Source organism: Cupriavidus sp. 05L310 (assembly GCF_056398185.1).
Window position 1 is genome coordinate 54783 of sequence record NZ_JBFTOX010000014.1, and the last position, 57671, is coordinate 112453.

At 66.4% G+C, this 57671-nt stretch carries 48 protein-coding genes and 1 pseudogene (2 of these 49 cut by a window edge); 23 read left to right on the forward strand and 26 right to left on the reverse strand.

The annotated features are described in order from the left end of the window. The 6 genes from AC1DS6_RS12520 to AC1DS6_RS12545 all read left to right on the forward strand — a co-directional run. Positions 1 to 457, forward strand: the final stretch of a protein-coding gene (locus AC1DS6_RS12520) for a MacB family efflux pump subunit (protein WP_477102551.1). It extends 1553 nt beyond the left edge of the window; the window shows 457 of its 2010 coding nt (coding positions 1554-2010); its start codon lies beyond the left edge, outside the window; the stop codon is at positions 455 to 457. Between the two features lie 5 nt (positions 458 to 462). Next, entirely contained in the window at positions 463 to 1863 is a 1401-nt protein-coding gene (locus AC1DS6_RS12525) for an efflux transporter outer membrane subunit (RefSeq protein WP_477102552.1), read from the forward strand. Between the two features lie 119 nt (positions 1864 to 1982). Next, the gene (locus AC1DS6_RS12530) at positions 1983 to 2492 is read left to right on the forward strand and encodes a sigma-70 family RNA polymerase sigma factor (RefSeq protein WP_441628557.1); all 510 of its coding nucleotides are present in this window, start codon (positions 1983 to 1985) and stop codon (positions 2490 to 2492) included. Between the two features lie 43 nt (positions 2493 to 2535). Next, complete coding sequence (locus AC1DS6_RS12535) at positions 2536 to 3600, forward strand: FecR domain-containing protein (protein WP_477102553.1); 1065 nt, start codon at positions 2536 to 2538, stop codon at positions 3598 to 3600. A gap of 196 nt (positions 3601 to 3796) precedes the next feature. Then, a complete protein-coding gene (locus AC1DS6_RS12540) occupies positions 3797 to 6325 on the forward strand; it encodes a TonB-dependent siderophore receptor (protein ID WP_477102554.1) in 2529 nt (842 codons plus the stop codon). A 141-nt stretch (positions 6326 to 6466) separates the two neighbouring features. Then, positions 6467 to 7222: an IclR family transcriptional regulator gene (locus AC1DS6_RS12545; RefSeq protein WP_035862925.1), complete on the forward strand. Its 756-nt coding sequence runs from the start codon at positions 6467 to 6469 to the stop codon at positions 7220 to 7222. Between the two features lie 66 nt (positions 7223 to 7288). Here the strand turns inward: AC1DS6_RS12545 and AC1DS6_RS12550 are convergent, their stop codons facing one another. The 7 genes from AC1DS6_RS12550 to AC1DS6_RS12580 form a co-directional block, all read right to left on the reverse strand. Continuing rightward, positions 7289 to 8377 (reverse strand): Rieske 2Fe-2S domain-containing protein, encoded by a 1089-nt coding sequence (locus AC1DS6_RS12550; protein ID WP_477102555.1) that lies wholly within the window; start codon positions 8375 to 8377, stop codon positions 7289 to 7291. Between the two features lie 181 nt (positions 8378 to 8558). Then, positions 8559 to 9350, reverse strand: a complete 792-nt coding sequence (locus AC1DS6_RS12555) for a glycosyltransferase family 2 protein (protein ID WP_441630576.1) — start codon at positions 9348 to 9350, stop codon at positions 8559 to 8561. A gap of 105 nt (positions 9351 to 9455) precedes the next feature. Beyond that, complete coding sequence (locus AC1DS6_RS12560; protein WP_441630578.1) at positions 9456 to 10259, reverse strand: lysophospholipid acyltransferase family protein; 804 nt, start codon at positions 10257 to 10259, stop codon at positions 9456 to 9458. A 114-nt stretch (positions 10260 to 10373) separates the two neighbouring features. After that, positions 10374 to 11489: a chorismate transformation FkbO/Hyg5 family protein gene (locus AC1DS6_RS12565; RefSeq protein WP_441630580.1), complete on the reverse strand. Its 1116-nt coding sequence runs from the start codon at positions 11487 to 11489 to the stop codon at positions 10374 to 10376. Further along, positions 11486 to 12862, reverse strand: a complete 1377-nt coding sequence (locus tag AC1DS6_RS12570) for an NAD(P)/FAD-dependent oxidoreductase (RefSeq protein ID WP_441630582.1) — start codon at positions 12860 to 12862, stop codon at positions 11486 to 11488. The genes AC1DS6_RS12565 and AC1DS6_RS12570 overlap by 4 nt, the downstream gene beginning before the upstream one ends. A 24-nt stretch (positions 12863 to 12886) precedes the next feature. Beyond that, positions 12887 to 13624, reverse strand: a complete 738-nt coding sequence (gene fabG / locus AC1DS6_RS12575) for a 3-oxoacyl-ACP reductase FabG (RefSeq protein WP_477102556.1) — start codon at positions 13622 to 13624, stop codon at positions 12887 to 12889. 158 nt (positions 13625 to 13782) lie between these two features. Then, on the reverse strand, positions 13783 to 14043 hold the full coding sequence (locus tag AC1DS6_RS12580; protein ID WP_441630586.1) for a phosphopantetheine-binding protein: 261 nt from the start codon (positions 14041 to 14043) through the stop codon (positions 13783 to 13785). Positions 14044 to 14486: 443 nt separating this feature from the next. On the opposite strand from AC1DS6_RS12580, the gene AC1DS6_RS12585 reads away from it, so the two are divergent. The 9 genes and pseudogenes from AC1DS6_RS12585 (at position 14487) to AC1DS6_RS12625 (ending at position 24457) form a co-directional block, all read left to right on the forward strand. Continuing rightward, the gene (locus AC1DS6_RS12585; protein ID WP_441630588.1) at positions 14487 to 15167 is read left to right on the forward strand and encodes a COG4648 family protein; all 681 of its coding nucleotides are present in this window, start codon (positions 14487 to 14489) and stop codon (positions 15165 to 15167) included. Beyond that, positions 15167 to 16980: pseudogene (locus AC1DS6_RS12590) on the forward strand (ApeI family dehydratase). The gene AC1DS6_RS12585 and the pseudogene AC1DS6_RS12590 overlap by 1 nt, the downstream one beginning before the upstream one ends. After that, entirely contained in the window at positions 16977 to 17942 is a 966-nt protein-coding gene (locus AC1DS6_RS12595; RefSeq protein WP_441630590.1) for an LpxL/LpxP family acyltransferase, read from the forward strand. The pseudogene AC1DS6_RS12590 and the gene AC1DS6_RS12595 overlap by 4 nt, the downstream one beginning before the upstream one ends. A 3-nt stretch (positions 17943 to 17945) precedes the next feature. After that, positions 17946 to 18599, forward strand: coding sequence for a LolA-related protein (locus tag AC1DS6_RS12600; protein WP_441630592.1), 654 nt, complete (start codon positions 17946 to 17948; stop codon positions 18597 to 18599). Further along, the gene (locus AC1DS6_RS12605) at positions 18596 to 21067 is read left to right on the forward strand and encodes an MMPL family transporter (protein WP_477102557.1); all 2472 of its coding nucleotides are present in this window, start codon (positions 18596 to 18598) and stop codon (positions 21065 to 21067) included. Before AC1DS6_RS12600 ends, AC1DS6_RS12605 begins: the two co-directional genes overlap by 4 nt. Then, positions 21064 to 21894, forward strand: a complete 831-nt coding sequence (locus AC1DS6_RS12610) for a polysaccharide deacetylase family protein (protein ID WP_441630596.1) — start codon at positions 21064 to 21066, stop codon at positions 21892 to 21894. Before AC1DS6_RS12605 ends, AC1DS6_RS12610 begins: the two co-directional genes overlap by 4 nt. A gap of 76 nt (positions 21895 to 21970) precedes the next feature. Further along, on the forward strand, positions 21971 to 23179 hold the full coding sequence (locus AC1DS6_RS12615) for a beta-ketoacyl-[acyl-carrier-protein] synthase family protein (RefSeq protein ID WP_441630598.1): 1209 nt from the start codon (positions 21971 to 21973) through the stop codon (positions 23177 to 23179). An 8-nt stretch (positions 23180 to 23187) separates the two neighbouring features. After that, positions 23188 to 23991 carry a beta-ketoacyl synthase chain length factor gene (locus tag AC1DS6_RS12620; RefSeq protein ID WP_477102558.1) on the forward strand — a complete coding sequence of 268 codons (804 nt, stop codon included), beginning with the start codon at positions 23188 to 23190 and terminating at the stop codon, positions 23989 to 23991. Between the two features lie 4 nt (positions 23992 to 23995). Beyond that, positions 23996 to 24457, forward strand: coding sequence for an ApeP family dehydratase (locus AC1DS6_RS12625; RefSeq protein WP_477102559.1), 462 nt, complete (start codon positions 23996 to 23998; stop codon positions 24455 to 24457). On the opposite strand, the gene fahA is transcribed toward AC1DS6_RS12625, so the two are convergent. The 6 genes from fahA to AC1DS6_RS12655 all read right to left on the reverse strand — a co-directional run bounded on the left by fahA (position 24454) and on the right by AC1DS6_RS12655 (position 31279). Then, a complete protein-coding gene (gene fahA, locus AC1DS6_RS12630; protein WP_441630603.1) occupies positions 24454 to 25716 on the reverse strand; it encodes a fumarylacetoacetase in 1263 nt (420 codons plus the stop codon). The genes AC1DS6_RS12625 and fahA overlap by 4 nt on opposite strands. Before the next feature lie 82 nt (positions 25717 to 25798). Then, on the reverse strand, positions 25799 to 27139 hold the full coding sequence (gene hmgA / locus AC1DS6_RS12635) for a homogentisate 1,2-dioxygenase (protein ID WP_035862755.1): 1341 nt from the start codon (positions 27137 to 27139) through the stop codon (positions 25799 to 25801). A gap of 72 nt (positions 27140 to 27211) precedes the next feature. Then, positions 27212 to 27451, reverse strand: a complete 240-nt coding sequence (locus AC1DS6_RS12640) for a DUF2783 domain-containing protein (protein WP_441630605.1) — start codon at positions 27449 to 27451, stop codon at positions 27212 to 27214. Between the two features lie 20 nt (positions 27452 to 27471). Further along, positions 27472 to 29235: an FAD-dependent oxidoreductase gene (locus tag AC1DS6_RS12645; protein ID WP_477102560.1), complete on the reverse strand. Its 1764-nt coding sequence runs from the start codon at positions 29233 to 29235 to the stop codon at positions 27472 to 27474. Positions 29236 to 29329: 94 nt separating this feature from the next. Further along, the gene (locus AC1DS6_RS12650; protein WP_428178644.1) at positions 29330 to 30289 is read right to left on the reverse strand and encodes an MBL fold metallo-hydrolase; all 960 of its coding nucleotides are present in this window, start codon (positions 30287 to 30289) and stop codon (positions 29330 to 29332) included. Between the two features lie 594 nt (positions 30290 to 30883). After that, positions 30884 to 31279, reverse strand: a complete 396-nt coding sequence (locus tag AC1DS6_RS12655; protein WP_081862071.1) for a helix-turn-helix domain-containing protein — start codon at positions 31277 to 31279, stop codon at positions 30884 to 30886. A 265-nt stretch (positions 31280 to 31544) separates the two neighbouring features. Between AC1DS6_RS12655 and AC1DS6_RS12660 the strand changes: the two genes are divergently transcribed. Both AC1DS6_RS12660 and AC1DS6_RS12665 read left to right on the forward strand, forming a co-directional pair. Continuing rightward, positions 31545 to 32153, forward strand: coding sequence for a TetR/AcrR family transcriptional regulator (locus AC1DS6_RS12660; RefSeq protein WP_477102561.1), 609 nt, complete (start codon positions 31545 to 31547; stop codon positions 32151 to 32153). Between the two features lie 258 nt (positions 32154 to 32411). Continuing rightward, positions 32412 to 33320: an alpha/beta fold hydrolase gene (locus tag AC1DS6_RS12665; RefSeq protein ID WP_477102584.1), complete on the forward strand. Its 909-nt coding sequence runs from the start codon at positions 32412 to 32414 to the stop codon at positions 33318 to 33320. Positions 33321 to 33528: 208 nt separating this feature from the next. Here AC1DS6_RS12665 and AC1DS6_RS12670 read toward each other — a convergent pair whose 3' ends face one another. From AC1DS6_RS12670 to oxlT (AC1DS6_RS12700), 7 genes are all read right to left on the reverse strand, one after another. Next, positions 33529 to 34545: a zinc-binding alcohol dehydrogenase family protein gene (locus tag AC1DS6_RS12670; protein WP_477102562.1), complete on the reverse strand. Its 1017-nt coding sequence runs from the start codon at positions 34543 to 34545 to the stop codon at positions 33529 to 33531. 143 nt (positions 34546 to 34688) lie between these two features. Beyond that, positions 34689 to 37526, reverse strand: coding sequence for a formate dehydrogenase subunit alpha (gene fdhF / locus AC1DS6_RS12675; protein ID WP_477102563.1), 2838 nt, complete (start codon positions 37524 to 37526; stop codon positions 34689 to 34691). Between the two features lie 14 nt (positions 37527 to 37540). Next, positions 37541 to 39250 carry an NADH-ubiquinone oxidoreductase-F iron-sulfur binding region domain-containing protein gene (locus tag AC1DS6_RS12680; RefSeq protein WP_441630616.1) on the reverse strand — a complete coding sequence of 570 codons (1710 nt, stop codon included), beginning with the start codon at positions 39248 to 39250 and terminating at the stop codon, positions 37541 to 37543. A 212-nt stretch (positions 39251 to 39462) separates the two neighbouring features. Continuing rightward, complete coding sequence (oxlT, locus tag AC1DS6_RS12685; RefSeq protein WP_441630618.1) at positions 39463 to 40779, reverse strand: oxalate/formate MFS antiporter; 1317 nt, start codon at positions 40777 to 40779, stop codon at positions 39463 to 39465. A 707-nt stretch (positions 40780 to 41486) separates the two neighbouring features. Continuing rightward, entirely contained in the window at positions 41487 to 41747 is a 261-nt protein-coding gene (locus AC1DS6_RS12690; RefSeq protein ID WP_477102564.1) for a hypothetical protein, read from the reverse strand. 112 nt (positions 41748 to 41859) lie between these two features. Continuing rightward, on the reverse strand, positions 41860 to 42771 hold the full coding sequence (locus AC1DS6_RS12695; protein WP_477102565.1) for a LysR family transcriptional regulator: 912 nt from the start codon (positions 42769 to 42771) through the stop codon (positions 41860 to 41862). Positions 42772 to 42861: 90 nt separating this feature from the next. Further along, complete coding sequence (gene oxlT / locus AC1DS6_RS12700) at positions 42862 to 44196, reverse strand: oxalate/formate MFS antiporter (RefSeq protein ID WP_477102566.1); 1335 nt, start codon at positions 44194 to 44196, stop codon at positions 42862 to 42864. A 212-nt stretch (positions 44197 to 44408) separates the two neighbouring features. On the opposite strand from oxlT (AC1DS6_RS12700), the gene AC1DS6_RS12705 reads away from it, so the two are divergent. From AC1DS6_RS12705 to AC1DS6_RS12715, 3 genes are all read left to right on the forward strand, one after another. Next, positions 44409 to 45350, forward strand: coding sequence for a LysR family transcriptional regulator (locus AC1DS6_RS12705; protein ID WP_441630626.1), 942 nt, complete (start codon positions 44409 to 44411; stop codon positions 45348 to 45350). Positions 45351 to 45448: 98 nt separating this feature from the next. Further along, the gene (locus AC1DS6_RS12710) at positions 45449 to 45754 is read left to right on the forward strand and encodes an HAD family hydrolase (protein ID WP_441630628.1); all 306 of its coding nucleotides are present in this window, start codon (positions 45449 to 45451) and stop codon (positions 45752 to 45754) included. 167 nt (positions 45755 to 45921) lie between these two features. Then, complete coding sequence (locus AC1DS6_RS12715; protein WP_441630630.1) at positions 45922 to 46488, forward strand: cupin domain-containing protein; 567 nt, start codon at positions 45922 to 45924, stop codon at positions 46486 to 46488. A gap of 41 nt (positions 46489 to 46529) precedes the next feature. On the opposite strand, the gene AC1DS6_RS12720 is transcribed toward AC1DS6_RS12715, so the two are convergent. From AC1DS6_RS12720 to AC1DS6_RS12735, 4 genes are all read right to left on the reverse strand, one after another. Further along, positions 46530 to 47303, reverse strand: coding sequence for a fumarylacetoacetate hydrolase family protein (locus tag AC1DS6_RS12720; RefSeq protein WP_441630632.1), 774 nt, complete (start codon positions 47301 to 47303; stop codon positions 46530 to 46532). Between the two features lie 110 nt (positions 47304 to 47413). After that, entirely contained in the window at positions 47414 to 49543 is a 2130-nt protein-coding gene (locus AC1DS6_RS12725; protein WP_477102567.1) for an acetate--CoA ligase family protein, read from the reverse strand. Positions 49544 to 49683: 140 nt separating this feature from the next. Continuing rightward, positions 49684 to 50913, reverse strand: a complete 1230-nt coding sequence (frc, locus tag AC1DS6_RS12730) for a formyl-CoA transferase (protein WP_441630636.1) — start codon at positions 50911 to 50913, stop codon at positions 49684 to 49686. 21 nt (positions 50914 to 50934) lie between these two features. Then, complete coding sequence (locus AC1DS6_RS12735) at positions 50935 to 52689, reverse strand: thiamine pyrophosphate-binding protein (protein WP_035862722.1); 1755 nt, start codon at positions 52687 to 52689, stop codon at positions 50935 to 50937. A gap of 463 nt (positions 52690 to 53152) precedes the next feature. Between AC1DS6_RS12735 and sucC the strand changes: the two genes are divergently transcribed. Both sucC and sucD read left to right on the forward strand, forming a co-directional pair. Beyond that, positions 53153 to 54382, forward strand: coding sequence for an ADP-forming succinate--CoA ligase subunit beta (gene sucC, locus AC1DS6_RS12740; protein ID WP_477102568.1), 1230 nt, complete (start codon positions 53153 to 53155; stop codon positions 54380 to 54382). A gap of 1 nt (position 54383) precedes the next feature. Then, complete coding sequence (gene sucD, locus AC1DS6_RS12745; RefSeq protein ID WP_441630640.1) at positions 54384 to 55268, forward strand: succinate--CoA ligase subunit alpha; 885 nt, start codon at positions 54384 to 54386, stop codon at positions 55266 to 55268. Between the two features lie 80 nt (positions 55269 to 55348). Here sucD and AC1DS6_RS12750 read toward each other — a convergent pair whose 3' ends face one another. Next, entirely contained in the window at positions 55349 to 56068 is a 720-nt protein-coding gene (locus tag AC1DS6_RS12750) for a GntR family transcriptional regulator (RefSeq protein WP_035862714.1), read from the reverse strand. A 231-nt stretch (positions 56069 to 56299) separates the two neighbouring features. Further along, positions 56300 to 57274, reverse strand: coding sequence for a 2-dehydropantoate 2-reductase (locus AC1DS6_RS12755; RefSeq protein ID WP_441630643.1), 975 nt, complete (start codon positions 57272 to 57274; stop codon positions 56300 to 56302). A 269-nt stretch (positions 57275 to 57543) separates the two neighbouring features. Here AC1DS6_RS12755 and AC1DS6_RS12760 point away from each other — a divergent pair, with 269 nt between their 5' ends. Further along, positions 57544 to 57671, forward strand: the beginning of a protein-coding gene (locus AC1DS6_RS12760; RefSeq protein ID WP_477102569.1) for an OpgD/OpgG family glucan biosynthesis protein. The gene runs 1492 nt beyond the window's last position; 128 of the gene's 1620 nt are visible here — the first part of the coding sequence; the start codon lies at positions 57544 to 57546; its stop codon lies beyond the right edge, outside the window.

A 57671-nucleotide genomic window follows, 5' to 3' on the forward strand; every position in this document is an offset into this window, starting at 1 on the left:
CCGGCGCGGCAACCAGGATGCACGCGTGTACAACCGCGCGGAGTCGATCCGCGTAAGCGCGGAGACCGAACGCACCATGACACTGATGCTCGGCCTGATTGCCGCCATCTCGCTGCTGGTCGGCGGCATCGGCGTGATGAACGTCATGCTGATGACGGTGCGCGAGCGCACCCGCGAGATCGGCATCCGCATGGCCACCGGCGCGCGCCAGCGCGACATCCTGCGCCAGTTCCTGACCGAAGCCGTGCTGGTATCGCTGCTCGGCGGCGTGACGGGCGTGGTGCTCGGCATCGCCGTGGGCCTTGCCCTGCAACTGGCCAGGGTGCCGGTGATCTTCTCGCTCACGGCCATCGCCGGCGCCTTTGGCTGCGCCGTGGCCACCGGCCTGCTGTTCGGCTACATGCCAGCCCGCCAGGCGGCTCGCCTCGACCCCGTACAAGCACTGGCAAGCGAATGACAACCATGAGCGCCCTGACTTCCCTCGCCCTGCGCGCGGCCTTGCTGGCGACCGCGCTGGCCACCGGCGGCTGCGCCACGAAGGCCACACCCGAGGCCCCGCTGCCCGCCACGCCCGCGCAATGGCGCTACGCGCCCCCGGACCGGGCCGGCGCCGATCCGGTCAGCATCGACTGGTGGCAATCGCTAGGCAATGCCGAACTGGATGCGCTGGTGCGGCGGGCCCGCGCCGACAATCCCGGCATCGCCGCCGCATACGCCCGGGTGCAGCAGGCACGCGCCAGTGTCACCATTGCCCGCGCACCGCTGCTGCCAGAGCTCACCGGCTCCGCCGACGCCCGGCGCTATGGCGGCTCGGGCATCAGCAGCAGCGACAGCTCGGCCAATTTCCGCCTCGGGCTCGCGGCCAGCTATGAAGTGGACCTGTGGGGCGGCAACCGCGCCGCCGCAGGCAGCGCCGCCGCCTCCTTGCGCGCGGCCGGTTTCGCGCAGGATGCCGTCACGCTGTCGGTGACCGGCGAAGTCGCGCTGGCCTGGCTGCAAACCGTCAGCCTGCGCGAGCGCATCGCCATTGCCACCCGCATGCTGGACAATGCCCGCGGCGTACTGGCCGTGGTCGATGCGCGCCAGCGCGCCGGCAGCGCGACCGCGCTGGAACTGGCGCAGCAGCGCGGCCTGGTGGCCGGCCGGGAGCGCACCTTGCGCCTGCTGGCGCAACGCGCCAACGACAGCCAGGTCGCGCTGGCGATCTTGCTGGGGCAGTCCGCCAGCAGCTTCGAAATCAGCACCGCCAGCCTTGCCGGCCTGCGCGATCCCGCCATCGACAGCGGCCTGCCCGCCGAACTGCTTACGCGCCGCCCCGACCTGGCCGCGGCAGAGGCCAGGCTGGCGGCCGCCGACGGCAATATCGCCGTGGCCCGCGCGCTGATGCTGCCGCGCCTCGCCCTGACCGCGAGCGCCACCGGGCAAAGCGACCGCCTGCACACCCTGTTCGAGAACCCGGTCTACGCCATCGCCGCCGGCGTGCTGGCGCCGATATTCAACGCCGGACGGCTGGCCGCCGGGCATGACATGGCCATCGCGCAGAAGCAGGAATTGCTGGCGGACTACCGCCGCGCCATCGTCGCGGCCTCGGGCGATGTGGAAGTGGCGCTCAACACCATCGCCGGCGTCGGCGCCCAGCGTATCGCACAGGATGAGGAGCTGGCGCAGGCCCGGCGCGCCTTCGCGCTGGCGCAACGCCGCTATCGCGCCGGCGCGGAAACGCTGCTGATCGTGCTGGACGCCCAACGCACCTTTTACGCCGCCGAGGACGATGCCGCCCAGTTGCGCCTGGCTGCCCTGCAAGGCTCGGTGCTCCTGTACAAGGCCCTTGGCGGTGGATGGAGGCCGGATACGCAATGGTAGGGAGATGTGCCCGCCCCCTCACGGCAGAAGCACGCCTTGTTTTTGAGTAGCGACCTCGCATACAATGCGAATCATTCTCAATAGCGTTTGGCGCATGGCGCCCGCATTATCCAGGCGCCATGGCCACGGCAGATACGCTTCCCCAGTCGGAACTCCACACGCTCTACCGCAACCACCACAGCTGGCTGGTCAACCTGCTATGGCGCAAGCTGGGCAATGCGGACAACGCCGCCGACCTGGCCCAGGATACGTTCACCCGCCTGCTGGTGGCCTGCGACGCCAGCTCGCTGCGCGAGCCGCGTGCCTACCTGACCACTGTGGCGAGCCGGCTGACGGCGCAATATTTCCGCCGCCTCGCGCTTGAGCGCGCCTATCTCGAAGCGCTGGCCCTCCAGCCGGAAGCCACCGCCCCTTCGCCCGAAACCCGCGCGCTGGTGGTAGAGGCGCTGACCGCCGTGAGCACGGTACTCGACCAGCTCCCCCCACGCGTGTGCGAAGCCTTCCTGCTGTCGCAACTGGATGGCCTGGCCTACCGCGAGATCGCGCAGCGGCTCGACGTCACCGTCAACGTCGTGCAGAAATGGATGAGCAAGGCCTTCCTGCATTGCTACACCGCGGTCTACGGATGACGCCGGCATCCCCGCCCCGATTGCCCATGGCCTCGCGGCAACCATGAAACCCTTCACACCCCAGCTTGCGCCGCAGGCAAGCGATGCCCGTGCAAGCGCACGCATCGAACCGCACGTCATCGCACAGGCGGCGGACTGGATGTCGCGGCTGCAGTCGGGCGCGGCCACCGCTGCCGACCACGCCGCGTGCGAGCAATGGCGGCAAGCCGATCCTGCGCACGAACTGGCCTGGCGGCGCATGGCCCTGCTCGGGCAGGATCTGCGCGCCGGCCTGGACCAGATGCCGGCGGCCGTCGCCCGCAAGGCCCTGCACACGGCCAGCACCGCGGGCACCGCCCGCCGGGCCTCGCGGCGCGCCGCGCTGAAGTCGATTGCCGGCCTGGGTGTCGCGGCGGGCGGGGTCTGCCTGGCGCGCGAGCAACTGTCCTGGCGCAACTGGAACACCTGGACGGCGGACCACCGTACCGGCAGCGGCGAGCGCCGCACCATCGAACTGGCCGACGGCACCCGCGTCGTGCTCAACACAGGCAGCGCCATCGACGTCCGCTTTACGCCGATGCAGCGCGAACTTGTCTTCCTGGCAGGCGAGATCCAGGTGACCACCGGCCATGACCCGGCCGGAAGACCGTTCTCGGTGGCGACCCGCAACGGCAGCATCACACCCATTGGGACGCGCTTTATCGTCCGCGATGGCGTGCTGGCGCCGGACGGCAGCGGCGACAAGCGCGATCCGATCGCTGTCTCCGTGCTCGAAGGCGCGGTGCGGATCCGGGCCCGCCAGCTAAGCGCGCCGCTTCGCCTCGATGCGGGACAGGAGACTGTCTTCACCGCCACCGCCATCGACACGCCGGCCTCCGTTCACCCGCAGGCCGGCGCCTGGCTGGACGGCATGCTGGTGACGGAACAAATGCCGCTGGCCCGGTTCATCGCGGAGCTGGCGCGCTACCGCGCCGGCTCCCTGCGTTGCGATCCGTCGCTGGCCGCATTGCGCGTGTCTGGCGCCTTCCCGCTCGACGATACCGATGCGGTGCTTGCCATCCTCGAAGAAACGCTGCCTGTGCGGGTGCGTTACTTCACGCGCTACTGGGTCTCGGTGGCACCGAAATAAGGCCACGGCACGTTCCAGCGCTTCGCTCCCATGCCTTGATCCGGCAGCGGCCGGCAAGTATCCCGCCTCCTCCCTGGAAATCTTCGTCCGCGCGCGGCAGCTTTTCGCTTCTCGCGCATCAAGTGAATTAGCGGCGCTGCAGAGCCATGCAGCCCACCGCCCTTCCATCACACAAGAATCCAGAGGAACCAGCATCATGGCGCACCGCCCCAGCCCTTGCACGAACCCGCAAGGCACCACGCTACTGTCGCAGCCCCGCGGCCGCTATCGGCACACCCCGCTGGCGCTTGCGCTGCGCGCGGCTGTGCTAGGCACCACATTGGGCGTGGCCACGCTGGCGCCGACCCTCGCCCGCGCCCAGGCGGCACCGGCCAGCGGCAAGCAGTACGACATTGGCGCCGGCTCGCTGGACCAGGTGCTCGGCCGCTTTGGCCGCGAGGCGGGCGTGCTGGTCGCCATCGATCCGGAGCTCACCAAAGGCCTGCACAGCGAAGGCCTGCACGGCACCTATACCGTGACCGAAGCGCTGGCCGCGCTGCTGTCCGGCCAGCAGCTCGAAGCGGTCAGTGGGCCCAGCGGAGGCTATCGCCTGCGCAAGCGCAGCGCGCCGTCCGCGGCGGGCGCCGAAGCCGGCGGCCCCATGCTGGCGGAGGTGAAGGTCACGGCAAACGGGCCGGGCGACGGCGTCACGGAGGGCACCGGCTTGTACACCAGCGATGAGAGCAACACCGCCACCCGGCTGGCCATCACCCTGCGTGAAACACCGCAATCGGTCAGTGTCATAACCCGCCAGCAGATGGACGACCAGGGCCTGACGCAGCTCACCGACGTGATCACCCAGACGCCCGGCCTGATCCTCAACCAGAGCGGCAACCTGGGCTCCGACACCAGTTCGGTCTACTCGCGCGGCTTTCAGGTGGAGAACTACCAGCTCGACGGCGTGCTGCAGCTGAACAGCGGCTATAACTCGCTGTTCCAGACTAACGACATGGCCATCTACGACCGTGTGGAAGTGGTACGCGGTGCCACCGGGCTGATGAACGGCATCGGCTCGCCGGCGGCCACCATCAACCTGGTGCGCAAGCGCCCGGCGCGGGATTTCCAGGCCTCCGTCAGTGTCGAGGGCGGCTCGTGGGACTATCGGCGTTTTGGGGCGGATGTGTCCTCCCCGCTGAACCAGGCCGGCACCGTACGCGGCCGCCTGGTCGCCGCGTACCAGGAAAACAACGGCAACATCGAACGCCTGCATGAGCGCCGTGAAATCTTCTACGGCGTGGTCGAGGCCGACCTGACCCCATCCACGCTGGCCACCGTTGGGTTCTCGTGGCAGAGCTTCGACCTGACGGGCCACGCGCGCTCCGGCCTGCCGCTGTACTTTGCGGACGGCACGCGCACGGCATGGGCCCGCTCGAAGTCGGCGGCCGCCGACTGGGCCTATTCGGCCCGGCGCAACCAGACCGTGTTCGCCTCGCTGGAGCACAAGTTCGACAATAGCTGGCGCGTCAAGGGCACGCTTAGCCACGACACCTACGCCTACGACGAATTGATGGGCTATGCCTCCAACGGATATCCCGTGCAGAGCACCGGTGCCGGCCTGGGTCTATGGGCGGGACGATGGGGCGCCAAACCGGAGCAAACCAGCTTCGATCTTTACGCGACGGGGCCGTTCAGCCTGCTCGGCCGCGAGCATGAGCTTGTGCTCGGCACCACCTTCGCACGGACCACCTACAACACACAGACGTATGGGCTCTGGCGCTTCCCTGGCTGGGACAGCAGTATCGCCAACATCTACACGTGGGACGGCCGCACCCCCGCAGCCCCCGAGACCCCGCCCAACGGCACCACCAGGTTCACCGAGCAGATCACCAGCGCCTACGCCACCGCCCGCTTGCGCCCGACCGACAGCTTGTCCGTGCTGCTCGGTGCGCGCGTCACGAGCTGGCGCAACGACAACAGCACGCTCGACTACGCTTCCGGTACGACGTCGGTGGACAACCGCTCGGAGACCGGCAAGATCACCCCATACGTCGGCCTGGTCTACGACCTGAGCAAGCACTGGTCGGCCTACGCCAGCTACACCAATATCTTCAAGCCGCAAAACAACCGGACAGTCAACGGCAGCTTCCTCGACCCCCTGGTTGGCAACGGTTATGAAATCGGCGGCAAAGGCGCGTTCTTCAACAACCGCCTGAACCTCAGCGGCGCGCTCTACTGGGTCAAGCAGGACAACCTGGCGGTGGCCATCCCCGGCGCCCTCGCGCCCGACGGCTCGCAGGCCTACTACGGCGCATCCGGCGCCAAGACCCGCGGCTACGAGCTGGAAGTCTCGGGCGAACTGACGCGTGACTGGCAGGCAACCGCCAGCTTCGCACGCAACCTCAGCACGGACAAAGACGGCAAGGCGCTCAACACCAATATCCCGCAGGACACCCTCAAGCTGTTCACCACATACCGCATTGCCGCCATTGGCAACGGCCTGACGGTAGGTGGCGGCTTGCGCTGGCAGAACCAGACCTACAGCGACAACCAGGGGCCGCTCGGGGTGCGCTTCACGCAGGGGAGCTACTCGGTGGTGGACCTGATGGCACGTTATGCCATCACCAGGAATGTCTCCGCGACGTTCAACCTCTACAACCTGCTCGACAAGCGCTACTACACCAGCACCAGTTCGTCGTTCTACGGCACGCCGCGCAGCTTCCGCCTGGGGCTGAACGTGAGCTACTGATGCGCGCCGGGCCGGGAGGAAGAAAGTCGCTTGCCGATAGACTATGATGATCGCTTATCTTCCGGCCAACCCGGCCCGTGCCCTCCCCCCAGGCGCGCGGCCTGACCACACATGACCGCCAACGACAACAAAGCGCCGCCCATGAACGTGAAGACGGCGCTGCGCGTGCTTGAGATCATCGAGACCTTTGCCCGCGAGCGGCGCGCGCTCTCGCTATCGGAACTGGCCCGCCTGCTGGCGGTGCCGGCCTCAAGCTGCCTGGCGCTGATCCGCACCCTGACTTCGCTGGGCTATCTCTACGAGACCGGCCGCCGCCAGGGCTATTACCCCACCGGCCGGCTGCTCGCCATGGCGCAGCAGATCGCGCGCCACGATCCGGTACTGGACCGCGTGCACGGCACCATGAACGAGCTGCGTGCCGCCACCGGCGAAACCGTGGTGATCGGCAAGCTGCATGAAGGCCGGTGGGTGGTGTACCTCGACGTGCTCGAATCCCCGCACGCGATCCGCTATATCGCCACCGCGGGCGAGCGGCGCGAACTCCACGCGAACTCCATCGGCAAGGCGTTGCTGTCCGTCATGGCGGAGGACGAGCGCCGCGCACTGATGGCGCAACTCAGCTTCGAGCGGTTTACGCCCCGCACGATATCGGGCGTGGCGCAGCTGGAAGCCGAATTGGAGAAGTCCGCCGAGCTGGGCTGCTTTATCAACCTGGGCGAGTCGATGCCCGATGTTGGCGCGCTGGCCTGGCCGGTGCGGCTATCGGGCGAATGCTATGGGATTTCCATTGCGGGCCCGGTCTATCGCATCGAACCCGCGCTGACGCGCTTCTCTGCCATGCTCAGGACGGCCTGCTCGGCGCTGGAACGCGACGAGCGCAGCCGGTTCGCCCAATAGCTGAAAAGCCCGATAGACCGATAGGCCGATAGACCGATAGACCGATAGACCGGCAGGAATCCGCTATCAGGCCAGGCCGGGCGCTTCCGGCTCGCCGCACTCGCGCAGCAGGTCGCGCAGCTCGTTGATGACCGGGAACACCTCGTGGTTCCAGTCCGCGCCCTGCTTGTCGTGCGCTTCCTGTTCCGCCTCCACGATCCAGCGGTCTTCCTTGAAGATCCGCTCGGTGAACCACACCAGCAGCGGCCACGCCAGGTTGAGCACGCCGGGAATGCCGGGCTTCTTGATCGACAGCAATCCGAAGGTGCGGTTGGTGCGCTGCGCCGCGTCGAGCGGCACATAGACGATCCACAAATCCATCACCAGCGTCCCTTCCGAGGTGCGGATCTGCAATGTCTGGTAGGGATAGCAAGTACGGACCGTCATCACATCCTTGCCGCTCTGCCCGCCGTTCTTGCCGCCGCCGAACACCAGGGCTTCGCCCACCGGCTGCTTGCCCTCTTCCCGCGAGAAGGTGTAGTCGACCTCGACCCACCCCTCACCCCGCCGGCGCCCGAGCGAGCGCGCGCGCATCTGGCCCATCTGCCGGCGGTGCAGGAACTGATGGTTCATATCCATCAGGTTCTCGTGCATGAACGAGTAGTGGCATTTGACCTCGCGGCCGAAGCGGCGCGTCTTGTACGCCTTGTTGGCCACCGAGCCAAGGTCGGGCAGCGGCGTTTCGTCGGCGAGCACAGCACTGCCCGGGAAGACAAAGATCAGGCCCTCCACCTCGCGGCAAGGATAGGAGCGCACCCCGTTGGGCAGCCGCTCGCGGCCCAGGTAAGGGACATCGATGCAGCGGCCCGTGCAGTCGTAGGTCCAGCCGTGATAGCAGCAGCGAATCGATTCCCCATCGACCACGCCCGCATGCAGCGGCACCTGCCGGTGCGCGCAGCGATCCTCCAGCGCGAACACCGCGCCGGATTCCGTGCGCACCAGCACGATCGGCTCGCCCGCGAAGCGCACGCCATGCGCCTTGCCACGCTTGACTTCGCGCGACCAGGCTAGCGGATACCAATAGTCGGGATGAATGGTGACGCGACGCAGGTCGCGGATCGGTACTTCGGCGGGACTACCGTTGGCACTGCCATCTAGCAACGGGACTGCATGCATGGGGGACTTCTCCTTGCAAGACTGGAATCTCGATTGGCCGACTGCATGGGCTGGAACTCATTCAGAGATCAGTCTACCTGAAGGCAAGCCGAAGCATGTGCGGCCGGACACAGCCGACGGCAAGCGAACGCCGCCGGATGGGCAGCGTTCGACAGAAACGCCATGCTTGAAGGAGGCGCCGTCAGGGCGCGGTGATGCGGGACGCCGCACCGTCCCGGGCGCACAGGCGGCGGCAGGCCAGCAGCGGCAGGCGAAGCAGGAAGCCGGCGAGCAGGCGCGCATGCATTCCGCTCAGCAAGAGGTTGTCGCGCACGTAGTTGAAGTGCGAGACGCCGCCTTCCTCGGCGCTGAAATAGCGCACCGGCGCGTCCACGTTCAGCGGCCGCACGCCATGCCAGCACATGCGCACCACCGCCTCGGGATCGAAATCGAAACGCCGCATCCAGCGCTGCTTGCGCATGACAGCACGCAGCGGCGCGATCGGGTAGACGCGAAAGCCGTAGAGCGAATCGCCGATGCCGGCCCAGAGCGTTTCCAGGTTGGCCCAGGCGTTGGAGATACGCCGCCCGTAGACCCGGGCCTTCGGCGCGCTGGCATCGAAGACCGGGCGGCCGAGCACCATGACGCCCGGATCGCGTTGCGATGCCGCCATGAAGGGGGCGATCAGGCCGGCCGGGTGCTGGCCGTCGGAATCCATGGTCAGCACGTGGGTGAACCCTTGCGCCGCGGCCTGCTCCAGCCCCTGCAGCACCGCAGCCCCCTTGCCCTGGTTGCGGGGCAGCACGAGCACCCGCAAGCCCGGGTCGGCTGCCGCCTCTTGCTGCAGCCATTGCGTGCTGCCGTCGGTGCTGCCATCCACCACCACCCACACCGGCGACCAATGGCGCCGCGCCTCGCGCACCGTGTCGCGAACCTTGGCCCCAGGGTTGTAGCTGGGAATCAGGACGAGATGGGTGTTGGAAGGCTTGATCATGCGAAGGTGGATCTGGAAACAGTGAAAAAACAAAAACGGCAAGAACAGGAGGCAGGAGGCATGCCGGCAACCCGCCGGCTAGCCCGGCCGCACAAACCTGGCCGCCTAAACGTTGTGCACCGCGGCGCCCGGACGAAGCGGCTCTCTTTCCGGGCGCGACAGTTCCGCCGCATAGTATTGCGCCAGCTCGGCCATGAAAGCGCGCTCGCTCTCGGGCGCGTCGAAGCGCCGGCCCAGCCGGACGCGATAGCAGACCGGCATATCGGGCTTGCGAAAAATCGGCCAGCCCTTCCCGAGGAACGGCGAATCGGTCTCGATAAACAGCGTCTGCACCGGCACGTCCGCACGCTTGGCAATCAGCCCGACGCCGCCCTTGAAGGCATTGACCGGACGGCGGGTGGTGCGCGTGCCTTCAGGGAATACCAGCACCTGGCCGCCACGCCGCAGCTCCTGCACGGCACATCGGATCATGCCGGCCAGCGTGTCGTTACGGATATAGCGCGCCAGCCTGGCAGCGGCACCGAGGAAGGGATTGTCCACCACATCGGCTTTCATGATGCAGGCCGCCCCGGGCAGCCGCGACAACACCAGCAAGGCATCCAGCAAGCCAGGATGATTCGCCGCCAGCACGAGGGGCGGCCCGCCACGCAGGCTATCCAGTTCGCGCAGGTCGAAGCGGCAGGCGCCCATGCCCTCCAGGGCCCACAGATAGAAGCGGAATATGCACATGATCACGAAACGGCCGAAGCGCCGCCCCAGCCCGGCCGGCAGCAGCCAGTAGCAGGCCGCGGCGAAGGGTGCCCACAGCAGGGACACCAGCGCCAGCAACAGCAGGCCTGCATAGAACACGGCATATTCAGCTGCCACCGCAGCCAGGCCAGGCAAGGTTTCGCGTAGTTGACGCCGCATCAGGCCACCTCCACGGACGCGCGCATTCCCCGCTTTCCGCGCGGATGGCGGATTCCGCGAATATCGGGATCGAGGCCGCCCCGGCGGCCTGCGGGATGCAGTGTCATGTCGCGCTCACGCCAGCACTTCCAGCCCATGGCCGGCCGATGCCTCGATTTCCACCAGGAGATCGCCGCGGCAGATGTCGGCCTGCACATAGGCGGCCGCCACGCCGTGCCCGACCGCGCCCTCCAGTGCCGCGCGCACGCTGGCGAGGGTGCCGCGTTCCTGCGGATGGCGCACGTAAACCCGGTAGGCGAGCTGCGGCAGACCGATCCCCGCATGTCCATCGCGCGCGGCCTGCTCCAGGACGGCGGCAATATTGGCGATGCTCTCGCGCGTCTGCGCGGCCACATCGCCGGCATGCACCGTGCGATGCCCGACAATGCTGGCGGTGCCGGACACGAACAGCACGGGGGCGGCGCATTCGTCGTGCGCCCCGGCCCGCCACACGCCAGCGCGTGCAAAGGTAGGGCTGCGCGGGCCGTATTGAGCAGGATAGTGATAGGCGCTGACCTGGCGCGGATTCTCCACCGCAACCGGCGCGCGCGGGCTGGCCAGGAAGCCGATCGAGAGCGTGCGCTGCGCCACGGGCTGGCCCACCGCGCCAAGCGCGCAGGCCGCCGGCACATTGCCCACGATTTCCCGGCGGCACGCCGTGAAGGCAGCCTGCCGCCCGATATTGAACTGGCGATACCGCTCCATGCCAGACTCCTCCGCATTGATGTCGGCCACGTAATTCCACACCCGCACGAGATAGGGATAGCCCTTCGCATCCAGCAAGCCGAAGATGTCGCGATAGGCGCGCTCTGTCGCCGACTGCAGCATGCTTCCCTGCGCGTTGGCAAAATCCGCCTCGCGCAGCGTGACGCTGCCGAAGATCAGGCCCAGCGCGGCATCCGTGCGGAAATCCACCACGCCGTGCCGGCCGGTGGCAGGCTCGCCAATGGTGTCCCAGGCAGCATTGCTGCCGTGCCAGACCTCGCATACGACGGGGTCCTCGCCCAGTGGCGGCGTGGCCACGCGCGCCAGCGGCAAGTCCGTCCCGGCAAGCATCGCCGGCGGCGTACCGCCGCCATACCACACGGCCCCCAGCGCGCCATCCAGCCAGCCCGGCCGTACCGCCGCCAGTCCGCGGGCCGTGTACTGCGCCAGCCGCAGCGGTGTCGCGTTCATGGTGTCGCGCTTCATCGGCTGGTCACCGTGCCGGCGTCGTCGAGCGGGCGGATATTGCGGCGGCGTTGACGCCATGCGCCCAATGAGCGCCGCAGGTTGAACAGCGCCACGCCGTAGTAGAGCACCTTGAAGGCCAGCAGCGAGCGCCAGATCGGCGTCTTGCCGTAGATGTCGCCGGCCAGCACGGAGAGCAGTGCCTCCTTCATGCGCAACACATTGCGCGGCCCCATGAACAGGTCGCGCATGGTCGGCGTGGTAATGCGGTAGATGAACCAGGAGAACTGCCTGGGGCCGTGGCGCACTACCTTGTCGAAGCGTTGCAGCGCAACCTGCGCCCTGGCCGGCTCGCGCAGGCAGGTTTCGATGGCATCGGCGGCGGCAAAGGCGCTGGTCATGGCCAGCATCACGCCCGACGAGAACACCGGGTCGATAAAGGCATAGGCGTCGCCAAGCAGCACGTAGTTCGGGCCAAAGGTCTGCTCGGTCACATAGGAATAATTGCCGGTGGCCTCCACGTCCGCCACCAGTTCCGCCCCCGCCAGCCGCTCCGCCAGGGCCGGGCACAGCGCGATGGTGTCGGCGAAGAAATCCCTGAGCGGCTTGTCGCGGCGTTTCAGGTAATAAGGCCAAGTCACGGCGCCCACGCTGGTGGTCCCGTCTGAAAGCGGGATGAACCAGAACCAGCCGTGTTCGAACCAGAAAATGGTGATGTTGCCCTCGTTCTTGCCAGGATGGCGCCGCGCGCCGCGAAAGTGCCCGTACAGCGCGGAGCTGTTGTGCTTGGGATTGCGCAGCTTGGTCTTGAAGCGGTTGGCAAGAAACGTATCGCGGCCGGACGCGTCGACTACGAAGCGTGCCTGCCAGTCCTCCCGGCTGCCGTCGTCCCGTACCGCGTGCACCACGGCGCCCGATTCCTGCGCAAGGAACTCCACTTCCCGCACCCGGCATTGTTCGATCACCCGCGCGCCCTTGCGCGCCGCATTGCGGAACAGCAGTTCGTCAAAGGCAGAGCGGCGCACGTGGTAGGCGTATGGCATCGACTTGTCCCAGGCATCGGCGAAATCGAATGCCTGGCCGCCTTCGTGCCACGGGGAGACAAACTCGGCAGCCCACTTCTCGATGGAAATGGCCCGCACTTCATCGGCCACGCCCAGGCGCTCGAACAGCGGCAGGTTGGCGGGCAGCAAGGATTCGCCGATATGGAAACGCGGATGGCGCTCCTTTTCCAGCAGAGTGACCTGGAATCCGCGCTCGGCCAGCAAGGCTGCGGCGGTGGACCCGGCAGGGCCCCCGCCGATCACCAGCACATCGCATTGGCGCAGGCCGGACGCCGGCAACGCGGCCGGCGTTGCGCCGGCGGTGCTGCAAGGAGCATTGTTATCCATCATGTTTCCTGGAATCCCGCGGCCGCACTAGGCCATGCCGCCATTGATGGAGAGCGTCTGGCCAGTGACGTAGGCCGCCGCGTCCGACACGAGGTACGCGATCATGCCGGCGACCTCCTGCGGGCTGCCGGCGCGCTGTGCCGGCACCAGTTGCCGGATGCGCTCAACCGGAAACGCCTCGCCGGTCATGGGCGACTCGATGACGCCGGGCGCCACGGCATTGACGGTGACACCGCGCGAGGCCATCTCGATGGCCAGGGACCGCGTGGCGGCGATAATCCCGGCCTTGGCGGCAGCGTAGTTGGCCTGGCCACGATTGCCCACCAGCGCCGCCACCGAAGTCATGCTGACGATGCGGCCCCAGCGGGTGCGCATCATCGGCATCAGCAGGGGCTGGGTGACATTGAAGAATCCGTTCAGCGAGACGTCGATGACACTGCGCCACTGCTGGCGCGTCATGCCGACCATCGGTGCGTCGTCATGGATGCCGGCATTGTTGACGAGTATCTGCACCGGCCCGTGCGCCAGGATGCGCTGCAACGCAGCGTCGGTGGCATCGGCATCGGTGACATCGAAGGCGATGGCATGCGCGTGGCCGCCGGCCGCGCGAATCGTCGCGGCTACCGCCTCGGCCTGGGCAAGGTGGCGGTTGGCATGGACCCACACCTCATGGCCCGCCTGCGCCATCGCCAGGCAGATAGCCTGTCCAAGCGCGCCGCTGCCGCCGGTGACAAGCGCCAGCTTGCGCTTCTCTTGCTGCTCCATTCACGCTCCCACAAGCGGCTGCTTCGTTACGTTGACAGGGCCCCGCAGCGCATCACAGTCACCTTCCCGATGCCTGCCATTGATGCCCCTCTTCGGTATCCCTTGCCTGTCCTACGGCTTCTGACATCCGGACAAGCCCGGGCGGCCAGCCGGAGGCATCAACGCGTCCGGTTCGCTGCCGCATAGGCGGCGAGACTGCCGAGCGAGGCGAAAATCTCGTGGTTGTCGGGATTGTCGGAGCGCAACTCGAACCCGTACTTCTTAGAGATCAGCAGGGCAATCTCCAGGATGTCGATGGAATCCAGGCCAAAGCCCTCGCCATACAGAGGCGTTTCGGCAGAGACATCTTCCGGCTTGATGTCGGAGATATCGAGTTCGCCGATGATCAACTCGGCGAGTTCATGTTCCAGTTCGGTCATCGTCGCAACGTTGCAAATATCGAAGGGTTCCGCATGCACGCTACGGTAGTCGTCTCCTGCACATGATGGGCAGCCCGGGGCATGCGTGAATTCAGACGGCTATCGTATACTCCGGCATCGTCTTTGGGGCAGATGCTACCAAGCTGGGGTAAATCCCACTAGAAATGAGAAGTTTAGTAACAACATTGTTCGCCGCTTCCTGAAACATCGCTCCACTTCGGCAGTCTTCACGCTATATGCTCTCGTCTTGCTTCCCGGCGCCTGGGTCGGTACCGGGCCGTCCTGCCGGACGCATCCGGCAAGACAAGCCAAGCGCCACAGCCGTCCCCCTATAGCACCAAATGTCATCTTGTGATCCATCCACGACCTGCCGCCCCGATTGCCTGCCCGCCAGGCCTGCGGACGACTGTCACACCAGCAGCGCCACCGCCTCGCCCAAGCAAATGCCGGCCACGGCACATGCCGCTGGCCAGCACCCGCTGCGCCGTCACGGCTGGGTGATCGTTGCTGCATTTTTTGCGTTGTATGAGTACGCCTTGCACCATGTGGCCCAGCAGCCTGGCGCTCAGGAAGCCGGCCTGCTGCTGGGTGCAGCGCCTTTTATCCTGCTGGGGCTGGGCGTCAGCTGGCGCTCCCGCTGGCGGTTCCCCTTGCTTGTGCTGCTGGCGCTGGCCTGCGCCGGCCTGTGGCTGATGCGCGTACCGCTCTCGCAGCATTTCGGGTGGACCTACTACATGCAGCACATGGGTGCGAACACCGCGCTCGGATTGATGTTCGGCCGCAGCTTGCGGCGCGGGCAAACGCCGCTGTGCACCCAGTTCGCCGCCATCGTGCGGGGAGTGCTTTCCCCCGCGCTGCAACGCTACACACGCGCCGTCACGCTGGCGTGGACGCTGTTCTTCGCCATCATGGCGACGGTATCCACAGTCCTGTTCGCGCTCGCGCCCATCGCCACCTGGTCCACCTTCGCCAACCTGTGCAGCCCGGTACTGGTGGCACTGATGTTCGTGGTGGAAGCGGGTTGCCGCCGTTTTGCGCTGCCGGGAGTGGCCCATGCCGGCGTTCGCGAAGCGATCCAGGGATACCGCGCGGCCATGGCCGCGCGCGCGGGGTTGTCGCGTTGATGCCGGCCGCCCCCACCCATCGGCAGCCCGGCAACGGACGCACCTATCCGCTGGTTTCACATACCTCGCCGGATAGCATCATTGCCTGGCATCTCGGCCAGCCAGTGACGGTGCGCCGCTTCCTGGCCGACGTCATGCGGCTGGCCGCCGGGTTGCCGCCGGGCGGCCATATCTTCAATGTCTGCGCCGACCGCTATCGCTTCACCGTAGGCCTGTGCGCCGCGCTGGTGGCCGGCAAGATCAGCCTGCTGCCGTCCACCCATACGCCGGAAATGGTGCGCCAGCTCGCATCGTTCGCGCCCGACGCCTTCTGCCTGCACGACACGCCGGATTGCGATATCGCGCTGCCGCGCTTCCGCGTCCCCGGATTCGTCGGGCAAGCCGCCGCGGCCCCCCTGCCTGAGCCGAGCATACCGTCCATCCCCGGCGAGCGCGTCATGGCCTATGTGTTCACCTCCGGTTCGACGGGGCAACCGCTGCCGCACCGCAAGACCTGGGGCTTCCTGGTCAGCAACGTACGCGCCGCGGCGGCACGGCTGGGCTTGCAGGACGGCCGCGCCTATACGCTGGTGGGCACCGTGCCGCCCCAGCACATGTATGGTTTCGAGTCGACGGTACTGCTGGCCTTGCAAGGCGGTATCGCCCTGAGCGCAGCGCATACCTTCTACCCCGCGGACATCTGCGATGCGCTCGAAGCCGTGCCGCGGCCGCGCGTGCTGGTGACCTCGCCGGTGCACCTGCGCGCGCTGCTGCTCTCTCCCGCCAGGCTGCCCCCGGCAGACCTCATCCTGTCTGCCACCGCGCCCCTGTCGGAGAAGCTGGCATGCGAGGCGGAGGCACGCCTGGCGGCGCCGCTGATGGAAATCTACGGCAGCACCGAAACGGGCCAACTGGCTACGCGCCGCACCGCGCAGACCAGCGCCTGGGAACTGTTCCCTGGGGTGAGGCTGGAAGCGCGGCGGCAAGCCGGCGGCGGAAGCGACGGAAGCGGCGCAGAGGACCAGGTCTGGGCAGCGGGCGGCCATGTGGAACAACCCGTCGCCATGGGCGACGCGCTGGAACTGCTGGACGAAACCCGCTTCCTGTTGCACGGCCGCAAGGCGGACCTGATCAATATCGCCGGCAAGCGCACCTCCCTGGCTTACCTCAACCACCAGCTCAACGCCATCGAGGGCGTGGAGGACGGTGTCTTCTTCATGCCGGATGCGCCGCCGGGCGAGCAGGCCGAAGGCCATGTGCGGCGCCTGCTTGCGCTAGTGGTGGCGCCGCGCCTGCAGGCCGCGCAGATACTGCACGCGCTGCGCGAGCGCATCGATCCGGCCTTCCTGCCACGCCCGCTGCTATTCGTCGACACGCTGCCGCGCAACGCCACGGGCAAGCTTCCGCACGAGATCCTGGCGCCACTGGTGGCAAGGCTGCAGGCGGCCCGGCAGTCCCAACCGCCCGGAGAGGGCGCATGATGCGCAAGGCCCACCTCGAACAAGGCGAAGCGCGCGCCACCGCTGGCTTCGTCATTGCGCCCGATCATCCCGCGCTGGCCGGCCACTTCCCCGGCCATCCGGTGGTGCCGGGGGTGGTGCTGCTGGATCACGCGATCGCGCTGATCGGCGCGGCGCTGGCGCAACCGCTGGAGATCTTCCAGCTCGGCTCCGTCAAGTTCCTGAGCCCGGTGTTGCCCGGCGAACCGGTGACGGTCACGCACGAAGCTGATGCACGCGGCACGATCCGCTTCACGCTCAGCGCCAGCGGCCGGGACGTGGCAAGCGGCACGCTGACCCCGGCGGCGCCGTCGTCAGGGGAAATCCGCGCATGACGTGGCCTGCCAAGCGAGCCGCCAGCGCCGACTGGGCCAGCCGTCAGGAACGCAGCAACACCACGCTGCTGCGCGTCATGAGCTGGCTCTCCTTGCGCCTCGGGCGCCGGTTCGGCCGCGCCGTGCTGCGCCTGGTCACCGCTTACTTCGTGCTGTTTTCCCCGACCGCACGCTATGCCTCGCGCGCCTACCTGGACCGCGTGCTGGGACGCGACGCGGGCTGGAGCGACGGTTTCAGACACGTCTTCACCTTCGCCTCGACCATCCACGACCGCATCTACCTGCTCAACGAACGCTTCGACCTGTTCGATATCCGCGTGCATGGCGGCGAGCTGGTGGACGAGGCGATGGCGCGAGGCGGCGGCGCCTTCCTGCTGGGTGCCCACCTGGGCAGTTTCGAAGTGATCCGCGCCGTGGGCCGCCAGCGGCCCGGCCTGCGGGTCGCGATCACCATGTACGAGGAGAACGCGCGCAAACTGAACAGCGTGCTTGAAGCCATCAACCCGGCCATGCGCCAGGATGTGATCTCGCTCGGCCGCATCGATGCCATGCTGAAGGCACGCGAATACCTGGAGCGCGGCTTCATGATCGGCATGCTGGCCGATCGCACGCTCTCGCAACGCGCCACCGATCCCGTGCAGCAGTGCGATTTCCTGGGCGCGCCGGCGGGCTTTCCCACTGGCCCGCTGCGCATGGCGGCCATGCTGCGCCGTCCTGTGATCTTCATGACCGGGCTATATCGCGGCGGCAACCGCTACGACATTCACTTCGAGGCGCTGGCGGATTTCTCCCAAGTGGCACGCGGCCAGCGTGAGCAGGAAGTCCAGGCTGCACTGACACGCTATGTCGGCATGCTGGAACGCCACTGCCACGACGCGCCATACAACTGGTTCAACTTCTACGACTTCTGGCAGTCCGGCCCGCCGCTTTCCAGCCAGCCGCCTCCCGGCAACGAGCCCTGACGCATGCCTCGATCCCCCGCCGCCCTCGCGCCTTGCCACCTGCGTGGTCTTGCGCGCCTGTCCATGCTTGCCTGCCTGGGCAGCGCGCTTATCCTGGCGGCCCCGCCTGCCGCGCAGGCCGCCGAACCGCCCGCCACCGCTTCCGCGGCCTGGGGCGTGGACCAGTTGATGTCCGCGCTGGCGCAGCGCAAATCCGGGCGCGTGCGCTTCACCGAGACGAAATATCTCGCCATGCTCGAACGTCCGGTGGAGTCATCGGGGGAGCTGGTATTCGTGGCGCCGGATCACCTGGAAAAGCGGACCGTTGCGCCCAAGCCGGAGAACCTCGTGCTCGACGGCGACATGATGACGGTGGAGCGCGGCGGCAAGCGGTTCGTGATGCCGCTGCAAAACTACCCGGAAATCGCGGCCTTTATCGAGAGCATCCGCGGCACCCTGGCGGGCAACCGCAATGCGCTGGAGCGTTACTATCGCCTCGGCATCGAGGGCCGCGCTACCCGCTGGACGCTGACCCTGACGCCGGCCGATTCGCGCATGGCGGGCATCGTCAGGCAGATCCGCATCGACGGCGCACGGGACGCGCTCGAGAGCGTGGAAATCGTGCAGGCAGACGGTGACCGCTCGGTGATGAAGATCAAGACGGCCGGCGCCCCATGACCGGACACGCTCGCCGCGACAGCTGGCGCCAGCGCCTGGCCGAACGGCCGGCGCGCATGGCCGTCGGCCTGTGGATGGTGTTCCTGCTGGCCTGCGCCGCGGTGGTTGCGCGCACCAGCTTCACGGCGGACTTGTCTGCTTTCCTGCCGCGCAGCCCGAGCGCGGAGCAGCAGTTGCTGGTGGACCAGTTGCGCGAGGGGCTGGTGTCCAGGCTGATCCTGCTTGGCATCGAAGGCGGCGACGCCGCCGGGCGGGCCGCTCTCTCCAGGGCCGTGGCGGCGAAGTTGCGGGCCGACCCGCGCTTTTCCTCGGCCAACAATGGCGAGCCGGTCAACCAGGCCAGCGACCAGCGTTTCCTCTATGCGCACCGCTACCTGCTCAGCCCCACGGTCACGCCCGAGCGCTTTTCGCCAGACGGGCTCAAGGCGGCGGTGGGCGAAAGCTTCGACCTGCTCGCCTCTCCGGCGGGACTCTTCACCAAAACGCTCTTGCCGCGCGATCCCACCGGCGAAATCACCTCCGTGCTGGGCCAGCTCGATAGCAGCCAGCGCGTGCCGCTGCGCGACGGCGCATGGATCTCGCGCGACGGCCAGCGCGCCGTGCTGCTGGCGCAGACCGCCAGCGCCGGCTCCGACACCGACGGGCAGGCAGATGCCATCGCCGCCATCCGCCGGGCCTTCGGGCAAGCCCGGCAGGCACAGCCTGCGCAGGCCGGCGCCGCACCTTACCGCCTTGTGATGACCGGCCCGGGCGTGTTCTCCGTCAGCACTCGCGACACCATCAAGCGGGAAGTGGAGCGCCTGTCCACGCTGGGCATCTGCCTTATCGTCACGCTGCTGCTGGTGGTGTACCGCTCGGTGCCCACGCTGCTGCTCGGGCTGGTGCCGGTCGTATCTGGCGCACTGGCCGGCGTGGCCGCGGTCAGCCTCGGCTTTGGCGGCACGGTGCATGGGCTGACGCTTGGCTTCGGCACCACGCTGATCGGCGAGGCGGTCGACTACTCCATCTACCTGTTCGTGCAATCCGCCCAGTACACACATGCCGGCCGGCGCGACGAACGGGCCTGGGTCGGCGCGTTCTGGCCCACGGTGCGTCTGGGCGTTCTGACGTCGGTCTGCGGTTTTGCTTCGCTGCTGCTTTCGGGCTTTCCCGGGCTCGCCCAGCTGGGGCTGTATTCCATCGCCGGGCTGACTACGGCAGCGCTGGTCACGCGCTTCGTGCTGCCGCGGCTGGCGCCGGCCAACCTGCGCATGCGCGATGTCACGCCGCTGGGCACGCGCCTGGCCCGCGCCGCCGCCCATGCCCACCGGCTGCGCTGGCCGATGGCAGCCTTGCTGCTGGCAGCCGGCGCGGTGCTGCTGATGCAGCGCGCCCCGCTGTGGAGCCAGGAAATTTCCTCGCTAAGTCCTGTGCCCGAGCGGGAACAGGCACTCGACGCCGCGTTGCGCGCCGACCTTGGCGCGCCGGACGTGCGCTACCTGGTGGTCTTGTCCGGCCCCGACCAGGAGAGCGTGCTGCAGGGTGCCGAGCGGGTGGCGCGAGAGCTGGATCCCCTGGTGGCGCAAGGCGTCATCGCGGGCTATGAGAGCCCGGCGCGCTACCTGCCCAGCCTGGCCACCCAGCGCGCCCGGCAGGCCAGCCTGCCGCCGCGGCCGGAACTGGCGCAACGGCTGCAGGCCGCGGTAGCGGATCAACCGGTGAAGCCCGGCCTGTTTACGCCGTTCCTGGACGAAGCCGAGCAAGCGCGCGGCGCGGCGCCGCTGCGCCGGGAAGACCTGCGCGGCACCTCGATGGCCCTCGCGGTCGACGGGCTGCTGACCCGCCACGGCGAGCGCTGGAGCGCCACGTTGCCGCTGCGCGCGCCCACGGCGACGCCACAGGGCAAAACGGGACCGTCAGCGGGGCCGAGCCTCGACGCCGCTCCGATCCGCGCCGCCATTGCGCGCGCGGCCCTGGACGACACGCTCTTTGTCGACCTGAAGAACGAATCCGACCACCTGTATGCCAGCTATATGCACGAAGCGCTGCGCCTGTCGCTCGGCGGGCTCGCCGCCATCGCCGTGCTGCTGACGATCGCGCTGCGCTCGCCGCGCCGCGTGCTGAGCACCTTGCTGCCGCTGGCCGCCGCCACGCTAGTGGTAGTTGCGGGGCTCGCCGCCAGCGGGCGGCAACTCACCATCCTGCACCTGGTCGGCATGCTGCTGCTGATCGCGGTGGGATCGAACTACGCGCTGTTCTTCAACGGCAGCGGCCGGCAGGCTTCCGCTATTTCGCCACATACGCTGGTATCCCTGATGCTGGCCAACATGACCACCGTGGCGGCTTTCGGACTGCTCGCCTTCTCGAGCCTGCCGTTGCTGCAAGCCTTCGGCATGACAGTGGGCCCCGGCGCGGTGCTCGCGCTATTGTTCTCCGCTATCCTGGCGCCGCCGGCGCTGCTGTCAGCGCCGGCCAGGAGCCAACCATGAGCCGCATGACACCGACCCCTCGCCTGCAAGCGGACGCCCGCCGGTGGCGTCCTGGCGCCCTGGTCAGCGGTACGCTGGCAGTGCATGCCGGCGCCGCCGCAGCCATCGTGGCACAGCCCGCGTCCCTGCCGTGGGCTGCCGGCGGTGTGATTGCCTCGCATCTGCTGCTGACGGCGGCCGGGCTGTGGCCGCGCAGTACCTGGCTGGGACCCAACCTGCGGCGCCTCCCGCCATCGGCACAGGGTTGCGTGGCCCTGAGCTTCGACGACGGTCCCAATCCCGAGGTGACGCCACGCGTGCTGGACCTGCTGGATCAGCACCGCGTGCAGGCCACTTTCTTCTGCATCGGCGCACGCGCGGCGCAGCACCCCGCGCTAGTCCGCGAGATCGTGCAGCGCGGACACGCGGTGGAGAACCACAGCCTGGACCATCGCCATCACTTCTCCCTGTTCGGCCCGGCCCGGCAGATGCGCGATATCGCCGCGGCGCAGCAGGTACTGTCGGAACTGACCGGCACCGCGCCGCGCTTCTTCCGGGCGCCCGCCGGGCTGCGCAACCCCTTCCTCGAACCCGTGCTGTGCCGGCTGGGCCTGCACCTGGCCAGCTGGACGCGGCGGGGCTTCGACACCGCCGCCGCCGGCGATGCCGATCATGTCGCGCGCCGCTTGCTGACCGGCCTGGCCGAGCGCGACATCCTGCTGCTGCACGACGGCAACCCAGGCCATGATCGCGCCGGCCGGCCGCTGGTGCTGGCGGTGCTGCCGCGTGTGCTGCGGGCCATCGACAGCGCCGGGCTGCGCTGCATAACGCTGCGTGATGCTACGTGACGCCGTGCACCGTGCGGCTTGCCGACACAGGCCATTTGATACAATCGGCGCACCGCGCAAACGGATCCACAAAGCAGTGTCCCCCCTTCTTTTCTCGCACTACACAGCCACCAGTTGCCTAGGCCATGGCCTCGACGCCACACTGGCGGCCTTGCGCGCACAACGCGGCGGGCTGATTCCCTGCGAGTTCAGCGATATCAGGCTGGATACGTATATTGGTGAAGTCGCGCAGGTGGACGAGACGTCGCTACCCGCAGTGCTGGCTGAGTTCGACTGCCGCAACAACCGGCTGGCGCAACTGGGGCTGGAACAGGACGGCTTTGCGGAGCAGGTTCGCGCAAGCGTGGCCCGCTACGGCGCGCACCGGATCGGTGTGTTCCTTGGCACCAGCACTGCCGGCATCCTGCAGACCGAACTTGCGTACCGCCGACGCGACCCCGACACCGGTGCGCTGCCCGCGGATTTTCATTACCGCGGCAGCCACAGCCCCTACTCGCTGGCGGAATTCGTGCGGTGCTACTTCGGCCTGCGTGGGCCCGCGGCATCCATCTCCTCGGCCTGCTCGTCCGGTGCCAAGGTGTTCGCCTCGGCACGCCGCATGATCGAGGCGGGACTGATCGATGCTGCCGTGGTGGGTGGCGTCGATTCGCTGTGCCACACCACGCTGTACGGTTTCAATTCGCTGGAACTGGTATCCAGCCAGCCATGCCGCCCCTACGACGCGCACCGCAATGGCATCTCGATCGGCGAAGGCGCCGCATTCGGCCTGCTGGAGCGCCTTCCCGCGGCAAGCGCCGCGCGCGCGAGCGAAGACATCCTGCTGCTGGGCATCGGCGAATCCAGCGATGCCCACCATATGTCAGCGCCGCACCCGCAGGGCCTGGGCGCCCGCATGGCGATGGCGCAGGCGCTGTCCAGCGCCGGCCTGACGCCGGCGCAGATCGACTACGTCAACCTGCACGGCACCGCCACGCGCAGCAATGACGCGGCCGAAGGCAAGGCCATGCTGGACCTGCTGCCCGCCGCGCCGTGCAGTTCGACCAAGGGCGCAACCGGCCACACGCTGGGCGCGGCCGGCGCCATCGAGGCGGTGATCTGCGCGCTGGCGCTGCGTCACGGCCTGCTGCCGGCGGGCATCAACACCACCGAGCCGGATCCCGAGTTGCCGCTCGACTACCTGCTGGAAAACCGCGAGCAGCCCGTGCACCGCGTACTGAGCAACGCCTTTGGCTTTGGCGGCTCCAACTGCAGCCTGTTGTTCGGGCGCGCCGATTCGCCAGGTTGAACCTATCCATGCAAGTGAGCGCATTCATCGAAGGCATCGGCCTGCTCGGACCCGGTTTCAAGGACTGGCCGCAAGGTGCCGCCGTACTTGCCGGCACGCTGCCCTATGTCGGCGAACCGACCGGGCTGCCACCACCGGCCGGCCTGCCACCGGCCGAACGGCGCCGCACCGGCCCCAGCGTCAAGCTGGCGCTGGGGCTTGGCCAGCAAGCCGCAGCGGCGAGCGGCATGGATGCGGCGGCCCTGCCAACCATATTCACCGCATCCAGCGGCGACGGCCACAACTATCACATGATCTGCGAAGCACTGGCTAGCGACGATCCGCTGATCTCGCCGACGCGCTTCCACAACTCAGTGCATAACGCGGCGGCGGGCTACTGGGGCATCGCCTCCGGTGCCATGGCAGCGTCCAATGTGCTGTGCGCCCGCGACGGCAGTTTCGGCGCCGGTCTGCTGGACGCCCTGTGCCAGGTGGCGGTGGACCGCGAAGCGTGCATGCTGATCGCCTACGACACGGACTACCCGGAGCCGCTGCGCAGCCATCGGCCGATCCCGGACGCGTTCGGCCTGGCGCTGGTGCTGCTGCCCGAGCCGACCCCGCGTTCACTCGCGCGCCTCGACATCACGCTGGCCGAAGCCCCGGCCAGCCGGATGGCGGACCCCGCGCTGGAACGGTTGCGCCAGGGCGTGCCCGCGGCGCGGGCCCTGCCCCTGCTGCAGGCGCTGGCGCAGGGCGGCCCGCGCGAGGTGGTGATCGACTATCTGGATGATCTGCGCCTGCGGGTGGCCGTTACCCCGGCGGCGGCGGCATAACGCCATGCATCCCGACGCGGCACCGCTGGGGCGCGCGTGGATCGCGGCGCATATACCGCATCAGGGCACCATGTGCCTGCTGGACACCGTGCTCGACTGGAGCCCGGAGTTCATCCGCTGCGAAGCCAGCAGCCATACCCACCCGGACAATCCGCTGCGCGCCCACGGACGCCTGGCGGCCGTTTGCGGCATCGAATACGCCGCGCAGGCCATGGCCGCGCACGGCGCCGCCTTGCAACAGCCGGCGCAGCGCCCGCGCGTGGGCTACCTCGCCAGCGTGCGCAAGCTGGACCTGCGCGTGGCGCGCCTTGACGATATCGCCGCGCCGCTGCTGGTGGAGGCCCACCGCATCAGCGGCAGCGAGAACAACATCCTCTATGCCTTTGAAGTCAGCGCGGCCAGCCAGTTGCTGCTGGCCGGCCGCGCCGCGGTCATCCTGGATGTCCCGCTGAGCCCGGCCGCTTAGCGCGCCGGCAGGATCTTGCCGGCCACTTCGCCAAACCCGACCCGATAACCGTCGCCCTGGCACCAGCCGGCCATGACCACTTCGTCGCCGTCTTCCAGGAAGCCACGCTTGCCGCCGTCGGCCAGCGCTACCGGCTCGGCACCGTTGCGGGTCAGCTCCAGCAGGCTGCCATAGGAATCCGGCGTGGTGCCGCTGATGGTGCCGGAGCCCATCAGGTCCCCCACGCGGACATTGCAGCCCGACACCGTGTGGTGGGCCAGTTGCTGCACCATGGTCCAGTACATGGCCTTGAAGTTGGTGCGGCAGACGGTGGTGGCATGCTCGGCGCCTTCCGGGCGCAGGGAGACTTCCAGCGCGATGTCGTAGGCATTGCGCTCCGGCTGCTGCAGGTATTCCAGCGGCTCGGGCGACTGCACCGGATTGTCGCGGCGGAACGGCTCGAGCGCGTCCATCGTCACCACCCACGGCGAGATCGAGGTGCCGAAGCCTTTACTGTTGAACGGGCCCAGCGGCACATATTCCCACTGCTGGATATCGCGCGCGCTCCAGTCGTTGAGGATCACCATGCCGAAGATATGCCCGGCCGCAGCGGCGGTGGTGACCGGCTCGCCAAGCGTCGACGGCTTGCCGACGATAAAAGCCATTTCCAGTTCGTAATCGAGCTTCTGGCAGGCCGTGAAGATCGGGCGCGGCGCGTTGGGCGGCTTGATCTGCCCCTTGGGACGGTGCAGCGCCGTGCCGCTCACCACCACCGAACTGGCGCGGCCGTTGTAGCCGATGGGAATCTCCAGCCAGTTGGGCAGAAGCGCATTGTCCGGATCGCGGAACATGCGGCCAACATTGGTGGCGTGCTCGCGCGAGGAGTAGAAATCCGTATAGCCGGGGATGTCCACGGGCAAGTGCAAGGTGGCCCAGGCCATCGGCACCAGGGCTTGCTCGTGCAAGGCGGATTTTGGACGCAGGATGGTGTCGTCCGCCGACAGCAAAGCCGTCAGGCGCTGTCGGGTTTCGGTCCAGGCCGGCTTGCCGAGCGCGATGAAGGCGTTAAGCGTGGCGCCGCCGAACACGCCCTTCACCGCGGCTGGCAACAGGCCTTCCGCATCCAGCACGGACAGGTCGAGAATCAGGTCGCCGATGGCGACACCCACGCGCGGGCCCTGCCCGTTCGGGGAAAAGATGCCGTAGGGAAGGTTCTGCAGCGGGAAATGCGTAATGCCATCGTTGGCGGAATCGATCCAACTCTGCTGGACGGTAGTCATCGGGGGCTCCGGAAGGGAATGACAAAAGGTGCCGGCAGCTTCGGCCGCGCGCGCACCCGCAAGACGAAATCGTTGGTCGGAATCAGCGCTGGCCGGGGTTGAAATGCTTCTTCAATCCTTGCCAGCACGTGTAGTAGTCGGCCTGCAACTGGGCCGACTTCGCCGCATACGGCGTCGGCCGGATCACGGCCGGCGTCTCGAACATGAAGGCCATGGTATCGCTGATGTGGTGCGGCTGCGAAGTATCCCCGGTGGTGGCCTTGGCGAAGGTCTCGGCATCCGGGCCGTGACCGGTCATGCAGTTGTGCAGGCTGGCGCCGCCGGGCGCGAAGCCATCGGCCTTGGCGTCGTAGACGCCCTCGACCAGGCCCATGAATTCGCTGGCGATATTGCGGTGGAACCAGGGCGGGCGGAAGGTGTTCTGCGCCGCCAGCCAGCGCGGGCCGAAGATGACGAAATCGATGGTATCCACGCCCGGCGTGTCGGAGGGGCTTTGCAGCACCAGGAAGATCGACGGATCCGGGTGGTCGAAGCTGATCGAGCCGATCGTGTTGAAGTGGCGCAGGTCGTACTTGTACGGCGCGTAGTTGCCGTGCCAGGCCACCACGTCCAGCGGCGAGTGCCCGATCGATGCGCGCCACAGGTTGCCCTGGAATTTCGCCACCAGTTCGAAATCGCCTTCGCGATCCTCATACCAGGCGTGCGGCGTCAGGAAGTCGCGCGGATTGGCCAGGCCGTTGGAGCCGATCACGCCCAGGTCCGGCAGGCGGAACAAGGCACCGTAGTTCTCGCAGATATAGCCGCGCGCTTCGCCGTCCGGCAACTCCACGCGGAAACGCACGCCGCGCGGCACCACCACGATCTCCTGCGGCTCCACGTCCAGCACGCCCATCTCGGTGGCCACGCGCAGCCTGCCCTGCTGCGGCACGATCAGCATTTCGCCATCGGCGTTATAGAAGAAGCGATCCGTCATCGACCGGTTGGCCAGGTACAGGTGGATGCCGCAACCCGACATGGCCTCCGGGCTGCCGTTGCCGGCCATGGTGACGATGCCGTCGACAAAGTCGGTCGGCTCGGTGGGCATGGCCGGCGGGCTCCAGCGCATCTGGTTGGGAGAAGGCTGCACGGCATCGAAGCGGCTGACGATGCGCGACTGCTCGACCAGCGTGAACGGCTCGTGCATGGCCGCCGGGCGGATGCGATAGCACCAGCTGCGCCGGTTGTGCGCGCGCGGCGCCGTAAAGGCGGTGCCGGAGATCTGTTCGGCATAGAGGCCATAGGGCGCGCGCTGGGGTGAGTTCTGCGCCACCGGCAATGCGCCGGGCAGAGCCTCGGTGGCAAACTCGTTGGCAAAACCCGACTGGTAGCCGGGCGTACCGTGGTCCGGCGCTTTGCCCGGAACGTTCAGTTGCGTCTGCGTCATGTCTTGTGTCTTCCTCTTGCGCTTACGATTTACGATGACTCTCGGTTTCTTGAAATGCGGCTGGGCGCGGCGTCAGGCTGCGGCCGCCGGGTCGGTGGCGGGCTGGACGACAGCCCGTGCGAGCACGCCCGCACGGGCGAGCTCCATGGCTTCCTGCAGGATGGCAAGGTCGCCGATGTGGTTGGCCAGCAGCAGGATGAGCTGCGCGTTGGCGGACTGGCTCTGGGCGTCGGACAGGTCGCGATGCATCTCGATCAGCGCCTCGTAGAAGTCGTCCGGGCGGGCCAGGTTGGGTTCAGTGTTCAACGGCATCAGCATGTCTCCCTAACGTCTCAGGCCACGGCCGTGGCCGCGGCAATACGTTCGTCACCGGCGGCGCCGTCTTCCTGCCAGCCGAGCGCCCGCCGCAACGCGGCTTGCACCTGGCCGGCATCGAATGCCCGCCAGCGCGCGCACACGTGCTGGTCAGGCCGCAGCAGGTAGACCGTGCCCGGCCGCCCGTCGTAGCGGCGCGCCAGCAGGCCTTCGCTATCCTCGAACAAGCGCACGCCGGCAGGTGCGCCGGGCGTCTCGCCGCCACCTGCCGGGACCACGCACAGCACTGCCAGCCGGACCTGTCCGCAGGCCAGCGCCTGCAAGGCGGTCAGCGCCAGTGCCGGCAAAGCGCCCGCGTCCGCGAAGACCATCGCGGCGAACTGGCTGCCCAGCTGGCGCAAAAGCCACGCGGCCTGGCCGTCCACCTTCACCGGCGCATCGGCGCACGACGTGCCTGGCGCCATCAGCCCCGTGAACTTCGCCTCGCCCTGCTCGTCGGCCGCATCCGGCGTGTTGAGGGGGGACGCGTGCAACACCGCCGGCACCGACAGCCGCCCGCTGTTGACGAGCTGGCGGGCAAAACCGTGCTGCCGTGCCAGCGTCAGCACGGCGTCGCGGAAGACGCGGCTTATGGGTGTCTTGGGCGTGATGAAATCGGTAGAGCGAGTTGAGTGGCGGATATTCTCGTCGGCGGCGTGCTCGCGCTCGCTGGCGTAGCTATCCAGCAAGGCATCCGGCGCGCTGCCCGCCAGCACCAGCCCAAGCTTCCAGGCGAGGTTCTCCGCGTCCTGCACGCCGCTGTTGGCGCCACGCGCCCCGAAAGGGGAAACGCGGTGCGCGGCATCGCCCGCGAACAGCACGCGGCCATGGCGGAAGCGATCCATGCGCTGGCAGGAGAAGGTATAGACACTGACCCACTCCAGTGCAAATTCGACACCATCGCCCAGCAACGCCTGGATGCGGGGGATTACCCGTTCCGGCTGCTTTTCCAGCTCCGGATCGGCGTCCCAGCCAAGCTGGAAATCGATGCGCCAGACATTGTCCGGCTGTCGATGCACCAGCACCGACTGGTTTCGGTTGAACGGCGGATCGAACCAGAACCAGCGCTCGCTCGGGAAGGGCGCCGCCATCTTCACATCGGCAATCAGGAAGCGGTCATGGAAGACGCGCCCCTTGCTTTCCAGGCCCATCGCATGGCGGACCGGGCTGCGTGCGCCGTCGGCCACCACCACGTAGCGGGCCTGCAGGGCATAGTTGCCATCGGGCGTTTCCACATCCAGCGTCACCACGTCGCCATCTTGCGTGAGCCCCGCCACGCGATGCTTCCAGCGGATCGCCAGGTTGGCCAGTTCGGCCGTGCGCTCCACCAGATAACCTTCCACATAGTATTGCTGCAGGTTGATAAAGGCCGGCCGGCCGTGCCCGCACTCGGGCAGCAGGTCGAAGCTGTAGACCAGCTCCTGGTCGAAGAAGATCTTGCCGACGTTCCAGCTCACGCCCTTGTCCACCATGCGCTGGCCGCAACCGAGGCGGTCGAAGATTTCCAGCGTGCGCTTGGCGAAGCAGATCGCGCGCGAGCCGGTGGAGAGCGTGCAGTCGTCGTCCAGCAGCACGACAGGCACACCCTGCTGGGCCAGGTCGATTGCCGTGGCCAACCCGACCGGGCCGGCCCCGATCACCACGACGGGATGGACCGGATGGCCGCCGGCGCCTGGCCGCGGCGCACTCTGCTCTGCGCAAGGCTGGTACGCGAAGGTACAGGCCTGGTAATTGGTTTCCATCTTGTCTCCATCCTCCAGCCATGACCGCTGGCGCGGTTCTCTCGGCAACGCTGCGGGTGGGCCGCGCTGCCGGCATGCCATCCCCGGCCGCGCGCTACTCCTGCAGCGCCGCCCACATATCCTTGTCACGCTGCGCGGTCCAGATACGCGGATGCTTGATGCCGCTGGCCTCGTCGTAGGCACGCGCCACGTCAAAGGGCAGGCAGTGCTCATAGATAAAGACCTGCCCGAACTTGTCGTCCATGGCAGCGCGGGTATGCGCCATGGCGCCCTTCAGGTCGAGCTTCTGCGCCACGGCTTCCTTGCCTCGCTGCAGCAGCGTGCTGACGAAGTCGCGCGTGTAGTCCAGGCCGCGCCCCACCAGTTCGGGATCGGTGAGCGCCGGGCCTCGGCCGGGGATCAGCGCCACCGGGTCCAGTGCGCGCAGCGCTTCCAGCGTAGCCGGCCATTCCTCGAGCTGCGCGTCGCCGCAATAGCAGGCCGCGTCGTACTCGACGAGGTCGCCGGAAAACAGGATCTTCTGCGACGGAATCCACACCACGGTATCGCCCTTGGTGTGACCGGCTCCGAGGTGCATGACCTTGACTTCGAGCGTGCCCAGGTACAACGTCAATTCGCGCTCGAACACCACGTTGGGCCAGGTCAGTCCAGGCACGGTCTCGACACCCGCGAACAGCCGCGGGAAACGCTCGATCTCGGACTTCATGTCGGCTTCGCCGCGCTCCACGATCATCTCGTAGGTGCCGCGGCTGGCGATCACGTTTTGCGCACCTTCCCTGAAGTAGGCCGAAGCGCCCAGCACCCGCACAGCGTGATAGTGCGACAGCACCACATGCTTGATGGGCTTGTCGGTAACAGCGCGGATGCGGGCAATCAGGTCCTGCGCCATTGCCGGCGTAGCGGTCGTGTCCACGATCAGCACACTGTCGTCGCCGATGATCACGCCGGAATTCGGATCGCCTTCCGCGGTATACGCGTAAGCGTTCTCCGACAGCTTGGTGAAGGTGACCTGCTTTTCCTGCAGATCCGCCTGCGATGCAAAGGCCTTGCTCATGGCTGCTCCTGTCTCGTTCTTTCTAGTGGAACCGGCGCCTGACGGGATGTAGTGCCGCCTTGCCGCCAGCCGGCAGGCAGCACCACAGGGGACAGTGGCGCCTGGTGAATTACACCGCCGGTGCGCTTCCAGCATTCTGCCGGGCTGGTAACATCACCTAAAATTACACAATCCGTAATTCATTTACCATATCGTAATCCCAGCCTGCGGACGTGTCAAACCCGCATCCTGCTCGCAGACCGGCTGACAGCCGAGAAATCCGGATGGCTCAGGCTTCTAGGTTAGGCGTGAAATACAGCGACGGGAGCACGGCGCGGCACGAGACAGCACGTGACGAGGCGGTGCGCGGAGATGCTCAGGCGTATACGGAGAACACGGGGAGAACGCCGGAAGGCGGCGGGCAATAGCCGACAGGCCAGCCACGGCGCAGGGGCCGAAGCCGTCAAAAGAGGGCAAGCGTCAGCCAGCCAGGCTGGCACCAGGCCATGCCAGGCAGGCGGGCAAAACTCCTTCAGCGGGCACAGGGGGGTGTGCCCGCTGAAGGTATGGCAAGCGTGCGCCGGCCCGTCCCGAAAGCGGGACCAGCACGAACACTCAGGCTGGCTTGTGACCTTCGCCCGGGCCCGACGCGAAGCCCGTGCTGACCGGGGTGGCCGGTGCAGGGCTGGTGGCGGCGGTGGGTGTCGCGGCAGGCGCCTGTCCGGCCATGGAAGCGGCCGTGACACCGCCATTGCGGCTGGCAATAAATGCGTTGACGTCTGCTGCAAGATGCTGGGGAGCCAGCACCACTTCCAGGCCCAGCGCCTCGCAAGCCGCTAGGAAAGTCGACATGCGGGGGTCGGCTTGACCCGATTCGGCCCGCAAGTAGGCTTCCCGGGAGATCCCGGCCTTACGGGCGACGTCTTCCTGCTTGAGCTTTCGCGCTCGGCGCAACGCCCGCAGTTGCCGGAACGGTTCGCTAGCGCCTCTAGGCACGGCTGTACTGTTCATGTCGGTCTCCAGTCACCAGTGAAAAAAAAGTGCGCGGACGTGCATTCGAGTATAGAGCACGCAAAGCGTTCCGTATGTAATCAGCGCAACACTTTGTGCAGATTTCTTGAGAGTACCTGAAGCAGGCATATCCACGCCTGTCAATAGGTCCAATAAAGCACAATTTTCTGCCTCCGTGGTGACATAACGGACGGCCGGGATTTAGGTTGACGAGAGCGCACTAACACAATATTGACAAACCGACCGGTCGTGCTATTCTTGCCGAATGCAAAAAGGTCAACTCACCCGCGCAGCCATCATCGAGCAAGCCCTGGACACTGCCGCGCAGGTGGGGTTCGAGCAGTTGTCGCTCGCCACGCTGGCGGCCGACACCAGTATGTCGAAAAGTGGTTTGTATGCCCACTTCAAGTCCAAGGAGGCATTGCAGGAAGCCGTCCTGGCGTTGGCCCTAGAGCGCTTCTCCGATGTCGTCATCCGGCCGGCCATGCGTCAGCCGAGGGGCACGCGGCGGGTGCAAGCCCTCTTCGAAGGCTACATGCTCTGGCTTGGCGGATCCGTCAACAGGGGCCGCTGCCTGTTCATGGCGCTGGGCCAGGAATACCGCGACCGCCCAGGCACCATCAGGGATCAGGTGGTGCAATCGCTGAAGGACTGGCACAGCCTCATCGCCCGGGCCGTGACCGACGCCATCGAGGAAGGCGACCTTTCCCAAGCGCAAGACGCGCGGCAATTCGCCTTCGAGATGGTTGGCATCGGCATGTCGTTTCAGCAGTCTTTCAAGCTGCTGGGCCGTGAGGACACCGAGATCATGGCGCGCCGCGCCTTCGAAGCCCTGCTCAGGCGTGCCGAGGTGGCACAACCGGAGCGCAAGTAGCGCGGCACTTACGGGACCGCCTGCGAGACGCCGCGACGCCGCATGAGATAAATCAGGGCGAAATACGGGACGACCGGACGTCGTCTTTTTTTGAAATAAGAAATAGCACGACTGGTCGGTCTTATCGGATGCCATGGTCCCCGAAACCGCAGACCCCACTCAGGACATTGTAAATATTTGCTGGAGGTGCCCGCCGTGACGCAAGCGACTTACCCAACCACCAAAACCCGGCAATCCGCGCCGGTACCAAGCAGCCCGATGCGCTGGGCGCGCCTTGGCTGGCAACTGGCCGGCCTCCTCTACCCCGCCGGCGCCGCGCGCGCGCTGGAACGCGCCTGGTTCCGCCCACCCCATGGCAAAGCCCCCGATGGCGCGGGCCGGGAGTTGCTTGCCCGTGCCCGCGTTGACTGGGCATTGGTGACCGGCCAGGGAGCGAGCCGGCGTGTGCGTGTCTATCGCTGGGGCAGCGAGGGCCCCACGGTGTTGCTGGCCCACGGCTGGGGCGGCCATGCGGCGCAATGGCAGCCCCTGGTCGCGCCGCTGCTGGCCGCAGGCATGCGCGTGGTGGCCTTCGACGCGCTATCGCACGGCGGCTCCGACGCGGGCGCGCGTGGCACTGGCCAGAGCTCCGTCGTGGAAATGTCGCGCGCGCTGCTGGCCACGGCATGGCATGCCGGACCGGTCCACGCCGTGATCGCGCATTCGCTCGGCAGCGCCGCACTGGCGCTGGCCATGCGCGAAGGCCTGCACCTGCGGGCTGCCGTGATGATCGGCCCGCCGGCGGACATGCACAACGCCGCCGCGGCATTGGCCTGGCGGCTGGGCATTGGCCCCGGTGTGCTCGCGCGCATGCAGCGCAACAGCGAGCGCTGGCTGGGCATGCCGTGGTCGGCCTTCAACGTCCCCGCGCTCGGCAACGCCGTGCCGGTCCCACCGACCCTGGTGATCCACGACCGCCAGGACAAGGAAGTCGGTTGGGAAAACGGCGCGGCAATTGCCGGCGCCTGGCCCGGTGCGCAACTGATGGCCACGGACGGGCTCGGGCATCGCCGCGTGCTACATGACGCAGCTGTCATCGCGCGCATGGTGGCATTCATCGGCGGCACTGTCGGCACATCGTCCCTCGGTGTGCCGGCGCGCATGGCCGAGGTCGAAGCCCAAGCCTGAACCTGGACCGGCCAGACTAGCGGGAAACTGCCCCTCCTCGCCAGTTCGCCGCAGCAATCCTGTTGGCCAAGTGGGTATGTGGCATGCCACATACCCACTATTGGTGGCTGGGGAGAATTCCTGGCGGTTAATTGCTTATCGGAGAAAAAACGCTGGCCGGCGTACCGGCCGCCCCCCCCCCGTTGCCAGACCGCCCGCCAGCCTCGCATCAAAACCCTTCGAGTACCAGCTTGCCTATCGTCCGCCCGCTCTCCAGGATGGCGTGGGCCCGGCGCAGGTTGGCCGCATCGATACGCCCGAGGTGCTCCCCCAGCGTGGTCTCCAGCCGGCCGGCATCGACCAGCCGCGCCACCTCGTTAAGCAGCCGGTGCTGCTCGACCATGTCCGGCGTGCCGAACATCGAGCGGGTGAACATGAACTCCCACACAAACGTGGCGCTCTTGCTCTTCAGGTCGCCCACGGCCAGTTCGCCGCTGTTCTCCACGATCGAGCAGATCTTGCCTTGCGGGGCGATCACGCTTGCCATGGTGCCGAAGTGTCGGTCGGTATCGTTGAAGCAAAGGATGTAATCGACTTCCGCAAACCCGAGGCTGCGCAGTTGCGCGGGCATGTCGCCGCGATGGTCGATGGTGTGGTCAGCACCGAGCTTGCGGCACCAGGCGGCCGACTCGGGCCGCGACGCCGTGGCGATGACGGTCAGCCCCGCCAGGGTCCTGGCCAACTGGATGCCGATGGAGCCCACGCCCCCTGCCCCGCCGATCACGAGCACGGAACGCCCCGCGTGCTCGCCCCGGGGTGACACGCCCAGGCGATCGAACAAGGCTTCCCAGGCCGTGATCGCAGTCAGCGGCAAGGCCGCGGCATGAGCAAAGTCGAGCGAGGCGGGCTTATGGCCGACGATGCGCTCGTCGACGAGGTGGAACTCGCTGTTGGCGCCGGGCCGGGTAATGCTGCCAGCGTAGAAGACCGGATCGCCCACCTTGAACAGCGTCACATCCGGCCCGACCGCGGCGACCGTGCCGGCGGCATCCCATCCCAGGACGCGCACGGCGGGCTCCACCTTGTCTTTCGGGGCCCGTACCTTGGTATCCACAGGATTGACTGAAATCGCCGCCACCTTGACCAACAGGTCACGGCCTTCAGGCACGGGGGTTGCAATCTCGACATCGACCAGGGATTGCGGGTCGTCGACCGGAAGGTAACGGGTCAGGCCAACAGCTTTCATTGCAGGGCTCCTTCAAGCAGGTTCTCGGCGGCACGGGACCGCGCCATGACCATAGCGTAGTCCCGTCTGCCCGCATTGATTAGCCGGAAAATACAACAATCAATTTCCCGAAAATCCGGAAAATGGCCAAGCGTCGCCCTACCCTATTGCGTCGTCCCCGGAATCGTCCCCGCCAGGATCTGCCCGCCTCCGTAGCTGGACTGCCGCGGCATCTCTCCGCCCAGCATCATCCGGATCGCGCAGTACTTGAATTCCGGGATCTTGCCAAAAGGATCCAGCGCCGCATTGGTGAGTTTGTTGATGGCGGCCTCGTAGTAGCAGAACGGCACGAACACGGCACCGCGCGGGGTGCTATCGTCCGCCCGCGCGAACAGCGATACCTGCCCCCGGCGCGAGGCCAGCGTCACCAGGTCGCCGGGCCGGCCGCCGAGCGCGGCGAGGTCGAGCGGATGCACCAGCGCCACCGGTTCCGGCTCGATCGCATCCAGCACGCCGGCGCGCCGCGTCATGCTGCCGGTGTGCCAGTGTTCCAGTTGCCGCCCGGTGATCAGCACTGTCGGGTATTCCTCGTCGGGCCGCTCGGCGGCGGGAATGATGTCGGCGGGCACGAAGCGGGCCTTGCCCGTCGCGGTGGGAAACGCGTCGGTGAAGATCACGGGCTCGCCGGGATCGCCTTCGGCACGGCAGGGGTAGGTCACCGCGTTCTCGCGCTGCAGGCGCTCCCAGGTAATGCCGCCGATGCTGGGCATGGCGTGGCGCATCTCATCGAACACATCGGCCACGCTCGCGTACGGCCAGTCCAGCCCGAGCCTGGCCGCCATCTGCTGGATGATCCACAGGTCCTGGCGCGCCTGCCCTGGCGGATCGATCGCCTGGCGCCCGAGCTGCACGGTGCGGTCCGTGTTGGTAAAGGTGCCGGTTTTTTCCGGAAACGCCGATGCCGGCAGCACCACGTCGGCCAGGTAGGCCGTCTCCGTCAGGAAGATATCCTGCACCACCAGGTGGTCCAGCGCCGCCAGCGCCTCGCGCGCATGGCGGGCGTCGGGATCGGACATGGCCGGATTCTCGCCCATGATGTACATGCCGCGTACTTCGCCGCGCTCGATGGCCTGCATGACTTCGACAACGGTCAGTCCCGGCTGGTGGTCCAGCGGCACGCCCCACAGCGACTCGAAACGGGTGATGGCCTCGGGATCGTCGACGCGCCGGTAGTCCGGGTACATCATCGGGATCAGGCCGGCGTCGGAAGCGCCCTGCACGTTGTTCTGCCCGCGCAGCGGATGCAGCCCCGTGCCCGGCCGGCCGATCTGCCCCGTCATCAGCGCCAGCGCGATCAGGCAACGGGCATTGTCGGTGCCGTGCACGTGCTGGGAGATGCCCATTCCCCAGAGAATCATCGAGGCTTTGGCAGTGGCATACATGCGCGCCACATAACGGATGGTGTCGGCATCGATGCCGCAGATGGGCGCCATCGCCTCCGGGCTGTAGGCGGCCACATTGCGCAGCAGTTCGTCGTAGCCGATGGTGCGGCTGGCGATGAACGCCTTGTCGACCAGCCCGTCATCCACGATGACATGCATCATCGCGTTGAGCAGCGCCACATCGGTATCGGGCTGGAATTGCAGGAAACGATGGGCGAAGCGGGCCAGGTCGGAGCGGCGCGGATCGGCCACGATCAGCCTGGTGCCGTTCTTCACCGCGTTCTTGATCCAGCTCGCCGCCACCGGATGATTGACGGAGGGATTGGCGCCGATCACGATCACCACTTCGGCGCGAGCCACATCCATCACCGGGTTGGACACCGCCCCCGAGCCGATCCCTTCAAGCAGCGCCGCCACCGACGAGGCATGGCAAAGCCGCGTGCAATGGTCCACGTTATTGCTGCCGAAGCCGGTGCGCACCAGCTTCTGGAACAGGTAAGCCTCTTCGTTGCTGCCCTTGGCGGAACCGAAGCCGGCCAGCGCGCGCTTGCCGTGCGTATCGCGAATGCCTGCCAGCTTGCCGCCCGCGAGCGCGAGCGCCTCTTCCCAGCTGGCTTCGCGGAATACGTCCATCACGCGTTCGGGGTCCATCACGAAATCGCCGCGCTTGGGGACACCCTCGCGCCGCACCAGCGGCACGGTGAGCCGGTGCGGATGCTGCGCGTAGTCAAAACCGTAGCGGCCCTTCACGCACAGGCGCTTCTGGTTGGCCGGGCCGTCGCGTCCCTCGACAAACAGGATGCGGTTGTCCTTGACGTTGTAGGTGAGCTGGCAGCCCACGCCGCAATACGGGCAGACCGAATCCACCTGGCGCTCCGGCACCGGCAGCGCCGCGTCGCGCGCGGGCATCAGCGCGCCGGTCGGACAGGCCTGCACGCACTCCCCGCAGGCCACGCAGGTGGAAGCGCCCATCGGATCGTCCATGTCGAACACAATCGCGGCGTGGTCGCCGCGAAAGGCCAGGCCGATCACATCGTTGACCTGCTCGTCGCGGCAGGCGCGCACGCAGCGGGTGCACTGGATGCAGGCATCGAGATTGACGGCGATGGCCGGATGGGACAAGTCCGCCGGCACCGCGGCGCGCGGCGCAAAGCGCGGCTTGCCGACTGCCAGCCGCGCGGACCACTGGTCCAGTTCGTTGTTGCGCGTGTAGTGCGCCTCGGGCATATCGGATTGCAGCAACTCCAGCACCATGCGCTGCGCGCGCACCGCGCGCTCCGAGCCGGTCTCGACGTCCATGCCCTGAGCCGGGTAACGGCAGCATGACGGCGCCAGCACGCGTTCGCCCTTGATCTCCACCATGCAGGCGCGGCAGTTGCCGGCGGTGTCCAGGCCGTCCTTGTAGCACAGGTGCGGCACGTCAAAGCCCTCGCGCTGCGCCACCTTGAGCAGGCTCTCGCCCGGCCTTGCGGAGACTTCCCGGCCATTCAGGCGAAAAGTCACCGTGGTGCCGGAGGAGGCTTCGACTTGCGCACGTTCGGCGCGGGTCAGTGCATTCATATCGTCCTCGCGGCTCAGGCCAGTTCCTGCGGGAAATACTTGATCACGCAATCCACCGGGTTGGGCGCGGCCTGCCCCAGCCCGCAGATCGAGGCGTCGCGCATCACCGCGGACAGGTCCGCCAGCGCGGGCAGGTCCCACTTCGGCTGCCCGATCACATCCAGCGCCTTGGCGGTGCCCACGCGGCATGGCGTGCACTGTCCGCAGGATTCCTGCTTGAAGAAATGCATCAGGTTGCGCGCCACGGCAACGGCGCTGTCCTGCTCGGAGAACACCACGATAGCGGCCGAGCCGATAAAGCAGCCGTAGGGCTGCAGCGTATCGAAATCCAGCGGGATGTCGCCCAGCGACGCCGGCAGGATGCCGCCGGAGGCGCCGCCCGGCAGGTAACCGTAGAAGCCGTGGCCGTCCTGCATGCCGCCGCAGTACTCCTCGATCAGTTCCCTTACGGTGATGCCCGCCGGCGCCAGATGCACGCCCGGCCGCCTCACCCGCCCCGACACCGAAAAGGAACGCAGGCCATGCCGGCCATTGCGCCCCTGCGCGGAGAACCATTCCGCGCCCTTCTCCAGTAGCTCGCGCACCCAGTAGAGCGTCTCGAAGTTGTGCTCCAGCGTGGGCCGGCCGAACAAGCCGACCTGCGCCACGTAAGGCGGACGCAGCCTGGGCATGCCGCGCTTGCCTTCGATCGATTCGATCATGGCCGACTCTTCGCCGCAGATATACGCACCGGCGCCGCGGCGCAGCTGGATGTCAGGCAAACCCGGCACCGGCGGATCGGCATGCAGGCGGCGCAGTTCCTCGCCAAGCACCGCCCGGCAACCGGCATACTCGTCGCGCAGGTAGAGATAGATCGCCGAGACCTGCGTCACCGCGGCGGCGATCAGCATGCCTTCCAGGAAGCGATGCGGATCCCGTTCCAGGTAGACGCGATCCTTGAAGGTGCCTGGCTCGCCCTCGTCCAGGTTGACCGCCATCAGGCGCGGCGCCGCCTCGGCCATCACGATGCGCCATTTGCGCCCGGTGGGGAAACCCGCTCCGCCCAGCCCGCGCAGGCCGGAATCCTCCATTGTGCGAAGCACGGATTCGAAATCGCGCTCGCCCGCGGCCAAGTCCCGCAGCAACTGGTAGCCGCCCTGCGCGCGATAGTCGTCGTAGCCCAGATAGGCTTCCGGCTTATGCCGCACGGCGCGCGCGGCCACCGTGCCGGCAATGGCTGGCGCGCTGGCGAAATCAACGGGATTCTGTCCGACCAGCGCCGCGGGCGCGCGCTCGCACCGGCCGATGCACGGCGCCGCCACGACCTTGACCTCGCTGCCCAGCAGGGCCGGCAGCCTGGCGAGCAGGTCGCGGGCACCCGCAAGCTCGCAGGCGATGCCTTCGCACACGCGCACCGTCACGGCCGCCGGCGGCCGGATCGCGCCATCCGGATCCTCGCGCACCACGTCGAAGTGGTGATAGAAAGTGGCGACCTCGTAGACCTCGGCCTGCGACAGCCGCATCTCGTGCGCCAGCGCCACCAGGTGCGGGATGGCGAGCTGGCCGTAATGGTCGTTGATGGCGTGCAGGTGTTCGATCAGCAGGTCGCGCCGGCGGGAGGCATCGCCCAGCAAGGCTCTCACCTCGGCCAGCGCGGCCGGATCGGCCTGCCGCCCCTTGGGTTGACGGCGCTTGCGCTGCTTGCCGATATCCTGGACCGCGATGGGAATGACGACCGGGTTCATGGCAATCTCGGTGACTGTCTCTCGTGGGTGCCGAATGGCAACGGGGCAAGCGCTTGACACGCTTGCCCGCCGCTCTGGTCTTATCCTGCCTTGCCCGCCCGGCGGCCGCGCTGCCGGGGGCGGGCGGCGCGGGCGGGGCGTTGCCTTCGATCATATCCCTATTCCCGCCACGCGCAGGCAAGCTACCGCCTGCAGCCGGCCCAACGCGCCTCTCAGGTAAGGTCCTCAGGCACCGCGCGGTATCCCATCGGCGCCGCGGTATTGGCATGCACGTACTTCCTGGCGTGCGCCTGCCGCATCGGCTTGAGCACGAACAGGGCCAGAAAGGCGGACAGCCCTGCCATGCCGGACGCAAGCATGAAGACCGCGTGCCAGTCGCCGGTCGCGGCGGTGATGACACTGGAGAACGGCACCAGCAGCGCCGCAGTGCCCTTGGCCGTGTATAGCAGCCCGGCATTGGTGGCAGCGAACTTGGGACCGAAGGTATCGCCGCAGGTGGCCGGGAACAGGCTGTAGATTTCACCCCAGGCGAAGAACACGACGCCGGTCAGCACCACGAATGCGATGGGATCCTGCCCGTACCTGGCCAGCAGCAGGATGCCGACCGCTTCGATGGCAAAAGCCAGGCACATGGTGTTCTCGCGGCCGATGTTGTCCGAGATCCAGCCGAAGAACGGACGGGTCAGGCCATTGAGCACGCGGTCGATGGTCAGGGCGAAGGTCAGGGCCGGCAGCGTGAGGCCGAGCAGCGAAACCGGCACGCCATCCAGCCCGAAGTCCTTGGCGATCGGGCCGAGCTGCGCGGTAGCCATCAGGCCGCCAGCCGCCATCATCACGAACATGGCGTACATCACCCAGAAGATCGGCGACGACAGGACCTGGCGCGGCGAGGCGTTGTAGGCGGCGGTCTTGACCGCGCTCGTGACCTGGTTCAGCACCTTGGCAGAAGGCGGATAGAGCGCCATGCCCAGGAAGAACACGATCAGGCCCTGGCCCAGTCCGAACCACAGGAAGGTGGCCTCATAGCCGCTGCTCTTGATCATGTTGGCGATCGGCACCACAGTGAGCGCCGAGCCCGCGCCAAAGCCGGCTGCGGTGATCCCCGCAGCCAGCCCGCGCCGGTTGGGGAACCACTTGAGCGCATTGCCCACGCAGGTGCCGTAGACCGCGCCCGCCCCTACCCCGCCAACCGCCGCAGCGAAGTACAGCATCGGCAGCGACGAAGCCACGGAGTTCAACGCCCACGCAATCGCGCACAGCAGGCCGCCACCCACCACCACGGGACGCGGGCCATACTTGTCGACCAGGTAGCCTTCGATCGGCACCAGCCAGGTTTCGGTGACGACGAAGATGGTGAATGCCACCTGGATCGCCGTGCGGCCCCAGTGGTACTTGTCGTCGATCGGATTGACGAACAGCGTCCAGCCGTACTGCATATTGGCGATCATCGCCATGCAGATCACGCCAAAAACGAGCTGTACCCAAGGTGAGGCAAAGCGTGACTCGGGCGCGTTTTGCTGATGTTCCATTGGTGTCTCCTTACGGCGGGCAGGGCCGCCTTATGTGGAAAGGGCGTCTTCGGACACCTCTTCGGGATGGCGCTCCTGTGCGCCATCCCCGATACTGCGGTCGTTTCAGTGCTATACAGTATGTGATATATCAATATAGTCAAGACGCTTTTGGGCGACTCGGAATCCACTGAAATCGTGTGGCAAGCGCCGCGGTGGCGCACCAGAAGGCGGCACGCAGGTTACTCGTGCGCCACGCGCATCAAAGCAGGCGGCCACGCCAGAATGGCCTGCTGACGGATCAATGACTTAGAGCGCCGCGCCACATCAATGGGGCGTGGGGAATAGCGGTAAACGCAATTGGAAACGGGGCGTGCGGAGTGCTCGGGCCCAAAGCATCAAGACCCACCCTCGGGAAAGTCCCTAGATAAGGTCAGGCTCGCGAACGGGTGAATGTGCTGAATGTCTGGCCCTTCAGGAAAGAAGAGCGGAGAGGCGCAGGCTTGATGCATACGCGTGCCTGTAGCGCAGGCTGCGTTCAGACCAGTGCGCAATAGCGGCGGTCGCAACCAACCGGCACGCCAGGATATCGGACCGAACAAAGTGAAAAACGGAACCCGGGGTGGCTCTGCAGACAAGCCAAAAGGAATACTTGGCGGGTAGGGCCTCAACCAAAGCGTAGTGGCAGCGATCGGCAGCCGGGCTCTGCCGATCACACCACGCCAGCATCAGGCGCGGGCCAGCTGAGGTTGCACACTCACCCCGGTTGCGGCGGGACTGGCGCGGCCAACACCGGCAGTTTCCTGCGACGCGCCGAGGCCGGCAAAGCGACCGTGCTCCTGGGCGCGGATCAGCACGAGGGTAGGCACGCGGGTGGCGATCAGGAAGGTGACACCAACGCCAAGCGAAACCAGGCCAAGGGCGAGACCGAGAAGAAGAGCGCTGTCCATCAGAAAACTCCAGTAAGGATGGTGGGTAGGAGTTTTCATTATATGCTGCGTCGCACTATGTGTAAATATCCTGTATGTAATATATCAGAAGAAGTTTGACATCTCAGCAACAGCCCCTGTGCCGCTCCCCGCAGGCGGTGGCCGCTCCGCCCTACCCCACCCGCGCCACCAACGCCTGCTCATACTCCATCCCCCGCAGCGCATCCCAGATGGCGGCAGCATTAGGCTTGAGCGAACGGCTCTTGCGCCTCACCAGCATCACCGAAGACGTGACCTGCGGCCGCAATGGCCTCATCACCGCAGCTGGGCTCAAGCCAGCCGAATTGGCCCGCGACGGCACGATCCCGATGCCCAGCCCCAACGCCACCATGCCGAAAATCGCCGCAAAATGCCCCAGCGCCTGCAGCGACCCCGCGCGCACGTGATAAACGCCAAACGCCTGCTCCACGGCCGGCTGGATCCCCGAGTGCTGGTCCAGCATCAACACGTTGGCATCGTTGAGATCGCCCCATCCTATCGTCTCCCGCGAGGCCAGCGGATGCTGCGAAGGCAGCACGGCGTGAAACGGATCCGAACACAGCGCTTCGCAATACAGATCGTCTCCCGCCTCCGGATTGGTGGAGATGCCGAAGTCCACCTCGCCGCTGCGCACGCATTGCAACACGGACTCGTGCGAGCGGTCCTTCAGGCAGATGCCAATCCCTGGCCATGCCGCCCGGCAACCCGCCAGCCAGCCAGGCAGCGACATCGACGACAACACCGGATCGGACGCAATCTGCACCGTGCCCTGGCACGGCTTGCCAGCACCCTGGCTCTCGCGCAGCGTCTGCTCGACTTCTTCGATCAGGTGGCAGATGCGCTGCGACAGGTGCTCGCCGGCATCAGTGAGTTCGACCTGGCGTGTGGTGCGGTCGAACAGGCGCTGGTCGATCTCGTCTTCCATCTCGCGCACGCTGCGGCTGATGGCGGACTGCGTGAGTCCAAGCTCGGCTGCGGCGCGGGTAAAGCTCTTCTGTCGCGCCACGGCGGCAAAGGCCTTCAACTGCGGAAGCGAAATATTCATGATTACCCCTTCTGTATGCATGAGGCGCGGCGCATCGTGATGGCAATCGGGCCCGGATTCGCTTGACGCGGTCCGGGCCCGGCTGGGGATTCAGTCGCTCTTGCGGGGGGATAGTCCCGCCAGGTAGGCCGGGCTGTCGGCCGCCGGCACCAGGGACTCGACATGACCGGTGATAAACCGCCTTCGCATCGGGGCCAGCACGAACTTGGCGGACAGTCCGGCGGCGATGGTCACGGCCGCCGCTACCGTAAAGACCGCGTCCCACCCGCCTCGCGCCGACAGGACCGAGGCCAGCGGTACCAGCATCGCTGCCGTGCCCTTGGCGGTGTACAGGGTGCCCGCGTTGGCCGCAGCGAACTTGCTGCCGAAGGTGTCGGCGCACAGCGCGGGAAAGATCGAGAAAATCTCGCCCCAGAACAGGAATGTGAGTGCCGCGAACGTCATGAACCAGTACGGGTTGTGGCCGAACTGCATCAGGCCGAGCAGCGACAGCCCCTCGCCGATGAAGATAAAGAACATGGTGTTCTCGCGCCCGATGCGGTCCGAGATGAATCCGCACAGCGGCCGCGTCAGGCCATTGCACAGGTTATCGATCGACAGCGTCATGGTAAGCAGCGGCAGCGTGAATCCCAGCATCGTCACCGGCATCGATGCGAAACCGAAGTCCCGGGCGATCGGTCCCAACTGCGCGGTGGCCATGATGCCGCCCGCCGCTACCGCCACAAAGGACGCGTAGATGACCCAGAACACAGGCGTCTTCACCATCCGCCCCGGCGTGAACTCGATGGGATTGGTCAGCACCGCCTTGGCGGCCACGGCGCCGGCGGGCGGACGCGGCTTGACCAGCAGCAAGGCCATCAGCAGGATGCAAATGCCTTGCAGGATGCCGAAGGTGATAAAGGCGTGCTCGTAGCCGGAGCGCTGGATCATGTTGGCGATGGGGATCACGGTGAGCGCCGAGCCCGCGCCGAAGCCGGCAGCAGTCAGGCCGGCGGCCAGCCCGCGCTTGTCCGGAAACCACTTGAGCGCATTGCCCACGCAGGTACCGTAGACGCCGCCGGCGCCGATGCCGGCAATCACCGCCGCGAGGTAAAGCTGCGGCAGGCTCGTCGCATAGGCGTTGATGACCCAGGCCAGCCCCGCGCACAGCGCGCCGCCCGCCACCACCGGGCGCGGGCCGATCTTGTCGACCAGCCAGCCTTCCAGCGGCACCAGCCAGGTCTCGGTCACGATGAAGATGGAAAAGGCCACCTGGATGGCGGACTCGCCCCAGTGGTGCTTGGCATTCATCGGGCCCACGAATAAAGTCCAGCCGTACTGCAGGTTCGCCACCAGCCCCATGCAAACCACACCGATTGCCAGCTGGAACCAGCGATTGCCAAGCCAGCCCGAACGGCCCGGGGCCGCCATATTGTCATGCGCCATGTCGTGTCTCCTGCATAGTGCGTATCGCGCTCTGCGGCGCGACGGGTAGGCTTCTCTGTGAGGGGGAGCCCTTGGTCACTACTTGATTGAGCGCGCCTGACATTGCGGCACGTGCATCCGTGGACTGATGCTAGTTCAAACTAAGTTCGGCTAAGCATAAAGTTTTTTATTATGATCATTTACGATCCTTTATAGATTGGGCGGATGAGTGCATGAAGAACGCGACGCTGCGCCAGCTCAAGGTTTTCGAGACGGTTGCCCGGCACCTGAGCTTTTCGCGGGCGGCGGAAGAGCTACACCTGACGCAGCCGGCGGTATCGACGCAGGTGCGGCAGCTCGAAGGCCATGTCGGACTCCCGCTGTTCGAACAGCTCGGCAAGAAGATCTATCTCACGCCGGCCGGGATTGAAATGCTGCACTACAGCCGCAGCATCATGCAGCAATTCCGCGAAGCGGAAGACGCCATGTCGCAGCTCAAAGGGATCTCCGGCGGGCGGCTCAATGTGGCCGTGATCAGCGCCGGCGATTACTTTTTTCCGCGGTTGCTGGCGGAATTCATGCAACGGCATGCCGGCGTGACGCTCAATCTCGCAGTGCACAATCGCGAGGAATTGCTGCACCAGCTTGCCGGCAACCTGACCGACCTGGCGGTGATGGTTCGCCCGCCGGAAGGCATGGACACCATCAGCGAATCGTTCGCGCCCCACCCCTATGTCATCGTTGCCGCGCCCAACCACCGCCTGGTGGGCGAGCGCAACGTCCCGCTCGCGGCTCTGGCAGACGAAGCCTTCGTCGCGCGCGAGAAAGGGTCCGACACCTGGAACTCCATGCAGGAAGGCTTCGCCGGGCGACTGTCCAACCTGCGCATCGCCATGGAGATCAAGAGCACCGAAACCATCAAGCAGGCGGTGATCGCCAACATGGGCATCGCCTTCCTGTCGGCGCATACCGTAGGGCTGGAACTGCAGACAGGCAATCTCGCCGTGCTGGATATCGAGGGGTTCCCGGTAATGCTCAACTGGTATGTGGTGCATCGCAAAAACAAGCGGCTGCCGCCGGTGGCGCTCGCCTTCAAGCATTTCCTGATGGAAGAAGGGGCCAGCCTGATCCAGCGCATCACCGGTGTGGACAGGCTGATAAAGCATAAGCGATAACTTATGGTTATTCAGTTAAACTTTAATTATCGTTAATTGATCGGCAAACCTATCCTCAGCTCAGGCCCACCTTTGATAGCCGCCCGAGGAGTCCGATCATGAACCAGGTCCAGTTCGAAGCCCGCCCCGCCGCCCAAGCCGACGCCGCAGCCCCGCGCGCCAACGACGAATCGCAACTCGCAGCCTACAACGCCGCATTCACCGAGCTTGGCCTGCGCTTTCGCTGGGACAGCGAGATGTACGCGTGGCTGTGCGGTATCGAATGCGAACAGAGCCGGATCGCGCGCTATATCGAGGAGTACCACGCGCACCTGCTCAACGCCTACGATGCTGACTTCCTCAGCCGCCTGATTCTCGACAAAAAGTGCGATTACCTTCGCGCGATGGGCCAGAAAGCGAACTAAGGCAGCGGTAGCCCGACACGACGCAGCAGGCAGAAAAGGGCGCGGGAAAGCGCCCTTTTCTGCCTGCTGCGTGCCGTATTGCGCGCGCCGAATGTGCGCCAGCGCACTGCCGCCGGCGAACGTGGCGCGCTATGGTCTGCCCACTACGCACAGGAACGGAGACTGGCATGGGACAGAACATGTTCGAAGCCGGCGCACCAGCCGGTGCCCGCGCTCAGCGCCGCGAGGGGACGTTCGCCAGCTCCCGTGCGCTTGCATTGCAGAACTGTCCGATCGAACCATCCTGGATCCGTACCGGTGCCCCGCGGACGCATGCCGCCCAGCACTCGGGCGCGATCGATGGCCTGGCATCCACCAATATCTGGGAATGCACCACCGGCACCTTCGAGTGGTACTACGGCTGGGAGGAAACCGTGTTTATCCTGGATGGGCAGGTGAAGGTAACCAGCCCGGGCGGCCAGGTCCATGTGCTCAAGGCCGGCGACATCGGCTATTTCCCCGCCGACACCACCTGGCTGTGGGAAGTCGATGGCTATGTGCGCAAGATCGCCTTCTGCCGCAAGCATGTGCCACTGGTGCTGAATGTCCCCCTGCGGGTACTTGCACGGCTGGGGCTCAGTCGCCGCCTGCGCAAGGGATGCGCCGCGGCATGCAACGCATTGCGCTGGCTGGCCGGGCGCGTCCGGCTGCGCGACACCTCCGCCCTGACCCTGCTGCTGACACTGCCGCTCTGACGCCTGCCGGGCGCTGGCCTTGCCCGCGCCCGCGCACCCGCTCAGCCGCGCATGTGGTTGACCAGCGAACCGATGCCCTCGATCGTCACCTCGACCACGGCGCCATCCTTCATCGATCCGACACCGAGTGAAGTGCCGCAGGCGATCACGTCGCCAGGCATCAGCGTGAGATCCTGCGAGATCAGGCTGACCTGCTGCTCAGGCGAGAAGATCAGGTCCGACAGCGGGTAGTTCTGCCGCTCCGCCCCGTCCAGCCGCGTCACCACGCACGCGGCACGCCAGTCGAAATTCGTGACGATGGCCGGCCCCAGGCAGCCGAAGGTATCGAAGCCCTTGGCGCGGCACCATTGCGGGAAAGCGGGATCCTCGGCAATGATCTCTCCGGCGGTCACGTCGTTGACCACGGTATAGCCAAAGATATGCGAGGCGGCCTCTTCCGGCGACACGTTGCGGCAACGGCGCCCGATCACGATGCCCAGTTCGCCCTCGTAGACGATCTTGCCCCCATAGCTGCGCGGCCGCAGGATGGCATCGCCCGGGCCAGCCACCGAGCTCGCCGGCTTGATCAGGAACAGCGGGTGCGCCGGCACCGGTTTTTCGAGCTTGCGCGCCAGCGCATGGAAGTTGTTCCATAGCGCCACGATCTTGCCCGGGTCGCACGGGCTCAGCAGGCGCAGCCCCTCGCGCGGCAAAGCCGCGCCGGTGGGTTCCGGCCGCGCGTAGCCGGGGCCGTCGTACTCGATGACATGATCCCCCTCGATACGGCCAAAACCGATCTCCCCGTCCCCGGTCTGGAAGCGAATCCACGTTTGCACAGTCCACTCCTCCGGCGGGCGCGGCATGCTGCCCGCGTCCACCCTTGTCCCACATTGTCGAAAGCCGGGCCCGCGCGCGGCGGGCCCGGCCTTGCCGCTGGGTCTTGCCCTCAGATCTTGCCGGCGCCGCGAGCCCACTTGTATTTGGCGCCCAGCACCGCGACCGGGATCTCTGTGGAGTAGGCATACGACGGCACGCCGTGTTCGTACAGGTACTCGGCTGCCTCCTCCACCTGCACGTCGCCTGCCAGCGAGGCCACGATCGGCTTCTCGATGCCACGCGCCGCCATTTCCTCCTTCACCTCCACCACCAGCTTCGCGAACACCATCGGTGGCGTGATGATGGTGTGCCAGTAGCCCAGGATGATGGCGTGGATGCGCGGGTCCTCCATGCCCAGGCGCAGGGTGTTCTTGTAGGTGGATGGCGGTTCGCCGCCGGTGATATCGACCGGGTTGCCCGCCGCGCCAAAGGGCGGGATGAACTTGCGGAAGGCCGCGTCGAGATCGTCCGGCATGGTCATCAGCGACAGGTTGTTGTCCACGCACGCATCCGACAACAGCACGCCCGAGCCGCCTGCGCCCGTGATGATCACCACGTTCTCGCCCTTGGGCGTCGGCAGCTTCGGAATCCCCCGCGCATACTCCAGCAGATCGCGCAGCGAGCGCGCACGGATCACGCCGCACTGCCGGAACACGTCCTCGTAGATCTTGTCGTTGCCGGCCAGCGCGCCGGTGTGCGAACTGGCGGCGCGCGCGCCCATGCTGGTGCGTCCGGCCTTGAGCACCACCACCGGCTTCTTCTTCGACACCCGCTTTGCGGCTTCGGCGAAGGCGCGGCCGTCCTTCAGGTCCTCGCAGTGCTGGGCGATGATCTCGGTGTTGTCGTCCTGCTCGAAGAAGGTAAGCAGGTCGTCCTCATCGATATCGGACTTGTTGCCCAGCCCGACAATGGCCGAAACGCCCATCTTGGCCGAACGCGAGAAGCCGATGATGGCCATGCCGATGCCGCCGGACTGCGACGACAGCGCCGCCTTGCCCTTGACATCGTAAGGCGTGCAGAAGGTCGCGCACAGGTTCTTTGGCGTGTAGTAGAAGCCGTAGATATTCGGCCCCATCAAGCGGATATCGTGCTTGCGCGCGATGGCGACGATCTCTTCCTGCCCTTCCACGTTGCCGGTCTCGGCAAACCCTGAGGGAATCAGCACCGCGCCTGGAATATGCTTCTCGCCCACCTCTTCCAGCGCCCCGGCCACCAGCTTGGCGGGAATGGCGAACACCGCCACATCCACCTCGCCCGGCACGTCGAGCACGCTCTTGTACGCGGTCATGCCCATGATCTCGCCACCCTTGGGATGGATCGGGTAGATCTTGCCCCGGTAGCCGCCGTTGATCAGGTTCTTCATCACCGAGTTGCCGATCTTGCCGTCCTCGTTTGATGCGCCGATCACGGCCACCGAATCGGGACGCATGATGCGGTTCATCTGCCTGACGATGTCTTCCTGGCTGGGGCGATAGCGCTCCGGCTGCGGCGCGAAGTCCACCACGATGCGCACGTCGGCGGCAATGGCGCCGTCCTTGCTGGCGAATACCGGGTTAAGGTCAAGCTCCGAGATATCCGGGAAATCGCTCACCAGCTCCGACACGCGCTGGATCATGCCGGCCAGCGCCTCGCGATTGGCCGGATCGGCGCCGCGCACGCCTTTGAGCACTTCGGCGGCGGCAATGCCGTCGAGCATCGACAGCGCATCCTCCTGGCTGGCCGGGGCCATGCGGAAGGTAATGTCCTTGAGCACTTCCACCAGCACGCCGCCCAGGCCGAAGGCCACGAGCTTGCCGAAGGACGGATCGGTGACGGCGCCAATGATGACCTCCTGCCCGCCGGTAATCATCTGCTGCACCTGAACGCCAACGATATTGGCGTTGGGAGCGTACTTCTTCGCATTCCCGACGATGGTCAGGTAACCGCGCTCCACATCCGCGGCGCTTTTCAGGCCCACCAGCACGCCGCCGGCCTCGGTCTTGTGCAGGATGTCGGGCGAGACGATCTTGAGCACTACCGGATACCCCATCTTGTCAGCCAGCTCGACTGCGCCGGTCGGCGTCCTGGCCACGCCCTCGCCCGGCACCGAAATGCCGTAGGCATCGCACACCAGCTTGCCTTCGGGCGCAGTCAGTGCATTGCGGCCTTCTTCCTTCACGGCGGCGAGAATCTTCCGCACCGCGTCCTTGTTGTGTGCCATGTCAGGTCTCCATCTGTTCATGGATTGCGTAGGGATGAGCCGGTCCGCGCCCTTGCGCGAAAGCGCGAGGGCGGGCGGCTTGCAAACTCACTGCGGGAAGTGCTTGAAGCGCTTGAAGTGCCTCGGGTACGTTCAGGGCATCAGACTGCCCCGGCGGCGCGCAAGGCTTCGATCTGCGCGGGCGTGCGGCCCAGCCAGTCGAGGATCTCTTCGGTATGCTCGCCCAGCAGCGGCGAACGCTCGACCTCCACCGGCGATGCCGACAAGGTGATCGGGCAGCCGAGTTGCACATACTGGCCGCGTTCCGGGTGATCCAGTTCCACCAGGTAGCCACGCTCGTACAGTGACTTGTCCTCGATCAGGTCCTTCATCGACAGGATCGGCCCGCACGGCACGTCGACCTCGTTGAGGGCATCCATCACTTCGAACTTGGTGCGCGTGCGCGTCCATTTCTCGATGATGGAGAAACACTCTTCCAGGCATTTGAGGCGGGCCTCCGGCGAGGCGAACTGCGGATGGGTGATCAGCTCCTCCCTGCCGCACAAGCGCATCAGCGGCTCCCAGCCTTGCGGCTGCACGATCACGTAGACGTAGTCGTTGGCGCCGCCGGGCGCGCAGCGCAGCGCGGCGCCGGGCTGGCCGCCGCCCGAGGCATTGCCCGCGCGCGGCACGAAGTCGTCGAACTCCTGGTTGGGGTACTCGCGCATCGGCCCCGCGGCCAGGCGCTGCTGGTCGCGCAGCTTGACCCGGCACAGGTTGAGCACGGAGTCCTGCATCGCCACTTCCACGCGCTGGCCACGCCCGGAATGCTCGCGTTGCAGCAGTGCCGCCAGGATGCCCACCACGCAGTGGATGCCAGTGCCGGAGTCTCCGATCTGCGCGCCGGTGACTGTCGGCGCGCCATCCGCCGTGCCGGTGGTGCTGGCCGAGCCGCCCATGCACTGGGCCACGTTCTCATAGGCCTTGCAGTCCGCGAACGGTCCCGGGCCGAAGCCCTTGATCGACGCGTAGATCAGCCGCGGGTTCAGCGTCTGCAGGCGGTCCCAGTCGAAGCCGGCGCGGTCCAGCACGCCGGGGCCGAAGTTCTCCACCAGCACGTCGCAGCGCCGCACCAGGTCTTCCAGCAGCGCCTTGCCCTCCGGCGTCTTCATATTGAGCGTGAGGCTGCGCTTGTTGGAGTTCAGCATGGTGAAGTACAGGCTGTCTGCGTTGGGCACATCGCGCAGCTGGCTGCGCGTGATGTCGCCGCGCCCCGGCAACTCCACCTTGATCACGTCGGCCCCCAGCCATGCCATCAGCTGGGTGGCCGAAGGGCCGGCCTGCACATGGGTCATGTCCAGGATCCGCACACCGTCCAGTGCCTTGTTCATGGTTTGTCTCCTCGCCACCGGTTATTTGTACATGGTCTGGTTCTTGGTGCCCGGCGCGTACTCGCGCGGGTCCACCCAAATATTGATCACGGCCGATTTTCCGGTGCGCTGCACCGCCTCGCGTCCGCGCTGCAATGCGCCGGCGATCTTGCCCGGCTCGCGCACTTCCTCGCCATAGCCGCCCAGCATTTCGGCGAACTTGGAGAACGGCACGTCCGACAGCAGGTTGCCGACGTTGCCGCGCTCGTCGCCGTACTTGGCGAGCTGGCCGTAGCGGATCTGGTTCATGGCGGAGTTGTTGCCGATCACCGCCAGGTAGGGCACGCCAAAACGGTTGGCGGTTTCCATGTCGAACGCCGTCATGCCGAACGAGCCGTCACCGTAGTAGCAGAGGATTTCCTTGTTCGGGTTGGCCAGGCCGGCGGCGATGGCAAAGCCTGTGCCGACGCCCAGCGAGCCCAGCGCGCCCGGGTCCATCCACTGCCCGGGACGGCGCGGACGCACCGCCTGCGCGGAAATGGTCACCACGTCGCCGCCGTCGCCGATGTAGACCGTGTCGTCCGACAGGAACTCATTCAGTTCATAGGCCACGCGGTACGGATGGATCGGCGTGTTTTCCGAGCGGAACAGCGGCATCAGCTTGGCGGTGGCGACGGCCTCGGCTTCGGTCAGCTGGCCCATCCATTTCTGCCGCGCCTGGCGCTTGTCGTTCTTGATGCGGCCGCTGGCAGCCTGCAGCACCGCACCGAGGATGGCGCCGGGGTCGCCCACCAGGCCAAGGTCGATCTCGCGGTTCTTGCCAACCGTGCGGTAATCCATGTCGATCTGCACCAGCGTCAGCTCCTTGCTGATGCGCTTGCCATAGCCCATGCGGAAGTCGAACGGCGTGCCCACGATGATCAGTACGTCGGCATTGGCGAAAGCTTGCGTACGGGTGCGGTCGAAGTGGTGCGGATCGCCCGGCGGCAGCAAGCCACGGCTGGCGCCGTTGAAGTAGCCGGGAATATCCAGGCCCTTGAGCAGCGCGATGGCTTCCTCATGCCCGCGCGCGGTCCAGACCTGCTGGCCGTAGAGAATCGCCGGGCGCTCGGCATTGACCAGGATGTCGGCCAGGCGCTCGATATCCTTCGGGTCGCCAATCGATTTAGTGGAAGCGCGATAGTGGCCGGGGCGCGGAATCACCGCGCGCGCCGCATCGACTTCGCGGTCGAGCACGTCGCGCGGGATTTCCAGGTACGACGGGCCGGGCGCGCCATTGAAGCACTCGCGCGCCGCCATCGAGATCATGTCCGCCACGCGCTCGGTGCTGGGGATGGTGGCCGCGAACTTGGTGATGGGCGACATCATGTCGACATGCGGCAGGTCCTGCAGCGAACCCATCTTGTGCTGGGACAGGGCACCCTGCCCGCCGATGTGAATGATCGGGCTTTCCGAGCGGAAGGCCGTCGCCACGCCGGTCACGGCGTTGGTGCAGCCCGGACCTGCGGTGGTCACCACGCAGCCCAGCTTGCCGGTCTGGCGCGCGTAGCCGTCCGCCGCATGAGCGGCTACCTGCTCGTGGCGCACGTCGATGATGCGGATGCCCTCGTCCACGCAGCCGTCGTAAATGTCGATGATATGGCCGCCACAGAGCGTGAAGATGGTGTCGACGCCTTCGTTCTTCAGGGCCCGCGCTACCAGGTGGCCGCCGGAAATAACGCCGGCATCGCGGGTCTTCTGCTTCAGGGTGTCTTCGGCCGTGGTGGATTCGGACCGCGTGGGTGCGACTGCAGACATGTCTTGGTCTCCTCGTTGACTGGGTTGCGACAGGCTGTGACGCGGACCTGGCCCGTTGTCACGACACCCGTTCGCCCTTTGCTGCTTTGCTGCCTGGCCGGTGCCTACCCTGCATGTCACCGGCCCTGCGACGCCATCGATCCATTTCGAAGGATCTTGATGACATACGGTATGTGATATATCAACGAATCTCAAGGGAAATTTGGATGCTTGCCCAGGAGTTTCAACGATGCGATGCAGCAAATCGCCGCAAGATGGATGACAAATAAGAACAATTGCTGAATACGTGCCGATTCATTCCGTTTTCGCACAGCTGATGAGCGCCCCGGCCCCAGCCTCCGCTTCGTGGAAAATCCGCTTGCTTCTCGTTGATATATTACATACCATATTTCACAGCGCGTCTTGCCGGACCATCCGGTTTCGCGGCTCGCCGGCACGCGCATCACCAAGAGCGAGGAGACTTGTGAACATTCACGAATATCAGGCCAAGGAATTGCTCAGGCGCTTCGACGTGGCCGTGCCGCGCGGGGCCGTTGCGTTTACCCCGGAGGAAGCCGCCAGCGCGGCACGCAAGATCGGCGGATCGGTCTGGGTGGTGAAGTCCCAGATCCATGCCGGCGGCCGCGGCGCCGGCCGCTTTGCCGGCGATCCGGGCGGCAAGGGCGGCGTGCGCGTGGTCAAGTCAGTCGATGCCGTGCGTACGCAGGCCGAACAGATGCTCGGCAAAGTGCTGGTCACCAAGCAGACCGGAGAAGCCGGCCGCGAAGTGCGCCGCCTATATGTAGAAGAAGGCTGCGAGATTGCCCGCGAGCTATACCTGGGCATGCTGATCGACCGCGCCACCTCCCGCATCACGCTGATGGCCTCCACCGAAGGCGGCATGGAAATCGAGGAAGTCGCGGCCCGCACGCCGGAGAAAATCCTGAAAGTCGCGATCGACCCGGCCAGCGGCATCCAGCCCTTCCACGCGCGCCGCCTGGCCTTTGGGCTGGGGCTGACCGGCAAGCAGGTCAGCGCGGCATCGCGCTTTATCCTCTCGGCCTACCGTGCATTTACCGAGCTGGACGCGTCGGTGGTCGAAATCAACCCGCTGGTGGTGACGCGCGCTGGCGACGTGATCGCGCTCGACGCCAAGTTCAACTTCGACGACAACGCGCTGTACCGCCATCCGGACATCGAAGCCTTGCGCGACGAAACCGAGGAAGATCCCGCCGAATCCGCGGCGGCCCGCCATGGGCTGAACTACGTCAAGCTCGACGGCAGCATCGGCTGCATGGTCAACGGCGCCGGGCTGGCCATGGCCACCATGGACATCATCAAGCTCTATGGCGGGGAGCCGGCCAACTTCCTCGACGTGGGTGGCGGCGCCACCAGGGAACGTGTGACGGCGGCATTCCGCCTGATCCTCGACGACCCCAAGGTCAAGGGCATCCTGGTCAATATCTTCGGCGGCATCATGCGCTGCGACGTGATCGCCGAAGGCGTGGTGGCCGCCGCGCGCGAGATCGACCTGACGGTCCCGCTGGTGGTCCGGCTGGAAGGCACCAACGTGGAACTCGGCAAGGCCATCCTGCGCGACTCCGGCTTGCCGATCCTGTCGGCCGACCACCTTGCCGACGCCGCGGAGAAAGTGGTCAAGGCCGTTCAAGGCGACGTGCAAACTGGCAATAGCGGCGATAAGGGAGGGAAATGACATGGCCGTACTGATCCATCAAGACACCAAGGTAATCTGTCAGGGCTTCACCGGCGCGCAAGGTACCTTCCACTCCGAACAGGCGCTGGCCTACGGCACGCGCATGGTCGGCGGCGTCACCCCCGGCAAGGGCGGCGAGACGCATCTCGGGCTCCCGGTGTTCGACACCGTAGCCGCCGCGGTGGAGCGCACGGGCGCCGACGCCTCGGTCATCTACGTGCCCCCGCCCTTCGCTGCCGACGCCATCCTGGAAGCCGTGGACGCGGGCATCGGCCTGATCGTGTGCATTACCGAAGGCATCCCGGTGATCGATATGGTGCGGGTCAAGCGCGCGCTATCCGGTTCGGGCAGCCGTCTGGTCGGCCCAAATTGCCCAGGCGTGATCACGCCGGGACAATGCAAGATCGGCATCATGCCGGGCCATATCCATCGCCCCGGCAAGATCGGCGTGGTGTCCCGTTCCGGCACGCTGACTTATGAAGCGGTGGCGCAAACCACGGCCGCCGGGCTCGGGCAGAGCACCTGCATCGGCATCGGCGGCGATCCGGTCAACGGCACCAACTTTATCGATTGCCTGCAGATGTTCCTGGCCGACGACGACACCGAAGGCATCATCATGATCGGCGAGATCGGCGGCTCTGCCGAGGAAGAAGCCGCGCAGTTCCTGCGCGATGCGCGCAGCGGCGGGCAGGCCAAACCCGTGGTGGGTTTTATCGCCGGCACCACCGCCCCGCCGGGCCGGCGCATGGGGCATGCAGGGGCCATCATCTCCGGCGGCATGGGGACCGCCGAGGCAAAGATCGACGCCATGCGCGCCGCCGGCATCCGGGTAGCGCGTTCGCCGGCCGAACTGGGCAAAACCATGGTGGCGGCGATGGGCGCGTAGCACGTTGGCGTTGTCAATGAAAAACGGCGGACAATATCCGCCGTTTTTCTTATTGCCATGGCGTCCGGGACGCTTGCTGCTCAATCGAGGAAATCGCAGTGCTTTTCGACATAGTCGGCGAGGTCCAGCGAATGCTGGCGCACCAGCTTCTCCGCCAGCTCGGTATCGCGCTTCTCCAGCGCCTCGATAATCCGCAAATGATCGACGATGGAACGCGAGGCGCGATCACTCTGCGAGATCGTCATCTTCCGTATCGCGCGCACATGGACAAAGATATTCTTGATCGAGTCCATGATGATCTGCGACTTCGACAACTGCACGATCGCCTGGTGAAAGGCGATATTCGCGTCGGAGTACTCCTCGATATGCTCAGCCGGGGTCGCATCGCGGAAGCTGTCGAACATATGGCGCAACTGCGCGATCTCCGCGTCGCTGGCATGCAAGGTGGCGAGGCGCGCGGCCATGCTCTCCAGCGCCGCCCACACCTGGATCATTTCCACGATCTCGCGCTTGGTCTTGCGCATGATGTAGATGCCGCGCCGTGGCACCGTACGCAGGAAACCCTCCTGCTCCAGGAGCGTCATGGCTTCGCGGATGGGGGTGCGGCTCACGCCCAGCGCTTCGCTCAGGACACGCTCGTCCAGCCGGATTTCCTCGGTCGACTGATAGATATCGGCGTCGGCAATGGCCTGGCGCAGCATGGCGTACGCCTGGTCGCGCAGGCTGGCGCCCGCATTGATGGGTTGCAGGGACAGGGTCAGTCCAGCTGGCTGAACGGCGGATGGGCTTTGCACAGACATGAATGGGCTCTTGTTGATACCAGCGCCTCGGCGCACAGGGCAGTGGCCGGCAGCTTGCCGCCTAGCTTACCAAAAGCAGCCATCACATGAGTCGAATGCATAGCAAAATGCACAATTGACATAAAGGCTGCCGGGAACGGCGGTTTTACGTATATGGTATATCACATGGTGCGCCGCCGTAGTGGGCCGGCGCGGCCATGTGCTACCGGAATGCCTGCCCGGCCATCCCGCTCAAGCCGCCTGCGCCATCCTTTCGCGCTGCTTGATCAGGCCCAGCACCGTGTCCACCATCGGCGTGGGCTGCCGCACCAGCCGCCCCATTTCCTGCACCACGGTCAGCAAGGGGTCGATCTCCATCGCGCGCCCCGCTTCCAGATCCTGCAGCATGGAAGTCTTGTGCGCACCCACCGCGCCGGCGCCGTCGATGCGGCGCTCCACGTCGACGCGGAAATGCACACCGAAGCGCTCGGCAATCGCCTGGGCTTCCAGCATCATCGCCCGCGACAGCCCGCGGGTGGCGGGATCGGAAGTAATGATATCCAGCGTGGCGTGCGTAAGCGCGCTGATCGGATTGAAGCACAGGTTGCCCCACAGCTTGAGCCAGATCTCGTCGCGGATATTGTCGCGGATGGGCGCGTCCAGCCCGGCGGCCACCATCATTTCACTCAGGTGGCTGACGCGCGCCGACTTGCTGCCGTCGGGCTCGCCGAGCGGGAACTTCTTGCCGTAGACATGGCGAATGACGCCGGGCTCGGCAATCTCCGCGGCGGGATACAGCACGCAGCCGATCGCACGCTCGGGACCCAGGCCGCGCCACTGGCGCCCGCCCGGGTCCACGCTTTCCAGCGTGGTACCGGCCAGCGGGCCGCCATGCTGATGGAAGTACCAGTAGGGAATGCCGTTCACGCCAGTCACGATGGCCGTCTTCGGCCCGAGCAAGGGCTGCATCAGGTCCACCACGCCCGGCACGGAATGCGCCTTCAAGGTGATGAAGACGTAATCCTGCGGCCCCAGCTGGGCGGGGTCGTCGGTGCAGTTGACCCTGGCCACCCGCTCCTCCCCGTCGCACAGCAGGCGCAGGCCGTCGGCCTTCATCGCGGCGAGGTGGGGGCCGCGTGCGACCAGGCTGACTTCGGCGCCCGCCAGGGCAAGCTGAACGCCGATATAGCCGCCGATGGCGCCGGCACCATAGATACACACTTTCATCAGTTGTCTCCTGTGGTTTTATGGGTATATCCATTGATATATCACATACTATATCCCACAGAAAAAGAGTACAACCTCAATCTTGCCGGGCGGCGCCCCGGACACGTGTGGCACCGCCATCTACGCTGCGCGGGATCTCGGTGGCCGTTTAAGCCAAAAAATGCCATTTACAGCACTTTCAATCACCCTTTTCCGAACTTTCCTTCACCCCAAGCGTCATTTAGAGTTCTGCCCATTCTGGCGTGTTGCGCCAAGGATCCCTGCCTTCGATGATGAATCGCCGCACCCTGCTCGTTTCCGCGACCGCTTCCGCCGCCCTGGCGGCCCTCGGCATCACACCATCCGTGCTGGCGGCCGGCAAGATCAAGCTGGGCGACGCCCGCCCCTTCAGCTTCGA

Bases quoted from the DNA above. Each gene is read 5' to 3' on its own strand.
- AC1DS6_RS12540 (WP_477102554.1), top strand. From the start codon at position 3,797: ATGGCGCACCGCCCCAGCCCTTGCACGAACCCGCAAGGCACCACGCTA.
- AC1DS6_RS12580 (WP_441630586.1), bottom strand. From the start codon at position 14,043: ATGACCGAACTGGAACATGAACTCGCCGAGTTGATCATCGGCGAACTC.
- sucD (WP_441630640.1), top strand. From the start codon at position 54,384: ATGGCCGTACTGATCCATCAAGACACCAAGGTAATCTGTCAGGGCTTC.
- AC1DS6_RS12650 (WP_428178644.1), bottom strand. From the start codon at position 30,289: ATGAGCAAGGCCTTTGCATCGCAGGCGGATCTGCAGGAAAAGCAGGTC.
- AC1DS6_RS12560 (WP_441630578.1), bottom strand. From the start codon at position 10,259: ATGCGGCGTCAACTACGCGAAACCTTGCCTGGCCTGGCTGCGGTGGCA.
- AC1DS6_RS12710 (WP_441630628.1), top strand. From the start codon at position 45,449: ATGAACCAGGTCCAGTTCGAAGCCCGCCCCGCCGCCCAAGCCGACGCC.
- AC1DS6_RS12625 (WP_477102559.1), top strand. From the start codon at position 23,996: ATGCATCCCGACGCGGCACCGCTGGGGCGCGCGTGGATCGCGGCGCAT.
- AC1DS6_RS12735 (WP_035862722.1), bottom strand. From the start codon at position 52,689: ATGTCTGCAGTCGCACCCACGCGGTCCGAATCCACCACGGCCGAAGAC.
- AC1DS6_RS12595 (WP_441630590.1), top strand. From the start codon at position 16,977: ATGACGTGGCCTGCCAAGCGAGCCGCCAGCGCCGACTGGGCCAGCCGT.
- AC1DS6_RS12665 (WP_477102584.1), top strand. From the start codon at position 32,412: ATGCGCTGGGCGCGCCTTGGCTGGCAACTGGCCGGCCTCCTCTACCCC.
- AC1DS6_RS12620 (WP_477102558.1), top strand. From the start codon at position 23,188: ATGCAAGTGAGCGCATTCATCGAAGGCATCGGCCTGCTCGGACCCGGT.
- AC1DS6_RS12725 (WP_477102567.1), bottom strand. From the start codon at position 49,543: ATGGCACACAACAAGGACGCGGTGCGGAAGATTCTCGCCGCCGTGAAG.
- AC1DS6_RS12535 (WP_477102553.1), top strand. From the start codon at position 2,536: ATGAAACCCTTCACACCCCAGCTTGCGCCGCAGGCAAGCGATGCCCGT.
- frc (WP_441630636.1), bottom strand. From the start codon at position 50,913: ATGAACAAGGCACTGGACGGTGTGCGGATCCTGGACATGACCCATGTG.
- AC1DS6_RS12640 (WP_441630605.1), bottom strand. From the start codon at position 27,451: ATGCCGTTGAACACTGAACCCAACCTGGCCCGCCCGGACGACTTCTAC.
- AC1DS6_RS12565 (WP_441630580.1), bottom strand. From the start codon at position 11,489: ATGAAGCGCGACACCATGAACGCGACACCGCTGCGGCTGGCGCAGTAC.
- AC1DS6_RS12555 (WP_441630576.1), bottom strand. From the start codon at position 9,350: ATGATCAAGCCTTCCAACACCCATCTCGTCCTGATTCCCAGCTACAAC.
- fahA (WP_441630603.1), bottom strand. From the start codon at position 25,716: ATGACTACCGTCCAGCAGAGTTGGATCGATTCCGCCAACGATGGCATT.
- AC1DS6_RS12570 (WP_441630582.1), bottom strand. From the start codon at position 12,862: ATGATGGATAACAATGCTCCTTGCAGCACCGCCGGCGCAACGCCGGCC.
- fdhF (WP_477102563.1), bottom strand. From the start codon at position 37,526: ATGAATGCACTGACCCGCGCCGAACGTGCGCAAGTCGAAGCCTCCTCC.
- AC1DS6_RS12705 (WP_441630626.1), top strand. From the start codon at position 44,409: ATGAAGAACGCGACGCTGCGCCAGCTCAAGGTTTTCGAGACGGTTGCC.
- AC1DS6_RS12715 (WP_441630630.1), top strand. From the start codon at position 45,922: ATGGGACAGAACATGTTCGAAGCCGGCGCACCAGCCGGTGCCCGCGCT.
- AC1DS6_RS12755 (WP_441630643.1), bottom strand. From the start codon at position 57,274: ATGAAAGTGTGTATCTATGGTGCCGGCGCCATCGGCGGCTATATCGGC.
- hmgA (WP_035862755.1), bottom strand. From the start codon at position 27,139: ATGACGCAGACGCAACTGAACGTTCCGGGCAAAGCGCCGGACCACGGT.
- AC1DS6_RS12690 (WP_477102564.1), bottom strand. From the start codon at position 41,747: ATGAAAACTCCTACCCACCATCCTTACTGGAGTTTTCTGATGGACAGC.
- AC1DS6_RS12645 (WP_477102560.1), bottom strand. From the start codon at position 29,235: ATGGAAACCAATTACCAGGCCTGTACCTTCGCGTACCAGCCTTGCGCA.
- oxlT (WP_441630618.1), bottom strand. From the start codon at position 40,779: ATGGAACATCAGCAAAACGCGCCCGAGTCACGCTTTGCCTCACCTTGG.
- AC1DS6_RS12530 (WP_441628557.1), top strand. From the start codon at position 1,983: ATGGCCACGGCAGATACGCTTCCCCAGTCGGAACTCCACACGCTCTAC.
- AC1DS6_RS12750 (WP_035862714.1), bottom strand. From the start codon at position 56,068: ATGTCTGTGCAAAGCCCATCCGCCGTTCAGCCAGCTGGACTGACCCTG.
- oxlT (WP_477102566.1), bottom strand. From the start codon at position 44,196: ATGGCGCATGACAATATGGCGGCCCCGGGCCGTTCGGGCTGGCTTGGC.
- AC1DS6_RS12600 (WP_441630592.1), top strand. From the start codon at position 17,946: ATGCCTCGATCCCCCGCCGCCCTCGCGCCTTGCCACCTGCGTGGTCTT.
- AC1DS6_RS12525 (WP_477102552.1), top strand. From the start codon at position 463: ATGAGCGCCCTGACTTCCCTCGCCCTGCGCGCGGCCTTGCTGGCGACC.
- AC1DS6_RS12655 (WP_081862071.1), bottom strand. From the start codon at position 31,279: ATGAACAGTACAGCCGTGCCTAGAGGCGCTAGCGAACCGTTCCGGCAA.
- AC1DS6_RS12660 (WP_477102561.1), top strand. From the start codon at position 31,545: ATGCAAAAAGGTCAACTCACCCGCGCAGCCATCATCGAGCAAGCCCTG.
- AC1DS6_RS12605 (WP_477102557.1), top strand. From the start codon at position 18,596: ATGACCGGACACGCTCGCCGCGACAGCTGGCGCCAGCGCCTGGCCGAA.
- AC1DS6_RS12610 (WP_441630596.1), top strand. From the start codon at position 21,064: ATGAGCCGCATGACACCGACCCCTCGCCTGCAAGCGGACGCCCGCCGG.
- AC1DS6_RS12550 (WP_477102555.1), bottom strand. From the start codon at position 8,377: ATGCATGCAGTCCCGTTGCTAGATGGCAGTGCCAACGGTAGTCCCGCC.
- AC1DS6_RS12680 (WP_441630616.1), bottom strand. From the start codon at position 39,250: ATGAACCCGGTCGTCATTCCCATCGCGGTCCAGGATATCGGCAAGCAG.
- fabG (WP_477102556.1), bottom strand. From the start codon at position 13,624: ATGGAGCAGCAAGAGAAGCGCAAGCTGGCGCTTGTCACCGGCGGCAGC.
- AC1DS6_RS12545 (WP_035862925.1), top strand. From the start codon at position 6,467: ATGAACGTGAAGACGGCGCTGCGCGTGCTTGAGATCATCGAGACCTTT.
- AC1DS6_RS12695 (WP_477102565.1), bottom strand. From the start codon at position 42,771: ATGAATATTTCGCTTCCGCAGTTGAAGGCCTTTGCCGCCGTGGCGCGA.
- AC1DS6_RS12670 (WP_477102562.1), bottom strand. From the start codon at position 34,545: ATGAAAGCTGTTGGCCTGACCCGTTACCTTCCGGTCGACGACCCGCAA.
- AC1DS6_RS12585 (WP_441630588.1), top strand. From the start codon at position 14,487: ATGCCGGCCACGGCACATGCCGCTGGCCAGCACCCGCTGCGCCGTCAC.